This window comes from Sinomonas atrocyanea (assembly GCF_001577305.1).
Lineage (GTDB): Bacteria > Actinomycetota > Actinomycetes > Actinomycetales > Micrococcaceae > Sinomonas > Sinomonas atrocyanea.
In genome coordinates, this window is record NZ_CP014518.1 from 4,130,851 (window position 1) to 4,187,536 (window position 56,686).

Annotated in this window: 54 protein-coding genes (2 of these 54 running past the window's edge); 26 read left to right on the forward strand and 28 right to left on the reverse strand. The window is 68.2% G+C overall.

The genetic code is table 11. The annotated features are described in order from the left end of the window. The 6 genes in view from SA2016_RS18955 to SA2016_RS18980 are tightly spaced (at most 56 nt apart) and all read right to left on the reverse strand, a layout consistent with a single transcriptional unit that may run on beyond the window. A protein-coding gene (locus SA2016_RS18955) for a sulfatase family protein (RefSeq protein WP_066501237.1) crosses the window boundary here: on the reverse strand, nt 1-562 show its 5' end (the start). Its footprint begins 1,076 nt before the window's first position; only the first 562 of its 1,638 coding nucleotides appear in the window; the start codon lies at nt 560-562; the stop codon falls past the left edge of the window. Next, a complete protein-coding gene (locus SA2016_RS18960) occupies nt 559-1,371 on the reverse strand; it encodes an ABC transporter ATP-binding protein (protein ID WP_066501239.1) in 813 nt (270 codons plus the stop codon). Before SA2016_RS18960 ends, SA2016_RS18955 begins: the two co-directional genes overlap by 4 nt. A 56-nt stretch (nt 1,372-1,427) precedes the next feature. After that, nucleotides 1,428-2,201 (reverse strand): ABC transporter permease, encoded by a 774-nt coding sequence (locus tag SA2016_RS18965; protein WP_066501240.1) that lies wholly within the window; start codon nt 2,199-2,201, stop codon nt 1,428-1,430. Further along, the gene (locus SA2016_RS18970; protein ID WP_066501241.1) at nt 2,198-2,974 is read right to left on the reverse strand and encodes an ABC transporter permease; all 777 of its coding nucleotides are present in this window, start codon (nt 2,972-2,974) and stop codon (nt 2,198-2,200) included. The genes SA2016_RS18965 and SA2016_RS18970 overlap by 4 nt, the downstream gene beginning before the upstream one ends. 46 nt (nt 2,975-3,020) lie before the next feature. Then, the gene (locus SA2016_RS18975) at nt 3,021-4,016 is read right to left on the reverse strand and encodes an ABC transporter substrate-binding protein (RefSeq protein WP_066501243.1); all 996 of its coding nucleotides are present in this window, start codon (nt 4,014-4,016) and stop codon (nt 3,021-3,023) included. 45 nt (nt 4,017-4,061) lie between these two features. Then, a complete protein-coding gene (locus SA2016_RS18980) occupies nt 4,062-5,819 on the reverse strand; it encodes an amidohydrolase (protein ID WP_306505409.1) in 1,758 nt (585 codons plus the stop codon). A 131-nt stretch (nt 5,820-5,950) separates the two neighbouring features. Here SA2016_RS18980 and SA2016_RS18985 point away from each other — a divergent pair, with 131 nt between their 5' ends. The 5 genes from SA2016_RS18985 (at nt 5,951) to SA2016_RS19005 (ending at nt 8,703) form a co-directional block, all read left to right on the forward strand. Continuing rightward, the gene (locus tag SA2016_RS18985; protein ID WP_066501247.1) at nt 5,951-6,595 is read left to right on the forward strand and encodes a TetR/AcrR family transcriptional regulator; all 645 of its coding nucleotides are present in this window, start codon (nt 5,951-5,953) and stop codon (nt 6,593-6,595) included. A gap of 81 nt (nt 6,596-6,676) precedes the next feature. After that, nucleotides 6,677-6,943 carry a hypothetical protein gene (locus tag SA2016_RS18990; protein WP_066501249.1) on the forward strand — a complete coding sequence of 89 codons (267 nt, stop codon included), beginning with the start codon at nt 6,677-6,679 and terminating at the stop codon, nt 6,941-6,943. A 31-nt stretch (nt 6,944-6,974) separates the two neighbouring features. Continuing rightward, the gene (locus SA2016_RS18995; protein ID WP_141305649.1) at nt 6,975-7,985 is read left to right on the forward strand and encodes a formylglycine-generating enzyme family protein; all 1,011 of its coding nucleotides are present in this window, start codon (nt 6,975-6,977) and stop codon (nt 7,983-7,985) included. Then, nucleotides 7,982-8,344: a YidH family protein gene (locus SA2016_RS19000; RefSeq protein WP_066501251.1), complete on the forward strand. Its 363-nt coding sequence runs from the start codon at nt 7,982-7,984 to the stop codon at nt 8,342-8,344. Before SA2016_RS18995 ends, SA2016_RS19000 begins: the two co-directional genes overlap by 4 nt. After that, a complete protein-coding gene (locus SA2016_RS19005; protein WP_066501255.1) occupies nt 8,341-8,703 on the forward strand; it encodes a DUF202 domain-containing protein in 363 nt (120 codons plus the stop codon). Before SA2016_RS19000 ends, SA2016_RS19005 begins: the two co-directional genes overlap by 4 nt. 547 nt (nt 8,704-9,250) lie before the next feature. On the opposite strand, the gene SA2016_RS19010 is transcribed toward SA2016_RS19005, so the two are convergent. Further along, complete coding sequence (locus SA2016_RS19010) at nt 9,251-10,741, reverse strand: glyceraldehyde-3-phosphate dehydrogenase (RefSeq protein ID WP_084249656.1); 1,491 nt, start codon at nt 10,739-10,741, stop codon at nt 9,251-9,253. A gap of 267 nt (nt 10,742-11,008) precedes the next feature. Between SA2016_RS19010 and hxlB the strand changes: the two genes are divergently transcribed. From hxlB to SA2016_RS19050, 9 genes are all read left to right on the forward strand, one after another. After that, nucleotides 11,009-11,608 (forward strand): 6-phospho-3-hexuloisomerase, encoded by a 600-nt coding sequence (gene hxlB / locus SA2016_RS19015; protein WP_371326636.1) that lies wholly within the window; start codon nt 11,009-11,011, stop codon nt 11,606-11,608. A 53-nt stretch (nt 11,609-11,661) separates the two neighbouring features. After that, entirely contained in the window at nt 11,662-12,285 is a 624-nt protein-coding gene (gene hxlA / locus SA2016_RS19020; RefSeq protein ID WP_066501259.1) for a 3-hexulose-6-phosphate synthase, read from the forward strand. 579 nt (nt 12,286-12,864) lie between these two features. Then, the gene (gene hxlA, locus SA2016_RS19025; protein ID WP_066501259.1) at nt 12,865-13,488 is read left to right on the forward strand and encodes a 3-hexulose-6-phosphate synthase; all 624 of its coding nucleotides are present in this window, start codon (nt 12,865-12,867) and stop codon (nt 13,486-13,488) included. Nucleotides 13,489-13,566: 78 nt separating this feature from the next. Continuing rightward, nucleotides 13,567-13,839: a hypothetical protein gene (locus tag SA2016_RS21610; protein WP_141305769.1), complete on the forward strand. Its 273-nt coding sequence runs from the start codon at nt 13,567-13,569 to the stop codon at nt 13,837-13,839. After that, entirely contained in the window at nt 13,832-14,047 is a 216-nt protein-coding gene (locus tag SA2016_RS19030; protein WP_066501261.1) for a hypothetical protein, read from the forward strand. The genes SA2016_RS21610 and SA2016_RS19030 overlap by 8 nt, the downstream gene beginning before the upstream one ends. Nucleotides 14,048-14,092: 45 nt before the next feature. Further along, nucleotides 14,093-15,649, forward strand: coding sequence for a glucose-6-phosphate dehydrogenase (gene zwf, locus SA2016_RS19035; protein ID WP_066501264.1), 1,557 nt, complete (start codon nt 14,093-14,095; stop codon nt 15,647-15,649). Then, a complete protein-coding gene (locus SA2016_RS19040) occupies nt 15,646-16,587 on the forward strand; it encodes a glucose-6-phosphate dehydrogenase assembly protein OpcA (RefSeq protein ID WP_066501265.1) in 942 nt (313 codons plus the stop codon). Before zwf ends, SA2016_RS19040 begins: the two co-directional genes overlap by 4 nt. 225 nt (nt 16,588-16,812) lie before the next feature. Then, entirely contained in the window at nt 16,813-18,162 is a 1,350-nt protein-coding gene (locus tag SA2016_RS19045) for an APC family permease (protein ID WP_084249657.1), read from the forward strand. Continuing rightward, entirely contained in the window at nt 18,159-18,890 is a 732-nt protein-coding gene (locus tag SA2016_RS19050) for an IclR family transcriptional regulator (RefSeq protein WP_066501269.1), read from the forward strand. Before SA2016_RS19045 ends, SA2016_RS19050 begins: the two co-directional genes overlap by 4 nt. 91 nt (nt 18,891-18,981) lie before the next feature. Here the strand turns inward: SA2016_RS19050 and SA2016_RS19055 are convergent, their stop codons facing one another. The 10 genes from SA2016_RS19055 to SA2016_RS19100 form a co-directional block, all read right to left on the reverse strand. Continuing rightward, nucleotides 18,982-20,007, reverse strand: coding sequence for a 6-phosphofructokinase (locus SA2016_RS19055; RefSeq protein WP_066501270.1), 1,026 nt, complete (start codon nt 20,005-20,007; stop codon nt 18,982-18,984). Nucleotides 20,008-20,033: 26 nt separating this feature from the next. After that, nucleotides 20,034-20,954: a phosphogluconate dehydrogenase (NAD(+)-dependent, decarboxylating) gene (gene gnd / locus SA2016_RS19060; protein ID WP_066501276.1), complete on the reverse strand. Its 921-nt coding sequence runs from the start codon at nt 20,952-20,954 to the stop codon at nt 20,034-20,036. 73 nt (nt 20,955-21,027) lie between these two features. Next, nucleotides 21,028-22,155, reverse strand: a complete 1,128-nt coding sequence (tal, locus tag SA2016_RS19065) for a transaldolase (RefSeq protein ID WP_066501279.1) — start codon at nt 22,153-22,155, stop codon at nt 21,028-21,030. 33 nt (nt 22,156-22,188) lie between these two features. Further along, a complete protein-coding gene (gene tkt, locus SA2016_RS19070; protein WP_066502885.1) occupies nt 22,189-24,345 on the reverse strand; it encodes a transketolase in 2,157 nt (718 codons plus the stop codon). 168 nt (nt 24,346-24,513) lie between these two features. Continuing rightward, a complete protein-coding gene (locus SA2016_RS19075) occupies nt 24,514-25,785 on the reverse strand; it encodes a helix-turn-helix transcriptional regulator (RefSeq protein WP_066501285.1) in 1,272 nt (423 codons plus the stop codon). Between the two features lie 154 nt (nt 25,786-25,939). Next, nucleotides 25,940-26,413, reverse strand: a complete 474-nt coding sequence (locus SA2016_RS19080) for a ribose-5-phosphate isomerase (protein ID WP_066501287.1) — start codon at nt 26,411-26,413, stop codon at nt 25,940-25,942. A gap of 41 nt (nt 26,414-26,454) precedes the next feature. Then, nucleotides 26,455-27,174 (reverse strand): ribulose-phosphate 3-epimerase, encoded by a 720-nt coding sequence (gene rpe / locus SA2016_RS19085; protein WP_066501289.1) that lies wholly within the window; start codon nt 27,172-27,174, stop codon nt 26,455-26,457. Between the two features lie 33 nt (nt 27,175-27,207). Beyond that, nucleotides 27,208-27,768 (reverse strand): DUF5134 domain-containing protein, encoded by a 561-nt coding sequence (locus tag SA2016_RS19090; protein WP_169803089.1) that lies wholly within the window; start codon nt 27,766-27,768, stop codon nt 27,208-27,210. A 202-nt stretch (nt 27,769-27,970) separates the two neighbouring features. Then, on the reverse strand, nt 27,971-29,623 hold the full coding sequence (locus SA2016_RS19095) for an APC family permease (RefSeq protein WP_218030557.1): 1,653 nt from the start codon (nt 29,621-29,623) through the stop codon (nt 27,971-27,973). Continuing rightward, nucleotides 29,620-31,572, reverse strand: a complete 1,953-nt coding sequence (locus SA2016_RS19100) for a primary-amine oxidase (protein WP_066501299.1) — start codon at nt 31,570-31,572, stop codon at nt 29,620-29,622. The genes SA2016_RS19095 and SA2016_RS19100 overlap by 4 nt, the downstream gene beginning before the upstream one ends. Before the next feature lie 1,701 nt (nt 31,573-33,273). On the opposite strand from SA2016_RS19100, the gene SA2016_RS19105 reads away from it, so the two are divergent. From SA2016_RS19105 to SA2016_RS19155, 11 genes are all read left to right on the forward strand, one after another. After that, on the forward strand, nt 33,274-34,617 hold the full coding sequence (locus tag SA2016_RS19105) for a cytochrome P450 (protein WP_066501301.1): 1,344 nt from the start codon (nt 33,274-33,276) through the stop codon (nt 34,615-34,617). A 169-nt stretch (nt 34,618-34,786) separates the two neighbouring features. Next, nucleotides 34,787-35,761, forward strand: a complete 975-nt coding sequence (locus tag SA2016_RS19110; protein ID WP_257125825.1) for a PEP/pyruvate-binding domain-containing protein — start codon at nt 34,787-34,789, stop codon at nt 35,759-35,761. 40 nt (nt 35,762-35,801) lie between these two features. Further along, entirely contained in the window at nt 35,802-37,712 is a 1,911-nt protein-coding gene (locus tag SA2016_RS19115) for a PEP-utilizing enzyme (RefSeq protein WP_066501303.1), read from the forward strand. Further along, on the forward strand, nt 37,705-38,481 hold the full coding sequence (locus tag SA2016_RS19120; protein ID WP_066501305.1) for an SDR family NAD(P)-dependent oxidoreductase: 777 nt from the start codon (nt 37,705-37,707) through the stop codon (nt 38,479-38,481). The genes SA2016_RS19115 and SA2016_RS19120 overlap by 8 nt, the downstream gene beginning before the upstream one ends. 44 nt (nt 38,482-38,525) lie before the next feature. Then, complete coding sequence (locus SA2016_RS19125; RefSeq protein WP_066501310.1) at nt 38,526-38,849, forward strand: 2Fe-2S iron-sulfur cluster-binding protein; 324 nt, start codon at nt 38,526-38,528, stop codon at nt 38,847-38,849. 1 nt (nt 38,850) lies between these two features. Then, the gene (locus SA2016_RS19130; RefSeq protein WP_066501312.1) at nt 38,851-40,206 is read left to right on the forward strand and encodes an NAD(P)/FAD-dependent oxidoreductase; all 1,356 of its coding nucleotides are present in this window, start codon (nt 38,851-38,853) and stop codon (nt 40,204-40,206) included. After that, complete coding sequence (locus tag SA2016_RS19135; protein WP_066501315.1) at nt 40,203-40,925, forward strand: HD domain-containing protein; 723 nt, start codon at nt 40,203-40,205, stop codon at nt 40,923-40,925. The genes SA2016_RS19130 and SA2016_RS19135 overlap by 4 nt, the downstream gene beginning before the upstream one ends. Continuing rightward, nucleotides 40,922-42,508 (forward strand): aldehyde dehydrogenase family protein, encoded by a 1,587-nt coding sequence (locus SA2016_RS19140; RefSeq protein WP_066501318.1) that lies wholly within the window; start codon nt 40,922-40,924, stop codon nt 42,506-42,508. The genes SA2016_RS19135 and SA2016_RS19140 overlap by 4 nt, the downstream gene beginning before the upstream one ends. 136 nt (nt 42,509-42,644) lie before the next feature. Continuing rightward, nucleotides 42,645-43,415, forward strand: a complete 771-nt coding sequence (locus SA2016_RS19145) for a GAF and ANTAR domain-containing protein (protein WP_066501321.1) — start codon at nt 42,645-42,647, stop codon at nt 43,413-43,415. Nucleotides 43,416-43,468: 53 nt separating this feature from the next. Then, complete coding sequence (locus SA2016_RS19150) at nt 43,469-44,149, forward strand: VOC family protein (RefSeq protein WP_066501322.1); 681 nt, start codon at nt 43,469-43,471, stop codon at nt 44,147-44,149. Between the two features lie 48 nt (nt 44,150-44,197). After that, entirely contained in the window at nt 44,198-45,940 is a 1,743-nt protein-coding gene (locus SA2016_RS19155; RefSeq protein WP_084249659.1) for an HNH endonuclease signature motif containing protein, read from the forward strand. Here the strand turns inward: SA2016_RS19155 and SA2016_RS19160 are convergent. After that, nucleotides 45,903-46,835 carry a helix-turn-helix transcriptional regulator gene (locus SA2016_RS19160; protein ID WP_229710853.1) on the reverse strand — a complete coding sequence of 311 codons (933 nt, stop codon included), beginning with the start codon at nt 46,833-46,835 and terminating at the stop codon, nt 45,903-45,905. The two genes, SA2016_RS19155 and SA2016_RS19160, sit on opposite strands and share 38 nt — an antisense overlap. 55 nt (nt 46,836-46,890) lie before the next feature. Here SA2016_RS19160 and ilvD point away from each other — a divergent pair, with 55 nt between their 5' ends. Further along, the gene (ilvD, locus tag SA2016_RS19165; RefSeq protein ID WP_066501325.1) at nt 46,891-48,780 is read left to right on the forward strand and encodes a dihydroxy-acid dehydratase; all 1,890 of its coding nucleotides are present in this window, start codon (nt 46,891-46,893) and stop codon (nt 48,778-48,780) included. A gap of 128 nt (nt 48,781-48,908) precedes the next feature. Here ilvD and SA2016_RS19170 read toward each other — a convergent pair whose 3' ends face one another. The 10 genes from SA2016_RS19170 to SA2016_RS19210 form a co-directional block, all read right to left on the reverse strand. Next, nucleotides 48,909-49,952 (reverse strand): hypothetical protein, encoded by a 1,044-nt coding sequence (locus tag SA2016_RS19170; RefSeq protein WP_218030558.1) that lies wholly within the window; start codon nt 49,950-49,952, stop codon nt 48,909-48,911. Continuing rightward, complete coding sequence (locus tag SA2016_RS19175) at nt 49,949-50,689, reverse strand: cytochrome b N-terminal domain-containing protein (RefSeq protein WP_084249660.1); 741 nt, start codon at nt 50,687-50,689, stop codon at nt 49,949-49,951. The genes SA2016_RS19170 and SA2016_RS19175 overlap by 4 nt, the downstream gene beginning before the upstream one ends. Then, on the reverse strand, nt 50,686-50,862 hold the full coding sequence (locus tag SA2016_RS21615; RefSeq protein WP_157089151.1) for a hypothetical protein: 177 nt from the start codon (nt 50,860-50,862) through the stop codon (nt 50,686-50,688). Before SA2016_RS21615 ends, SA2016_RS19175 begins: the two co-directional genes overlap by 4 nt. A 103-nt stretch (nt 50,863-50,965) precedes the next feature. Beyond that, nucleotides 50,966-52,426 carry a benzaldehyde dehydrogenase gene (locus SA2016_RS19180; RefSeq protein ID WP_066501332.1) on the reverse strand — a complete coding sequence of 487 codons (1,461 nt, stop codon included), beginning with the start codon at nt 52,424-52,426 and terminating at the stop codon, nt 50,966-50,968. 78 nt (nt 52,427-52,504) lie between these two features. Beyond that, a complete protein-coding gene (locus SA2016_RS19185) occupies nt 52,505-53,335 on the reverse strand; it encodes an IclR family transcriptional regulator domain-containing protein (RefSeq protein ID WP_229710854.1) in 831 nt (276 codons plus the stop codon). A gap of 46 nt (nt 53,336-53,381) precedes the next feature. Beyond that, complete coding sequence (locus SA2016_RS19190; RefSeq protein WP_229710855.1) at nt 53,382-53,996, reverse strand: 3-oxoacid CoA-transferase subunit B; 615 nt, start codon at nt 53,994-53,996, stop codon at nt 53,382-53,384. 103 nt (nt 53,997-54,099) lie between these two features. Continuing rightward, a complete protein-coding gene (locus SA2016_RS19195) occupies nt 54,100-54,768 on the reverse strand; it encodes a 3-oxoacid CoA-transferase subunit A (protein ID WP_066501337.1) in 669 nt (222 codons plus the stop codon). A 13-nt stretch (nt 54,769-54,781) separates the two neighbouring features. Further along, nucleotides 54,782-56,029, reverse strand: a complete 1,248-nt coding sequence (locus SA2016_RS19200) for a thiolase family protein (RefSeq protein ID WP_066501339.1) — start codon at nt 56,027-56,029, stop codon at nt 54,782-54,784. After that, nucleotides 56,026-56,490 (reverse strand): 4-carboxymuconolactone decarboxylase, encoded by a 465-nt coding sequence (pcaC, locus tag SA2016_RS19205; RefSeq protein ID WP_066501342.1) that lies wholly within the window; start codon nt 56,488-56,490, stop codon nt 56,026-56,028. Before pcaC ends, SA2016_RS19200 begins: the two co-directional genes overlap by 4 nt. Continuing rightward, nucleotides 56,487-56,686, reverse strand: the final stretch of a protein-coding gene (locus tag SA2016_RS19210; protein ID WP_066501344.1) for an alpha/beta fold hydrolase. Its footprint extends 658 nt past the window's final position; only the last 200 of its 858 coding nucleotides appear in the window; its start codon lies beyond the right edge, outside the window — the gene reads right to left on this strand; it ends in the stop codon at nt 56,487-56,489. The genes pcaC and SA2016_RS19210 overlap by 4 nt, the downstream gene beginning before the upstream one ends.

Sequence of the window (56,686 nt, forward strand, 5' to 3'; positions counted from 1 at the left end):
GCCCGATGACCAGGTCCACATGCGAGTACCCGTAGTAGTCGGACGGGAGCGGCACGAACCGGGCCTCGTGGGCTTCCCGGTCCTCCCACCGGTCCCAGCCCTCTCCGCTCCCGCGCGGGCGGGCGTCCTGGGCGGTGCTGTCGAGCAGGAGGGGGGCGGTGGCGAGGATCTCGGCCTGCTGCTCGGGCTCGAACTCCCAGCCCATGTTCTGGTGGTGCAGCTTGCCGACCGCGAGGGTGCGGTACCCGGAGTCGGCGAGCGAGCGCATGAGCGTGCGCGAGGCGGGGTCCAGGGGGATGCCGTTGCAGCGGGTCCCGTGGGAGGAGGGCCACCGGCCCGTGGCGAGGGAGGCTCGGTTGGGCATGCAGGTCGGGTTGGCCACGGTCGCGTTCTCGAACACCACGCCCCGCCCGGCCAGTGCGTCGAGGTTCGGGGTCCGCACGACCGTGTTGCCGCCGAAGCCCAGATGGTCGGCCCTGAGCTGGTCCGCGACGATCATGAGGACATTCGGGCGCCGTCCGGGGGGCGCCGCGGGTCCGGGTGCGCCAGCTGCGGCTGTCATGCTGGCCTCTTGATGAGCGAGAGGACTTCGGTGCGCTGGGCAGCGAACTCGGGCAGCGAGCGGGTGGTGATCTGGTCCCGCGGGGAGGGCAAGCCGACGTCGACCACCCGCAGCACTCGTGCCGGCTTCGACCCGAGCACGACGACGCGGTCGGCCAGGTACACGGCCTCGTCGATGTCATGGGTGACCACGAGGATGGTCATGCCGAAGTCCTGGCGGATCTTCAGGCACAGGTCCTCAAGGTCGAATCGGGTCTGCGCGTCGACTGAGGCGAAGGGCTCGTCCATGATGAGTATCTCGGGCCGGTACGCGAGGGCGCGGGCGATGGCGACGCGCTGCTGCATGCCGCCCGAGAGCTGCCAGGGGTACTGGTCTTCGGCGTGCGAGAGCCCCACGGCTTCGAGGGCCTGGTCGCAGCGGTCCTTGAGCTCGGTGCGCGCCAGGTGCAGGTGCCGCAGCGGCAGGACGAGGTTCTTCCGGACGGTGAGCCAGGGCATCAGGGACCGGCTGTAGTCCTGGAACACGAGCGCCATCTCCGGCGGCGGCCCAATGATCGTCCGGCCGTCGATGCGCATCTGTCCCGACGTCGCGGGGTGGAGCCCGGCGAGGCACTTCAGCAGCGTCGTCTTGCCGATGCCGGAAGGTCCGACTATGCAGACCACTTCGCCGGCATCGACGCTGAAGGTGAGGTCCTCGATGACCGTCTTGGCGGTCGCGCCTGTGCCATAGGCCTTGCGCAGGTGGTCGACCTCGAGGCGTGCGCGCCCGGTGTCGTGCCTTGTCGTGGTCTTCACGGGGGTGGTGTCCATGGAGTGGCCTGTCTGGGAAGAAGTGGGAGACGGTGCGGGCAGCGGGCGGAAGGTTGTCATGATGCACGGGCCAATCTGCGGGACTCGATGTACCAGGCCAGGACTCTGCGCCGGACCAGGTCGAAGGCCAGATTTGCGGCGAAGCCGATCAGGCCGAGCAGGAGGATGCCGGCCCACATGTCCGGGATCATGAAGCTCTGCTGGGCAAGGAGCGTCATAGCCCCGATGCCCTGCGACGGACCGAGCATCTCGGAAGCGATCATGACCACGAACGCTGTCTGCAGGCTCACCTGCAGCCCTGAGAAGATCTGCGGACCGGCTGCCGGGAGCATCACCGACATGACGCGTTCAGCGGGCCGCAGGCGGTAGACGTGGGTGACGTCGACGAGGTTGCGGTCCACTGCGCGCAGCCCGTCCACGGTGGCGATGAAGGTGGGGAAGAAAGCCGCCAGTGCGATGCTGGCGATCCGCATCTCGGGACCGAACCCCATGAGCGAGATGAATATCGGCACCAGCGCAACGGGCGGGATGCCGCGCAGGAAGTGGATGAGCGGATCGACCGCCCATCTGACGGGGGCACAGAGCGCGGTGACGAAGCCGACGACCACGGCCCCCAGCGCAGCCGCCGCGAAGCCGAGCGCGAGGTTGCGCAGGCTCACGAGGACGTCCGAGGCGAAGTGGTCGAAGAGCCACAGGGCACGGAACCGGTCGAGGATGTCGGCAAGCGGCGGGAAGAAGGTGTCCGTCGAGGAGGCGGATCCGAACCACCACACCGCGAGCAGGACAACAGGGATGCCGATTCCGAGGATCCACAGGCCAAGACGCCTCATGAGTGCACCGCCTCTCGGTACGATTCGTGCCAGTGCAGCAGCCGCCGCTCGGCGATCTGCGTGGCGGCCTGGAAGGCGAGTCCGAGGATGCCGAGGATCACGACGAGCGCATACATGGTGGCGTAGTCGCCGCCTGCCTGCGCCAGGTACAGGCTCTGCCCCAGACCCGGGCCGCCGCCGAGGAGTCCCGCGACCACGGTGATGATGAGTGCGGCCGGAGCGGTGACACGCACCGCTGTGCCGATGTAGGGCAGCGCGCTCGGCAGCACGATCCGGGCGAGGACCTCGCCGGGGCCCAGTCCGAAGGAGCGCGCCGTGTCCCTGGCCACCGGATCGGTGCTGTGGACGCCGTCGACGGTCTGCATGACGATGGGCAGGAGGCAGCCGAGGAACACCAGGAACCACGACATCTCGCCGGTGGGCCCGAGGACGAGCACCACCAGCGGGAGGATGACGATGGGCGGGATCGGCTTGAGGAACTCGAGGACCGCCCGCGTCGCGTAGCGGACGGGCTCGAAGCTGCCCACCAGGATGCCGATCACCACGCCACAGATGCCGGCAGCGGCGAGCCCCAGGACGGCTATGCCGACCGTCGCGGCAGCAGCTGCCCAGAAGTCGGCGCTGGCCCCGAGGGCGGCAAGCTCGCCGAAGACCCGGCCGAGCTGCGGGAGCGACCCGCCGGCAGCGCCGGATCCCGCCGCGATCTGCCAGATCAGCAGCGCCGCCGCGATGCCGGCAGCGCCGACGGCGGTGGACTTGAGTGAGAGTCTCATGAGGGTATTCCTCTGGTGCCTCGAGGGTGTGCTTGGGAGGAGGGCATCAGTTGCCCAGGGTCAGCTCGGAGGGGAGCTTGACCGGTTCTTTGAGGTAGCCGAGCTCGGCCATCGCGTCGTCGACGCGCTGGATGTCGTCCGTCGTGACCTTGTCGGGCCAGTAGTTCACGGCGCCTGCCTTGATCACATCGATCGGGTTGTTCGTGATCTGGGCGCTGAGCTGCTGGGCCTCGTCCAGATGGGTGTTCGCGTAGGCGTTCGCCTTGTAGATGGCGCTGCGGAAGCCCTCGATGGCCTTGCGCTCCTTGGCCAGGCTGCTCTTGCCGGTGACCCAGAGGCCCACGGCGCCGGCCTTGAAGAAGGCCACGCCCGGGGAAGCGAGGAGGCGGTCACCCTGGGAGATCGCCTTGGAGACGAACGGGGCGACGAGGGAAGCTGCGTCGACGCGGCCGGAGTTGAGGGACTGCAGGGCCGAGGACGGGTCGAGGACCATCCAGTTGACCTTGGAGGGGTCGCCGCCGTCGTCCTTGACGAGCTTGCTCACCGTGACTTCGAGCTGGGCCTTGCGTGCCGGGACCGAGACGGACTTGCCTTCGAGGTCCTTCGGGCGCTGGATCGGCGAGCCCTTCTGGACTACGAGGCCGGTGTCGTCGACCTTGGTCATGTCCTTGCTCGCCATGGCCTGCTCTGAGTAGCCGTCGGCGGCGGCTACCACAGTGAGCGGGACATTGTTGCTGAGCGCGTTCAGGAGCGGGATCGAGGGCGTGTAGGTGAGGTCGAGCTGGCCGCTCTGGGCGGCGGCGATGCCGGCCGGGGGGTTCGCCACGACCGAGGTCTTCACGTCGAGGCCCTGCTCCTTGAAGTAGCCCTTGTCGATCGCGAGCCTGATCGCGGCATCGCTGCCGATGCCGATGGTGCCGACCTTGAGGGTCGTCAGGGAGCCCTCAGAGCCGGCGGAAGTGCTTGATGCGGCGCTGCCGCCGCAGGCGGATAGGGCTAGGGCGAGGACGGCGGCCAGGGCCGCGGGGATGCTTCGTTGCATGGGGTGTCTCCTCAGGAATGGATGGACGGGTGGGGAAGGCTGAAGTCAGCGGGGAGCGTGCTCGCGGGCGGGTACGCCGTCTGCGATGGTGAGGGCGACGTCCGTCTCGAGGAGCTCCTCGATCCGGTCGTCGTCGGGCCACTGGCCGGCAAGGACGCACAGGTCGGCGGCCATCCCGGGGGCGATGGTGCCCTTGAACTGCTCGGCGTGGTCCTGCCAGGCCGCGTCGGCCGTCATCGCGGCAAGGGCTTCGAGGCCGCTGATGCCCTCGGGGTCGCCGGGAATCCCCGGTGATGTCCGGGTGCCGCGCCGCACCGCGGCCACGATGGTCTCTCGCCAGTCGGTGCTCGCCACAGGGGCGTCGGAGGCGAGCGTGAATGGGACTCCTGCAGTGGCCGCGGTCCGCAGCGGCTGGTGCCGGGCGAAGCGCTCCTCGCCGAGGAGGCGGCGCATCGCGTCGCCGGCGCCGTGGCGGATGAGCGGGTTGGTGCTGTATCCGATCCCGTGCTGCGCCATGCGTGCGAGGGTGGTCTCCGGTGTGCTGAAGGCGCCGTGGATGATGTAGTGCCGGCGGCCGGGATCCGTCGCCGCGGCGAGGGCATCGGCTGCGGCCTCGGTCGCCGCATCGCCGGTAGCGTGGATGCCGGCCTGGAGCCCGGCCCGGTCCACCAGTCTGAGGATGTGGCGGAGCTCCTCCACCCGGTCCTGTTCGGTGGCCCCCGCGATGACGAGACTCCCCCGGGTGCAGTGGTCGCCGTAGGGCTCGGCCATCCACGCCGTGCCGCTGCGCGGGATGCCGTCGGCGAAGACCTTCACGCCGGCGATCCGGAGACGCTCCGGGGCGATCCCCCGGTCCGTGTAGGCGTGCCGGAGCCGGCTGGCGAGCCCGGCCCCGATGGCGGCGCTGTCCGCGCCGCCGGTTCCGGCGAAAAGCATGAGGACGGCCACTCGGAGCATCAGCTCTCCTGACACGGCCAGGTCGCCGAGCAGTCGGATCGCCTCTACCGAGCCGGACCCGTCCAGCAGCCCCGCGCTTGCAGGACCGAGCCCTGGCTCTGTCAGCGAGGTGATCCCTTGGGTGTGGAGCCGCCGCTGCATGGCAAGGACCGCCTTCCGCAGCGTCGCCGCCGGGACGGGCGGGAGTGCCCGGTTGACGATCTCCATGGCGGCGTCCTGGAACAGCCCTGTGGGTTCGCCGCCCTCACCGCGGACGATGACCCCGCCCGCGGGGTCCGGGGTGGAAGCAGCCAGACCCGCCCTGCGGAGAGCCTCCCGGTTCGCAACAAGCTGGTGGCCCGTCGAGTCGAAGGCCACGACCGGCGTGTCCGGACGGACGTCGAGGATCTGCCCGGCTGCTGGACCGATGAGCACGTCGTCCCACCCCCGTGCCCGGACCCACCCGTCCTCACCCGGCTCTGCCCCCTCCAGACGGCGGGCGACTGCATCCCAGCCTGGTGCGATCGGAGCGGACACATCGAGGTAACCGAAAGCGGCCATCGACGCACCGACCAAGTGGAGGTGGGCGTCATTGATGCCGGGCAGGACAGCTCCGCCCCTGGCATCGATGCGCCGCGTCCGGGGGCCGGTCAAGGCTGCGACATCGCGGCTGCCGACTGCGAGAATCCGTCCTCCGCCGACTGCGACCGCGTCCGCTGGAATCCGGTTGCTCCCCCGACCACGGTCCATGGTCAGCACCTGCGCATTGACAATGGCCAGGTCCGCCTCGGCTACTGCCACGGGGCGTTTCGGCATGACGTTCCTCCTCGGCTGCGGGGCGGCCCTGTGTGATCTGCCCAACATCATGCACCAGAACTTGGTCGCTTGACTAGATCAAATGACCAAGTTCTGGAGTATGATTTTTCTGGCAACGCCCTGAAGCTGGGCGCACTGACTACCCGCCCTAGGATGGTCGGATGACAGAGGAGGACTGACGGATGTCGAGGATCCCGGCCGAGGAACGGCGGCTGCAGTTCGTCGAGGCCGCAGCCAGAGTCATCGCCTCTGAGGGCCTGCAGGCTGCCACCACGCGGCGCATCGCGGCCGAGGCCGACGCGCCGCTGGCAGCCCTCCACTACTGCTTCCGCAGCAAGGAGGAGCTCCTTCAGGATGTCTACCACTACCTCAGCCGCGACTATGCGAAAAGCCTCTCGCCCATACACGACATCGGCGCAGGCCTCCCCCACGTAATCCGCCAGCACGCACACCGCATCTGGGACCGCATTCGCGAACGGCCACACGAGCAGGTCACGACCTTCGAACTGCTCCTGCGCCGCTTCCGCGAGGCCCCCGACCACGAGCCAATAGCCAGGGCGCAGAACCGATCAATGTACGAGGGATGGGTCACTTCCACGGCGCGGCTCTTCCACTCCGCCACACAAGCCGCGGGCACCGACGCCCCGGACAATCTCGACCTCCTCGCGCGGCTCTTCATATCGGGCATCGACGGGATCAGCATGCAGCACCTCGCCGACCCCGACGACGAGCGGTCCCGCCTCCTGATTGACATGCTGGCCGACTCCCTCATAGCGCTCCTGCCTGTGCCGGCAGGTGCGGCCGCTCGGCAGGCGCAGAGCCACTAGCCACTCCTTCCGCACAAGCGCTGGCATGTCATCAACGCGCCTGAGAAGCAGCGTGGCGGTGCGTACGGGACGGCGCTGCAGATGGCCTCCTGCCTCACCAACCGCCAGGTCGCCCGCTGGGTCACCCGCAGGGCGAGAAGATCCGCGGCCGCAGTTCGATCCGGCCGGCTTCGCCCGCTCCAGGGGGCCCCGTACAGCCTGTCCAAGGAGGGCAAGGGCACCGCTGGCCCCCTCGTCACCGCCCTCACCGTCGCCACGGTGGAGGCCTACGTCGAGTACGACCTGGCCTCCGATCCCGACGAACTCACCGGGATCGGCGCCGAAGCCGAGCCTCGTGAAGTAGCCTGAGCCGCATCGAGATGACCGCTGAGGAGAGACCGTGAACAACGCCGGCCACGAACCGCACTCGGTTCCTCCGTCCTGCTGCAGCCCAGGCCGAGTGGCTACAGCCGGTTCCCAGCCGCTCACGCTCCGCGCGCGCCCGGCCACGGCCCCAGACACGCCCGCCGTATCGCTTCACAACGCCGATGTGGTGATCCCGGCCGGCGAGTTCCTCATGGGTGACGGGCTCGGGGAGGGGTACGCCGCGGACGGCGAAATCCCCGTCCACGCGGTGGAGCTCGACGGATTCCGGATGGATGCGACGGCGGTGACCAACCGCATGTTCGCCGCGTTCGTGGAGGCGACGGGGTACCGGAGCGAGGCCGAGCGGTACGGGTCCTCCGCCGTGTTCCACCTCCTCGCCGACGCCCCCGACGCCGACATCCTCGGCACGGCTGCGGGCACGCCGTGGTGGCTGAACGTCCAAGGGGCCGACTGGGCCCACCCCGCCGGGGCCCGCTCCCACTGGCAGGACATCCCCGACCACCCCGCCGTCCACGTCTCCTGGCACGACGCCCAGGCCTACTGCGCCTGGGCCGGTCGGCGCCTGCCCACCGAGGCCGAATGGGAGTACGCCGCCCGCGGCGGCCTCCACGGCGCCCGCTACGCCTGGGGCGACGAGCTCACCCCCGGCGCGGAGCACCGCTGCAACATCTGGCAGGGCACCTTCCCCACCCACAACACCGCCGAGGACGGCTACATCGGCACCGCACCCGTCCGCTCCTTCCCACCCAACGGCTACGGACTCTACGAAGTCGCCGGCAACGTCTGGGAATGGTGCGCCGACTGGTTCCTCCCCAGGTACTACGCCAAATCGCCCCGGCACAATCCGCAGGGGCCCTCGATCGGCAACGGCCGCGTCATGCGCGGAGGCTCCTACCTCTGCCACGACTCCTACTGCAGCCGCTACCGCGTCGCCGCCCGCAACCACAACACCCCAGACTCCTCCAGCGGCAACTGCGGCTTCCGCACCATCGCCCTCCCACTCCCGGAAGGGCAGGGCCGGTGAAGCTCAGGGAGCCGCAGTGGCGGCGCGAGGGCGAGATGCCCGACTACCGGTTCTCGATGGCCAACGAGCGCACGTTCCTGGCCTGGATCAGGACCTCGATGGCGATCCTCGCCGGCTCCATCGCCATCGACCAGCTCACCCCCGACATCGCCCCCGCCCCGGTGCGCATCGTCCTGTGCCTGATCCTGGCCGCCATCGGCGCCCTGCTGGCCCTCGAGGCCTACCGGCGCTGGTCCCTCCAGGAACAGGCCATGCGCAACAAACGCGAACTCCCCCACGCCTGGCTGCTCGTGGCCATGACCACCGTCGTCGCCCTCGCAGCCCTGGTCTTCGCCATCCTCATCCTCTCCACCCGATGACACCCAGCCCCACGCCAGACGAGCAGACCCGCGACCCCGGGCTGCAGCCCGAACGCACCTCCCTGTCCTGGGGAAGGACCCTGCTGGCCCTGCTCGTCTCAGACCTGCTCATCTGGCGCGCCTGGAGCCGGTCCCTGTCCAGGCACGAAGGCAGGATCGAAGGCAACGCCCTCACCCTAGGCCTGGCAGCCGGCACCGCCGCCGCGGCCACCGCCGTCATCGCCTGCTGCGTCATCTACCGCACCCGCACACTCCGCACCGACACCCAGGCGCCCCCAGCGGGACTCATGCTCACCACCACGACCGCCCTGCTCGCCCTCGCCGCAGCCACCACCGTCTCAATACTTCTCACCAAATAGGCCGCACGCGGGTGCAGAACAGATAAATACACCCGTTCCTGATACGCAGGGGTGCCAGTAATTCTTCAGATCCGGCAGTCCCCCTTCCTTCTAACAAGCATGTTCGGAGTCGGAAGGGCGACTTGCACTGGAATGCCAAGCGGAACTCCCACTCTCGACCATGACCGGCGGCGACCGGACGATTACCCTGGGCGCCTAGGCCCCTGCATACCCGGACGGACCACGGCAGGCAGAGTCCGCTTAGGCGCGCCCTGGCCCCTCCCCCGGGGCGCCCCGTGGGCGCGCCGCCAGCAAGGGCCTTTGCGATGGTTGCGAAAGCCGGGTGCGCCGCGGTTCACTGCATGGGAATCAAGGGCGGCACGGTCGATCTCGAAGCTCGACAGCGGCCGGCCGCATCAATACTCCGAGTCCATCGGGAGTCAGAGATCGACAGCTCTCGGCGTCGTAGCTTACCGCCCCCGTCATGGGTTCAGTGAGATTGGCGCGGAGAGACCGATACCTTCGGGCATGGGTTACTCCTGGGCATCAGCCAGTGGAGATGGTTTCCCTACCTCGATCCGGCGGCAGCGAGCATCGAGATGGCTTCGTCGACGATATCCGGCGCCGGGAAAGTGGGCCGCCTCAAGCCGGCCATCTGTTCCATGACCCGAATGACCTGCGAGCTGTAGCCAAATTCGTTGTCATACCAGACGTAGAGAATCACGCTGCTGCCGTTGGAGATGGTTGCGAGGCCGTCAACAGTGCCTGCGCTGCGGGAACCGACAAAGTCGGTGGAGACGACCTCGGATGACTCGATGTAGTCGATCTGGTCGCGCAGATCAGAATGCAGTGACACCTCGCGCAGGTAGTCGTTCACTTCTTCCTTGGTAGTCCAGCGTTCCAGATTGAGGTTGAGGATGGCCATAGAAACGTCCGGCGTCGGGACGCGGATCGCGTTGCCCGTGAGCTTCCCCGCCAGTTCTGGCAGTGCCTTTGCTATCGCGTTGGCCGCACCGGTCTCGGTGATCACCATGTTCAGAGCTGCGGAGCGCCCGCGTCGATCACCACGGTGGAAGTTGTCGATCAGATTCTGGTCGTTGGTGAATGAGTGGACCGTCTCAATGTGGCCGTTCACGATCCCGTACCTGTCGTTGATGGCCTGCAGAACGGGCGCGATCGCGTTAGTAGTGCAGGAGGCTGCAGTCACGATCCGGTCGGTAGCGGTGATGTCGTGGTGGTTGATGCCGTGCACGATGTTCTTCAGTTCGCCCTTGCCTGGGGCGGTCAGCAATACACGCGCAACGCCTTTACTCCGCAGGTGCTGTGCTACCCCCTTGGTGTCGCGCCACTGGCCCGTGTTGTCCACGACCAGGGCGTCCTTGATGCCGTAAGCGGTGTAATCGATGCTGGCGGGGTCATCCGAGTAGATGACCTGGATCTGAACGCCGTTGGCAGTGATGGTGTCAGAGGTGTCGTCTACCCTGATGGTGCCTTCGAAAGAGCCATGCACGGAATCGCGGCGGAGCAGGCTGGCGCGCTTGGCTAGATCGCGGTCGGAGGCGCGCCGGACGACGACCGCGCGCAGGCGCAGGCCGTGGCCTCCCCCGGTCTTTTCTACCAGAAGGCGTGCCAGCAACCGCCCGATCCTTCCGAATCCGTATAGCACGATGTCCGTGCGGGCACAATCATCGGCGCCGCGCTTGCCCACCACATCGGCCAGTTCGCGGCGCAGGAATTCCTCCAAACCGCAGGCCCCGCCGCCGTCCCTGAATCTCTGGTTCAGCAGCGCGATATCAATGTCGGCAGCGCCCAGTTCTAACTGCGACAGGGCCGTCAGCAGAGGTGCCGTCTCCTCCAAGGGCAGTTCCTCCTTGCTGACGCGGCGCGCGAAGCGGTGCGCCTTCAGGATCTCCAGCGTGGACCTGTTGGTCAGTGCCCGACCATAGACGGACATGACGACATCGTTCTCGCGGTACAGCCGGCCGATCACCGGAATCATGGCTTCCGCGAGGGCTTCTTGGCCCATCCACGCATGGAGACAAGAATCTGAGGTTTCCATCGCCGGTTGCCCTCCAAAAGAGTCTCTCGAGTGCGGTCCCGTCGATCATCCTTCACCCACTGCCCACGGGAAACGCTAATTCGGATTGGCGTGGACCATTCTTTTGGGCAGTCCCCCGCAAGAATCTCGTGGGCCAGCCCTTAAGTGTAGTGAGAACTATCAGAAAACAGTGTTACCGGGCGCTGTCCATCCCGGAATCATGAATGCCAACCGCAAGAAGCATCCGCCGGCCAACGGGGACGCGGTTCGAGTCGAAAGGGAAACATCGTGAATTCAACAGCCATCGGCACGCTGACCGCGCCCGTCGAGCCAGGAGACATCGTCCGCAGCCTGTTCCTGGTCAAGGAAGAGATCGCGGACACCACGGGCAAGGTTAACGAGCACGAGGTCGCAGCCGTTGCAGCGCATCTCGCTCACCCAGGCCGCGTATTCGTCGCCGGAGCCGGGCGCAGTGGCCTGGTCCTACGCATGGCCGCCATGCGCCTGATGCACCTGGGCATGACCGTTCATGTGGCCGGCGACACGACCACTCCCGCGATCGGCTCCGGTGACCTGCTCCTGGTCGCCTCTGGATCGGGCACCACTTCTGGGGTGGTCAAGGCGGCCGAGACCGCCGCGAAGGCAGGAGCCCGCATCGCGGCTTTCACCACCAATCCCACCTCCCCCCTCGCCGGGCTCGCAGACGCAGTCGTCACCATCCCTGCTGCTCAGAAGACCGACCACGCCTCCAGCGTCTCCGCCCAGTACGCCGGCTCCCTCTTCGAGCAGGTGCTCTTCCTCGTCACTGAGGCACTCTTCCAGTCCCTCTGGGACAACACGGACGCTCCCGCCGAACAGCTCTGGCTGCGCCACGCCAACCTCGAGTAGTCCCGGCCCCTCCCCTCCCACCAGCAGTTCCCTACCGAAAGAATGCGAAGACCATGAAACTCCAAGTCGCCATCGACCTGCTCACCACCGAAGACGCGCTCGAGCTCGCCGGCAAGGTCGCCGAGTACGTCGACATCATCGAGCTCGGCACTCCCCTGATCAAGGCCGAAGGCCTCTCTGTGATCACCGCCGTGAAGGAAGCCCACCCGGACAAGATCGTCTTCGCCGACCTGAAGACCATGGACGCCGGCGAGCTCGAGGCCGACATCGCCTTCAAGGCCGGCGCCGACCTGGTCACCGTGCTCGGCACTGCCGACGACTCCACCATCGCCGGCGCCGTCAAGGCAGCCAAGGCACACAACAAGGGCGTCGTGGTGGATCTGATCGGCATTGCCGACAAGGCGGCCCGTGCCAAGGAGGTCCGCGCCCTCGGTGCCAAGTTCGTCGAGATGCACGCCGGCCTGGACGAGCAGGCCAAGCCCGGCTACGACCTCAACGGCCTCCTCTCCGCCGGGACGGAATCACGCGTCCCCTTCTCCGTCGCCGGAGGCGTCAAGCTCGCCACCATCGCCGACGTCCAGAAGGCCGGAGCCGACGTCGCCGTCGCGGGCGGGGCCATCTACGGCGCCTCCGACCCGGCCCTCGCTGCCAAGGAACTCCGCGCCGCCATCAACTAGGTACTACGAGAGGCCTCCGGGGTGGGGGTGCGGCCACACTGCACTTCTCTTCTCTCAGGAGGCCTCTCTTCTTGCGCGGCCAATCCGGCCGCTAGGGCCGACCCAAGTGGCAGCATGCGGGTAGCTTCCTGGGCAACCCGACTGCTGGCACGGATCTTGGACGACCTCGCGCAGGAGGCGGCCCCGGCCCCGAAACCAGTCACGGTCCGTCTCCAGCCGCGTCAGGCATCCGCACCGGAGCTGACCGTAAGGCAGCACTGCGGATTCTCACCATCTTCAATGACGAGCGGCACGAGCGTGTGGGAAAGCCCGACCCACGTGGCGCCGAGGCCCCCCCTCCCGACCCGTTTGCTCTCACGCTGGCGTGGCATAGGCCTGCTTCCGCCGACCGCACCGGGCCCGCGCAATAGCGGGGCGTCGGCCATTCGCCCCACACCGAATTACGAGGTCGGAATTCGCCGGGTTTCGCACCAGTCCTTAAGTGTAGCGAGAACCATCAAAAAACAGCGTTACCCTAGCCAGCTCGTTTCGGAATTATGGATGCCACCAGCAGTTCCCTACCGAAAGAATGCGAAGACCATGAAACTCCAAGTCGCCATCGACCTGCTCACCACCGAAGACGCGCTCGAGCTCGCCGGCAAGGTCGCCGAGTACGTCGACATCATCGAGCTCGGCACTCCCCTGATCAAGGCCGAAGGCCTCTCTGTGATCACCGCCGTGAAGGAAGCCCACCCGGACAAGATCGTCTTCGCCGACCTGAAGACCATGGACGCCGGCGAGCTCGAGGCCGACATCGCCTTCAAGGCCGGCGCCGACCTGGTCACCGTGCTCGGCACTGCCGACGACTCCACCATCGCCGGCGCCGTCAAGGCAGCCAAGGCGCACAACAAGGGCGTCGTGGTGGATCTGATCGGCATTGCCGACAAGGCGGCCCGTGCCAAGGAGGTCCGCGCCCTCGGTGCCAAGTTCGTCGAGATGCACGCCGGCCTGGACGAGCAGGCCAAGCCCGGCTACGACCTCAACGGCCTCCTCTCCGCCGGGACGGAATCACGCGTCCCCTTCTCCGTCGCCGGAGGCGTCAAGCTCGCCACCATCGCCGACGTCCAGAAGGCCGGAGCCGACGTCGCCGTCGCGGGTGGGGCCATCTACGGCGCCTCCGACCCGGCCCTCGCTGCCAAGGAACTCCGCGCCGCCATCAACTAGGTATGCGGCTGTAGGCGGCGTCCCGCAGACGCAACCCGCGGGCCGCCGCCTAGGCGATACCGCCTCTAGGACCAAGACATGAAACAACTGGCGTCGGGATCATACGGTGGGAACCGCAGATCATCGGGCAGGTCGCACATCGAGGACTGGGCGTCCCTTCAGATCGGGGAACGTGTAGAAGTCTGGCCCACCATCTCGTTCCGCTATACGGCCTATGTGGATGACCGTGCCGACGACGGCCGATTGGTGTGGCTCGTCGAGCACGGCACCGGCTCCCGCCGTCTCTATGTTCGCGGCGACGCGGTCGAGATCTTTGCAGGCTCACACAAGGAGTTTGATCCTCATGGATAAACGCTCTGACGCCCACTTGGAAGTCGTCGTCGCCGAGCCAGGCCGGCTGCAGGAATTGCTGGACGAGGCCGAAGCGGTGCTCCGCCAGGCGGCGATGTACCAACGGAGCTGCGGCATTCTGGTCACGCGCCACAATCCTGGGCGGTACACCCTCGCGCTCAGCGACGCAGTTCCATTCGGAGAGACCCGCGAGCAGATACTCGCGTGAACGTCTTGAGGCGGCGGCCCCGCCCCTGAAAGGTAGAAGGCGACTATGTCCATCACTTACGTTGATCCGGGTGCGAAGGGACGGCCAAATCTGCTGCGGGACCCGCGTGATCGCCGGCTTTCCCGGGTTGCAGGCCCCTCATCGTTAGTGCTTTTCGGAATCACCGGAGACTTGGCCCGCAAGAAGCTCGTGCCTGCCCTGTACGACCTGGCCACGCGGGGACTGCTGCCGCCCAGCTTTGGGCTCGTCGGATTCGCTCGGCGGAACCCGGACAACGACGACTTTGCGGCCGTGCTCAAAGAGTCGGTCAAGACGCATTCTCGCGCCCCCTTCGATGAGGATGTCTGGGCCCAGCTTTCCGCTGGCATGCGGTTCGTCGAGGGAGAATTCGACGACGACGATGCCTTTGGGCGGCTTGCCCTCACGTTGGCTGAGTTGGAGGAGCAGCGCGGCACGCTCGGAAACCACGCCTTCTACCTCTCCATCCCCCCGAAGACCTTCGAGCAGGTGTGCAGGCAGCTGTCCAAGCACGGTCTAGCCAAGGCCGATGGGGACGCCTGGCGCCGTGTGGTCATCGAGAAGCCGTTCGGCCATGATCTCGCTTCGGCACGCAAGCTCAACGAGATCGTCGAATCGGTCTTCCCGCCCGACTGTGTGTTCCGCATTGACCACTACCTCGGCAAGGAAACGGTCCAGAACATCCTGGCACTACGTTTCGTCAATCGCCTCTTCGAGCCAGTCTGGAACGCCAGCCACGTTGACCACGTCCAGATCACCATGGCCGAGGATATCGGCACGAGTGGCCGAGCCGGATACTACGACGGCGTAGGCGCGGCCCGCGACGTGATTCAGAACCACCTGCTCCAACTGCTGGCCCTCACCGCCATGGAGGAACCCCTCTCATTCAATGCCGAGGACCTCCGGGCCGAGAAGGAGAAAGTCCTCGCCGCAGTCCAGCTCCCGGCGGACCTGTCCCAGCAATCGGCACGAGGACAGTTCACAGGCGGCTGGCAGGGCGGCGAACTCGTTCAGGGCTACCTCGAGGAAGACGGCATCGCCGCCGATTCCACAACCGAGACGTATGCGGCGATCCGGCTCGACATCAACACCCGGAGATGGGCAGGCGTCCCGTTCTACCTGAGATCTGGAAAGCGGCTAGGCCGCCGCGTCACGGAAATTGCCGTGGTGTTCAAACATGCGCCCAACCGTCTTTTCGCCGGCCAGAGCCAGGACGACCTCGGCCAGAATACCGTCGTGATCAGGGTCCAGCCCGATGAGGGAGTCACTCTCCGATTCAGCTCGAAGGTCCCCGGCACCCAGATGGAAGTCCGCGACGTGACGATGGACTTCGGCTACGGCCATGCGTTCACCGAGTCCAGCCCCGAGGCCTATGAACGGCTCATTCTGGACGTCCTCCTCGGGGAGCCGCCGCTGTTCCCCCGCCACCGGGAGGTGGAACTGTCCTGGAGAATCTTCGACCCCTTCCAGGGCTACTGGGCCTCGCTGACGGAACGGCCCGAGCCATACGCTCCGGGAAGCTGGGGACCGGCCTCCGCCGATGAGCTGCTCGCCCGAGATGGACGAAGCTGGAGGAGGCCATGATCCTCGACCTCTCCAACACCACCAGCTCGCAGATCGCCAAGGGACTCGCTTCCCTTCGTGAACACGGCGGCGTCACGGCCCTGGGGCGAGTCCTCACCCTGGTCGTCATCACCAAGTCCGGAATGGAAGAAGAGGCGATCAACGCCGCGAACGTGGCAAGTCGAGAGCACCCCTGCCGGATCATCGTGCTGGCCGCGGGCTCTCCGGGGGAACGCACCCGGTTGAACGCCCAGCTCCGCACTGGCGAGCATGCCGGAGCATCAGAGGTCATCGTGCTGCGGGGCCGTGGGGAACTCGCGATAGGAAGCGAGTCACTCGTCGCACCTCTTCTGCTCCCAGACGCTCCAATCGTCGCCTGGTGGCCTCGCAATGCCCCCAAGAATGCTTCCCAGACCTCGATCGGGCGCATAGCGCACCGCAGGATCACGGATTCCGCCAACGAGGTGGACCCGCTACTGGCTCTGGAGAACATCGGAGCGACCTACAGGGCAGGTGACACGGACTTGGCCTGGACCCGGCTGACCAACTGGCGCGTCCACCTTGCTGCGGTCCTCGACCAGCCCAGCCCCTCGCCGATCATCTCCGTAGTGGTCCAGGGAGCCTCCGATTCCCCCAGCACGATCCTTCTCGCGGCCTGGCTGCGGCGCGCGCTGGACGTCCCCGTCGCGATTGTGGCCGATCCTCCGGGCACGGGAATCCGCGGCGTCCGGCTTCGCAGGAGCTCAGGGGACATCTGTCTGCACCGGCCCGGATTCGCCGTGGCTGAGCTAACCAAGCCGGGGCAGCCGACACAGCGGATCTCCTTGCCGCGCCGCACGCTGCAGGACTGCCTTGCCGAGGAACTGCGCCGCCTCGATCCAGATGAAGTATTCGGCGAAACGGTCCTCAGCCTCGGGGCTTCCACGATCCGTCACGAGAACGCCCTGACCACCGTCTGATGCGGCTCCGCAATACAAGCCGCCTTCCTCGGGAGAATGCTAGTCTCTGGCGACTCGTCCGCAAGCAGGGCGAGCCCTGCCCAACGGAACGAAAGCTGGTTCCACGTGTCTGCCCGTGATCGCTTCATCACTCCCCGGTCGCCGGTGGAGGGTTTGAGTCGCCGGAGACTCTCCTTCCTACCTGTCTTCGCCCAGGCAGTTGCCGCTGTGGCACCTGCCGGGTCAATGGCCGTCATTCCTGCCCTTGTCGCCCCTGCCCTCTTCCTCGGGTTCAGCGGATCAAACCTCCTACTGACGTTCGGTGCCGCCATGGTCGTGATCGTCCTGGTTTCCTTCTGTTTGAGGCCCATGGCCAAGCGCATGGCCGCCGTCAGCGGCCTCTACAGCTACACGGCCAAGGGGCTCGGCCAAGGACCAGCAATTACCGTCGGGTGGTCGGCCATGTTCGGCTATGCCTTCGTGGCGATGGGCAGCCTGTTGGCCGTGGGCACCTATGTCGTTGAGTTCTTGACCAATCTCGGGGCCCGGCTGCCAGATCCCCGGATGTTCACCGTTCTGACGATTGTCGCCGCCGCAGCCGGCGGCTGCCTTCTCATGGTCAGAGGAATTCGGATATCCTCGTGGTTCACGCTCTCGGTGGAAGCCGCCGCCATCGGCGTCATCGCTGTCCTCATGATTGTCTACTTCGTCCTCAACGCGCCGAAGGCCAGCTTCACGAGCGAATTGATATGGAATGGAAACATCGATTCGCTGTGGCTCGGCACCGTCGTGGCCGTGAGTGCATTTGTCGGCTTCGAGAGCCCGACAACCCTTGGGGGCGAGGCGTACAAGCCTTTCATCAATGTCCCTCGGGCCATTACGTGGACCCCACTCGTGACGGGTGTGCTCTTCATTCTCGCCGCGGCCGCTCAGGACCTGGCCCTCAAGGAGGCGCCGTCATCCATCAGGGCGAGCCCCACGCCCTTGTCCGACCTGATCTTCAGCACTTCTCCATTGTTCGCCGCAGTCCTTGATCTCGGGATCGCGGCTTCGTGGTTCGCGTGCGCCATCGCTTCCATGAACGCCCTCGCGCGGATCCTGTTCTGCATGGGGCGTGAAGGCGTTGCGCCCCGGATGGTTGGGCGGACCCACCCCGTGTTTCGAAGCCCTTCGACAGCGATCATGGCGGCCATGCCTGTGGTTGCCGCGGTTCCGATTGCGGTCGTCGCCTCTGGTGTACCTCTCCAGCAGGGTCTTGCGGACCTCTTCACGCTTGGCGCCTACGGGTACCTCGGGGCCTACGTGCTGACTACCGCATCGTTGCCGTTCTTCCTGCGACGGATTGGCGAGAGCACCTACGCCAGCTGGGTCCTGGGGCCGGCGACTTCCTTGGCCATCGTAGCGGTGCTTGCGGAAGCTGCGACGGTGTCGATCCGCAGTGGCAACGCCGTGAGTCTCGTCTATGGTGCTGTCCTCCTCCTCAGCGTCGTCTACGCCATCATCCTCCGCCTCCGGTTCCCGCAGCTCCTCGCATCCGTGGGCATCTATGACGAGACCCGGGAGCTGGACCTTTTCAGGGGGGAACCTGCTCCATGAACGGCGGTGGCCCCAGCACAGTGACTAACTCTCTCCGGATCCTGGAGATCGTGGCGCGTTTCGGCACCGGGACGACGGCAAAGGAGATCACCGACTCCCTCCAGATTCCGCCCGCTACTGCCTACCGGGTGCTGAATGCCCTCGTCGGCGATGAGTATCTGGCCCGCACCTCAGACCTCCGCGGATTCGCGCTCGGACATGCGATTTCTGGCCTGATAACGGCGGCGGCCCCGCCGACCGTTCCCACCGCGGCCCGCCGGCTCATCGAGGAGTTCCGCAGCGGGAACCGTTTCGCGGTGCATCTCATCATGTTCCGCAACGCATCCCTCAGGATCGCCGACGAGGACCCTGATTACCCGCTTCAGTCCGCATTCAACCTACTCCGCTACCCGCATGCCTCCGCTGCCGGCAAATTGATGCTCGCTCATCTCGACGATTTGGCTTCGACCCTCCCACGCGGGCACCTGCAGAAGCTGACGCCCAATACCATCACGGACAAGCGGCGCCTCAGTGAGATCCTCGAGGAGATCAGGACGAAAGGGGAGGCTACGGAAATCAGCGAATTGGAGGAGGGCTCTTCCAGGCTCGCGCTTCCGGTGTGCCTCCCGGATGGCTCCGCTGGCGCGGCGCTCTGTCTGTCGGCTCCCGCTGAACGCTTCACCGCCCTGCGAGAACAGGCCGGCGCCGCCCGCGAGGTGGCCACGCAGCTGGCACCGTTCCTCTTCTAGAGACAGGTAGGGGAAGCAGATGGCACAGCCAGCACGGCCGCTATGGACGAATTCAGACGGCCGTTGCAGCAGTCGCCACGGGAGCTGCTACCTAGCCGAAGAGGACGCGGGCCTCGTCGTAGCGGTGCTGGGGCACGACCTTGAGCCGACCGAGGGCCTCCTCGAAGCCCACGTGGGCGATCTCCGTGCCGCGCAGCGAGACCATGGTGCCCCAGCGGCCCTCCACCACGGAGTCGATCGCGGCCGCGCCCAGGCGTGTCGCGAGGACGCGGTCGAACGCGGTGGGGACGCCGCCGCGCTGGATGTGGCCCAGGATCGTCGCCCGCGTCTCGATTCCCGTATAGAGCTCGATTTCAGGCGCGAGCTGCTCGGCGATGCCGCCCAGGCGCGGGCGGCCGAACGTGTCGAGGCCGCGCTCCGAATGCGGGGCGTCCATGCCCTCGAGCACGAATCCCTCGGCGACGACCACGAGCGGGGCCCTGCCGCGATCGTGGGCAAGCTTGACCCACTCGGCGATCTCGTGAATGCTCACGCGCTGCTCGGGGATCAGGATGCCGTGGGCGCCGGAGGCCATCCCGGAGTGCAGCGCGATCCAGCCGACGTGGCGGCCCATGACCTCGGCGATCATGCAGCGGTGGTGAGACTCGCCCGTGGTGCGGAGCCGGTCGATCGCCTCGGTGGCGATCTCCACGGCGGTGTCGAAGCCGAACGTGTAGTCGGTGGCGTCGAGGTCGTTGTCGACGGTCTTGGGGACGCCGACGATCTTCAGGCCCGCGTCCGTGAGGCGCCGCGCAGCCGCCAGCGTGCCCTCGCCGCCGATCGCGATGATGGCGTCGATCCCGAGCCGCTCCATGTGGGCCTTGATCACCTCGGGGCCGCCGTTGTTCTCGAACGGGTTGGTGCGGGAGGTCCCCAGGATCGTGCCGCCCTGCTTGGCGATGCCGCGGACCGAGGTGCGCGGCAGGTCGATGACGTCGCCCTCGACGACCCCGCGCCAGCCGTCCCGGTAGCCCACGAACTCCTGGCCGTGCACGGCGATGCCCTTGAGCACCGCCCCACGGATGACGGCGTTGAGGCCGGGGCAGTCGCCGCCGGAGGTGAGGATGCCGATCTTCATGGGAGGCCTTTCGAGGTCGCCGCTGCCTAGGGGACAGGCAAGGCGTCTGGGGCAGAATGACTTCGGCGGGCAGGACGTGCGGGATGTCCGCCGAACTGGTTCCGGAGCGCGGAGACCATTTTCATGCCGGGAGAGCTGTCCTCGCGTGAAGCGAAGCGGGCGAAAAGGGCAGCTGTGATGGCCGGTGCGGGCACGGCATTCGCGATCGCCTCTTCCACGGTCCAGCGGCCTTCGCCCGAGTCCTCGACATAGCCCTCGATCGACGCCAGCCCGGGATCTTCCTCCAGCGCTTTGACCATGAGGTCCAGAAGCCAGGACCGTACGACGGTGCCCTTCTGCCAGGCGCGCAACGTCGCCGGCAGGTCGGTAACGATCTCCTTTGCGGCCAGGAGTTCGTAGCCTTCCGCATAGGACTGCATCAAACCGTATTCAATGCCGTTGTGGACCATCTTCGCGTAGTGCCCAGCACCGACGTCGCCCACGTGGACGAAGCTGTCGGCCCGCTCCCCCTCGGGACGGAGCGCGTCAAAGACGGGAAGGGCCCTTTGGACATCGTCGGGGTGGCCACCGACCATGAGGCCGTATCCGTTCTCGAGGCCCCAGACTCCGCCGGAGACGCCGCAGTCGGCGAAGTGAATGCCTCTTGCTGCGAGCAGTTCGCCGTGTTTATGGTCTTCGGTGAATCGGGAGTTTCCCCCGTCAATCACCAGATCACCTTGATCGAGCTTGTCTGCCAGTTCGCCGATGAGGGCAGCGGTAGCCTCACCTGCCGGGACCATCACCCAGACCAGCCTAGGAGCTGGGACGGATGCCAGCAGTTCATCGATGGTAGGAACATCGGTCACTTCACGATTTCGGTCGAAGCCGGTGACATCGATGCCCCTCCTGCGCAGGCGTTCGCGCATGTTGAAACCCATCCTGCCAAGGCCGATCAATCCAATGTGCACGTGCGGACTCCTTCTACGGATTTATTGCCGGGAGCGCAGGGCCTCCGGGTCTCAGGAGGCCCTGCGCGCCGCGCTAGTGTGCCGGGACGTTCCTGGCGTCGGCGAGGGCGGCTTCGACGTCGGCCAGGAGTTCGCTCCAGCTGGCCACAAACTTGTCCAGCCCTTCGGATTCGAGGACCGAGACGACCTCGTCGTAGGAGATGCCAAGGTCTTCGAGGGCGGTGAGCACGCCGTGGGCTTCCTCATAGGTGCCTGCGATGGTGTCGCCGGTGACCTCGGCGTGGTCGAAGGTCGCCTCGAGGGTCTTCTCCGGCATCGTGTTCACCACGCCGGGGGCGACGAGGCCCGTGACGTAGAGGGTGTCGGGGAGCGAGGGGTCCTTGACCCCGGTCGAGGCCCACAGCGGGCGCTGGGGCAGGGCCCCGGCGTCGGCGAGGAGCTTCCACCGCTCGGTGGTGAACTCCTCCTCGTAGATCTGGTAGGCGAGGCGGGCGTTGGCCAGACCGGCCTTGCCCTTGAGGGCCGCAGCCTGCTCGGTGCCGATCTTCTCGAGGCGCTTGTCGATCTCGGTGTCCACGCGGGAGACGAAGAACGAGGCAACAGAGTGGATACCGGCGAGGTCGTGGCCGTTGTCCTTGGCCAGCTCCAAGCCGGTCTGGAAGGCGTTGATGACGGCCCGGTAGCGGGTGAGGGAGAAGATCAGGGTCACGTTGACGCTGATGCCCTCGGCCAGGACGGCCGTGATGGCCGCCAGGCCTTCGAGGGTTGCGGGGATCTTGATGTGGACATTCTCCTTGTCGACCTCCTTGTACAGACGCTTGGCCTCCGCGATCGTGCCGGCGGTGTCCCAGGCGAGGCGGGGGTCGACCTCGATCGAGACGCGGCCGTCGATGCCCTTGGTGGCGGCGGCGATCGGAGCGAAGAGATCGCAGGCGTCGGCCACGTCGGCGGTCGTGATCTCGAAGATCGTCTCCTCGGCGCCGGTCCCCTGGGAGGCGAGCTCGGCAATCTTGCGGTCGTAGTCCGTGCCGGAGGTGATCGCCGCTTGGAAGATGGAGGGGTTCGTGGTGACCCCGACGACGTTCTTTTCATCGATCAGCCGCTGAAGGCCTCCGCTGGAGAGCCGGCCCCGGGACAGGTCGTCAAGCCAGATGGATACCCCGGCCTCGGAGAGCTGGGCGGTGGGTGTTGCGTTGGTCATGGTTGTTGCTGCTTCCTTGAGAGGGTCGGGCGGCTAGTTCCGGGTGGCCGCGAGGGAGTCCTTCGCGGCGGCGGTGACCGCCTCGGCGGTGATGCCGAACTCCCGGAAGAGGGTCTTGTAGTCGGCGGAGGCGCCGTAGTGCTCGAGGCTGATGGACCGGCCGGCGTCGCCAACGAATTCCTTCCATCCCAAGGCCAGGCCTGCCTCGACCGAGACACGAGCCCTGACGGCGGCCGGGAGCACAGACTCGCGGTACTCGGCATCCTGCTTGGCGAACCACTCGACGCAGGGCATGGAGACCACACGGGTGGGAATGCCTTCGCTCTGAAGTGCCTCGCGGGCCTCGACGGCGAGCTGGACCTCCGAGCCGGTGGCGATCAGGAGCACCTGGGCCGGGACGGTCGCCCCGTCCTCGGACGCCTCGGCCAGGACGTAGCCGCCCTTGGCCGCGCCAGCGGCGGAACCGAAGGTGTCGCCCTCGGCGGCGCCGGCGCCGCGGGCGTAGGTCGGCACGTTCTGGCGGGTCAGGATGATGCCGGCAGGGTTCTCGTGGTTCTCGAGGATGGCCTTCCACGCCCAGGCGACCTCGTTCGCGTCGCCGGGACGGACGACGTCGAGATTCGGGATCGCGCGCAGGCTCGCCACCTGCTCGACCGGCTGGTGCGTCGGCCCGTCCTCGCCAAGGCCAATCGAATCGTGCGTCCACACATAGATGGACGGGACGCCCATGAGCGCGGAGAGGCGGATGGCCGGGCGCTGGTAGTCGCTGAACATCAGGAAGGTTCCCGAGAACGCCCGGGTCTTCCCGGCCAGAGTGATCCCGTTCACGATCGAGGCTGCCGCGTGCTCGCGGATCCCGAAGTGCAGCACGCGCCCGTAGGGGTTGCCCTTCCACGCCTCAGTGGACCGGGATGCCGGGATGAACGAGGGCGAGCCCTCGATCGTGGTGTTGTTCGATTCGGCGAGGTCGGCCGAGCCGCCCCAGAGCTCCGGCAGGAGAGGGCCAATCGCGTTGAGGACCTTACCCGATGCCGCGCGAGTAGAGACCTCCTTGCCCCCGGGGAACTCCGGCAAGGAGGACTCCCAGCCCTCGGGGAACTCACGGGCCTCGATCCGCTCATGGAGCTCGGCGGCCTCGCGGTTCTCCGTGGCCCAGGCGTCAAATGTCTCCTGCCACGCCGCGTGGGCCTCCCGGCCACGCTCGAGGGCGCCGCGGGTGTGCGCCAGGACCTCGGGGTCGATGTCGAAGGACTTCTCCGGGTCGAAACCCAGGACCTGCTTGAGGGCCGTCACCTCCTCCGCGCCCAGCGCCGAGCCGTGGATCTTGCCCGTGTTCTGCTTGGTCGGGGAGGGCCAGCCGATGACCGTGCGCAGGGAGACGATCGAGGGACGCCCGGTCTCGGCCTTCGCCGCCAGCAGGGCAGAGTAGAGCTCCTCGACGTCCTCGACGTAGTCGCCGGTCTTGGTCCAGTCGACCCTCTGGGTGTGCCACCCGTAGGAGGCGTACCGGGCCAGGACGTCCTCGGTGAAGGCGATGTCGGTATCGTCCTCGATCGAGATGTGGTTCTCGTCGTAGATCACCACGAGATTGCCCAGCTCCTGGTGGCCTGCGAGGGAGGACGCCTCCGAGGTCACGCCCTCCTGCAGGTCCCCGTCGGAGGCGATGACCCACACGGTGTGGTCGAACGGCGACTCGCCGGCGGGAGCGGCGGCGTCGAACATCCCGCGCAGCCGGCGCTGAGAGTACGCGAAGCCCACCGAGGAAGCGAGACCTTGGCCCAGTGGGCCCGTGGTGATCTCCACGCCCTTGGTGTGCTTGTACTCCGGGTGCCCCGGGGTCCGCGAGCCCCAGGTCCGGAAGGCCTTCAGGTCATCCAGCTCCAGTCCGTAGCCGGCGAGGTACAGCTGGATGTACAGGGTGAGCGACGTGTGCCCGGGGGAGAGGATGAAACGGTCCCGGCCGATCCAGTCGGGATCGCGCGGGTCGTGGCGCATGAGCTTCTGGAAAAGCAGGTACACGGCCGGTGCCAGGCTCATCGCCGTGCCCGGGTGCCCGTTGCCCACCTTCTCCACCGCGTCCGCGGCCAGAACCCGGATGGTGTCCACCGAGCGCTGGTCAACGGCGGTCCATTCAAGCGGCGAATCGGAGTTGGTCGATGCTCCAGCGGGCCTTTTCGCGTGGGATGTGATAGTTGCTGTCGGATTCAAGGCTCTGTCCTCTTCCGCTTGGTCATCGACGCAAATTTGTCGTCGATGAATGCTTTTCTTGCTGGCATCAATAATCCGGATATAACCGGGTAGGGGTAACACTGTTTTATGACAGTTCTGACTACACTTTCGGATCGGGCGGGCACCGTCTCACCTGAGCCCGCGGCTGTGTGCCAGGGCGATGGCCTCCGTCCGCGAGCCGACATCCAGCTTCCTGAAGAGGTTTCGGACGTGGAACTTGACGGTGTTCTCGCTGATGCCAAGTGCGAAGGCGATCGTGCGGTTGCGATGTCCGGCAACAAGGTGCTGGAGCACTTCGAGCTCGCGCTCGGCGAGCTTCCATTCCGCGACGTCTCCCCCGGGCCGCGAGGTTGGGGCGTCCAACGGGAGCGTCACGAAGACGTCCGCCCCCCAACCGGGCATGACCTCCAGATGCAGACGGCCATTCAGCGCCTCGACCCGGCGCTCCAGACGGCCGACGCTCGGGGCGTCCACAGAGAGCGAGCCGCGGCCGTCGTCGCGGATGTTGATCAGGAGGTTCTCCCCGTCGCAGTCCCATTGGGTCCGGATCCTGGTGACGTCGGGCTGTTCCATCATGGCCAGCACGAGTCCGCGGACAATTGCCCGTGCCGTGTGGGCGACTTCGCCGGGAAGGGCTCTTCCGTTCAAGGGAGGTTCGATGAACTCCACCTCGATGCCGCCGAAACGTGTGAGTGGCCGGAGGTCCTCGCGCAGTCGCTCGAAGGCTTTGGCCACCGGTTCTTGCGCCATGTCCGCAGTGCGGTAGCTGAGGGTGCGGAGCCCCACCAGCGCCTTGACTGCAAGATCGGTCACTGTGGAGCGGGCTGTGGCGTCGTCGAGCGAAGCCGAGCGCAGGGCCGCCAAGAGGGTTTCCAGGGTGGTGGAGTGAAGGTCTGTTAGCTCGGCCGTCACGCGCACGCGTTCGGCTGAGGCGGCCCGGGACTCGAGAAGATAGGACGGCGGCGCATCGGCCACTTTTTCTTGGATCCGCCGGGCCGCGATACCCCAGAGGTAGGAGACCCAATCCAGCCCTGTGCTGTGGTCGGGATGGGCGCCGTGGGGATCCGTGAGAACAAGGAGAGCATGACTGGCGGCATCCTTCAGGGCAAGCACCGAGCGGGACCTTCCCCCGATCTCCGCTTCCCCGAACCATGGCGCCTCGTAGGGAAGGGCCGCACGAAGCGCCTCAAGTTCGGTGATCGAGACCCGGGAAATGATCTCCTCCTCTCCCGCCTTCTTCTGCGGCCGCCCAGTGCAGTCCTCCGTGAAGACAACCAGGGCGCTGCTTGCCAGGTAGGGGTGGATGGCCTCACGCAATCGCTCCGCAATCTGCGTCAGCGGGGCATCCGCCAGCGCCGCCACAGTCTGCAGGAGCGGCCACGGCAGGTCGCGGGCAGGCATTGCTGGTTCCCTCTGGAACTGCGGGTCCATCCTTCGTGGGACGTCTTGGCCGCCGGCCGGGACGGGTCCACGGACGTGTTGATCATTGGGTCCGGGCCTGCCCGGCGTCGGGAGGCGCGTGCCAGCCAGCTTCATCGCCGGCGGAAGTGCCACGCTACTCAACGACCTCACCGGTCGCCTCGTAGGCTGCAATCTTGCCGATGCGGCGAGAATGGCGTTCGGCACCGCTGAAGGGCTCGGACAGGAAGGCCTCGATCAGCTCGGTGGCCTCCTCGACCGAGTGCTGGCGGCCGCCCAGAGCCACGACGTTGGCGTCGTTATGTTCGCGGGCCAGCTTGGCCGTCTCCAGGTTCCATGCGAGGGCTGCTCGCACCCCTTCGACCTTATTCGCGGCGATCTGCTCGCCGTTGCCCGAGCCGCCCAGAACGATCCCGAGGGCATCGACGCCCTCGGCGCGGTCGGCCATGACAGCGCGCGCGGCGTTGATGCAGAACGCCGGGTAGTCGTCTTCGGCGTCGTAGACGGCGGGTCCGTGGTCAACCATCTCAAAGCCCTTGGCGGAGAGAGCGGTGATGAGATGCGAGCTGAGCTCCATGCCAGCATGGTCGGTTGCGATGTGAACGCGCATGAGTGGTCCTTCAGCGTGTGTCGGGAGGTCGGAACGTGTGGTCAGGAAGCGAATGAGGGCTGCTCCAGTGGTTCCCTCGTAGTCCCTCGGAGGGCGAGTGTGCCGTTGGCCCGCAGTGAGTCGATGGCATCAGCAGGCGATGGCTTGCCGTACACGGCCGAGCCGGCGACGAAGACGTTGGCCCCGGCTTCTGCGGCGCGGGCTATGGTTGCCTCGGTGATGCCGCCGTCTACCTGGATCGCCACGCTGACCCCCGACCCATCGACGGCAGCGCGGGCGCGACGGATCTTCGGCAGCACGACGTCCAGGAAGGCTTGGCCTCCGAATCCTGGCTCAACGGTCATGATCAGCAGCATGTCCAGTTCGGGGAGCATGTCCAGGTACGGTTCCACGGGGGTGGCGGGCCGTAGTGCCATACCGGCTTTGGCTCCGCGTGCTCTAAGTTCGCGGGCGAGCTTGATGGGGGCCTCCGCTGCTTCGACGTGGAATGTCACCGAGGCGAGGCCTGCGTCGGCAAACTGCGGTGCCCAGCGGTCCACGTTGGAGATCATGAGATGGGCGTCCAAGGGGATAGGGCTGACTTTCTGAAGTCGTTCCACTACGGGCAGGCCGATGGTCAGGTTCGGGACGAAGTGATTGTCCATGACGTCGACGTGGACTGCGTCGGCGTTGCTGATCCGGGCCAGCTCTGTCTCAAGATTGACGAAGTCGGCCGAGAGGATGCTGGGGTTGATGCAGCATTTCACCGGAGAAGCGGGCATGGCATGGGCCTTTCAGTATCTGGTTGTGCGGGATCAGGCCGACATGGCGGCGGCCATGATGGCCATGGCACCGGCTCCGAGTGCGTCGACAACGTGCTCCGCGCTGCGCGACAGGCGCCGCCCAGTGTTCTCGCGGCGAAGGTCCTTTGCCGCCTGAGTGCGCAGCAGGAGGAAGATGAAGAAGACCGCCGCTGCACCGAACAACGCGGTCACCGGAAGTGCCAGGTCCAAGGGATGGCCTGCTATACCCGCGCTCGTCCCGGAGGGGGAGATCGTCATGGCGTGGTGGCCCATGGACATCCCCATCGAGGTGCTCTGGGCTGGAAGGGTCCCATAGCCTGTCCCCGTCACATGTCCCATCATCGCGACCATGAGGGCAGAGCCGGCCATCGTGAGGCTGTGGTAGAGGCATTTCATCCGGCCGGCTCTGCCTGCGCACAGCCGCTTGACCTCGGGGTGAGCGACCGCTTGGATGAGGAACCAGAGTGCTGCCACTGCGAGGAACAGGATCTGGGCCAGCAGGGTGGATGGCATGAGGTCCCACAGCATGGCGGCCATCACGAGGTGCATGAGGGTGTGGAGGACGTTGTTCACTCGGTCAGTGAGTTCACTGGACCTCATCGCTTGCCGAAGTGTGTAGCCTGCGGTGAGCAGCAGGACTGCCGTGAGGCTCCAGGTCATCGCTGGGATGTTGAACACGAGGATCACGCTCTCTTCGGTGCCGTTGGATGAGAAGCGGTCAGGTCCCCCGGGGTGGCTGCGGGCCGCGCCGGGGGACCACCGTTTAAGCCAGGGATCAGGACAAGTCCTCGTCCCGCTCCAGCTCGCGTTCCAGCTCGAGTTCATCGCGCAGAGTCAGCTTGCCGTGTGTGCGGCCGAGCTCGTTTGCGACGCTGAGCTCCACCGGGCTGAGATGGGTCTCGTCCTGTTCGTCGAGAACCGGGCCGTGACCGTCGTCAGCCATGGCGACGTGGCCGATGGTCTCGTATCTGACCGGATTGGTCCTTCGCAGGTACAAGGCCTGGGCGGCTCCCGTGATGAAGAGCGCTGCGGCGATATAGGGGATGAGCTTGAACAGGAGCGACGACGCTGCTGGGCCGGCCGCCGTGTCCAGGTTCATGCACATCATGACGACCACGCCCAGCATTCCCACCCCACCGAGTATGGGAGCGACTTTGGTGCGCCACACCTTCTCCTCGGGGTGGTTCTTGCGGAAGTAGTTGAACACCGCCGCCATCGTCACGGTCTGCACGATCAGGAGCGAGAACGTCCCGAGAACCGCTAGGAGGACGAAGAGGTCCAGATAGGGGTCCTTGTTGAAGGCCCAGAAACCGAGGACCCACAGGATGGCGAAGCCGGTCTGGAGGAACGATGCGACGTGGGGAGAGCCGTGCTTCTTGTGGGTCCTGCCGAGCGGGCTCGGCAGGATCCCTTCCCTTCCCAGTGAGTACATGTATCGTGCCGCGGCGTTGTGGAAGGCCATCGCGCAGGCGAACGAGCCTGTCATCATCAGCCACTGCATGGCCATGACCCACCCGTGGCCGACGAAGACGTCCGTGGGGTGGAAGAACATCTCAAGGGGGTTGTCGCTCTGGGCCAGGGCGATGGCGACCTTGGCGCCGTTTCCGGCGACAGACATCCAGGAAACGAAGAGGTAGAAGATGCCGACGCCGGTGACGGCGATCAATGTGGCGATGGGGATGATCTTCTTCGGGTTCTTCGATTCCTCGCCGTACATGACGGTCGACTCGAAGCCGGTCCAGGACCAGAACGCGATGAACATGGCGAGCCCTGGGGCTGCGACCTTCAGCCCGTTCGGCAGGAACACATTCACCGGGTTCAGCGTCTGGGGCATCAGTCCGTCAGGGCCTCCGCCGTGGAAGAGGACCCCGAAGGCCATCACCGCGAGGATGCCGATCTCGGTGGCCAGCAGGAGCGTCAGGATCTTCGCGGCGAAGCTGATCTCGAAGTAGGTCAGCGCACCGATGATGATCAGCCCCACAAGGGCTATGACGACCCAATTGATGTCGAGGCCGAATTGGTCCAGGAAGGCCTGATGGCCGAAGTAGGCGAAGATGCCGATGATGCTGGCTTCGAAGACGATGTAGCTGAAGGTGACCATGTAGCCGGTCCCGAGGCCGAACACCCGCCCGAGGCCACGGGAGATGAATCCGTAGAAGGCCGCCGTGGAGGTTACGTAGCGGGCCATCGTGACGTAGGCGACGGAGAAGACCGTCAGGATCACTGTGGCCCAAATGTAGGTGGCCGGAGTGCCCGTCCCGACACCGTAGCCGACGGCAAACGGCACGTTTCCACTCATCACGGTGATCGGCGCCGACGTTGCGACGGCCATGAAGACGACGTCCCACAGGCCGAGGGTGTTGGCCTTGAGCTTGCCCGGTTTCGGGTCGCGCGCTGCTACGGTGTCCGCGGACCGACCCCTGGTCACGATTCGCTCCCGTGGTGGTGCTGCTCACCGTGGCTGCTGAGGCAGTGTGAAGCGCCTCCCGCCTTCTCCGACGGGAGGTCGAGCGTGGGGTTCTCATCGAAGAAGCCGTAGGGCTCGATGAAGAAGCCGGTCATCTGCTTGGGCATGACGGGCCAGTCCTCGATGCGCACCACGTGGTTGAGGCCGAAGGAGTGCCACATCACGACGTCCTCGTTGACGATCGACTCGTCGGCCTCGATGTAGGCCGGAAGCCCGTCGGAGTCCAGACGTGCGCTCTGGTTCGGGTACTCGCCGGCCGGGTAGCGCTCGCCCTCTTCGTACTTGGAGACCCAGACCGTCTTCGTGGCGAACTGTGCCCGCTTGGTGACCCAGTTGTTCGGCTTCTTCTTCATGAGGACCGGGTCGGTGGGCATGATCCGGTAGGCGGTGTTCTCGCCGACCTTGTTGGTGCGTGATTCGCTGGCCACCATCCACCAGCGGTGGCTGAGCGGGCTCGCTTCGCGGGCGGCCGCCTTCTCCGTCTCCAGGAGGGTGCGCTTGGCGTAGAAGGGGCTGACCATCGGGTCGTCGCTGTCCTCGGCCACCGTCTCGACCTCGAAGACCGAGTTCTTCTCGCCGTCCAGGGCCCAGTCCAACCGAGCGTTGAAGATGTGCTCGTGGATCGGGGCGTAGAGGCCGTCCGTGTTGAGCAGCTGCCCGTACTTGGTGGTCTCGCCCGGCGCGATGCCGCCGGTCGAGAGGATGCCGGTGGCCTTGATCTCGAACTGGATGGTGCCATCGAGGTGCAGCGTCCAGTAGAACGCGTACTCGTAGTTCGCCACCGTGACGACGAAGGAAACCACGAGCTTGCGGCCGCGGCGCGTCTGGGCGTCGTTGGTGCGGAAGTCCCAGTGCTTCCACTCCAGCCCGTCGTCCTCCTCGTGGAGGCAGATCGCGTTGGTGATGGTGTAGGGCTTGCCGAAGGAGTCGACGAGGTTCGCGTCGAAGTACTGGATGTCGCCGAGGCAGTCGCAGCCGAGCTCGAGGGAGTTGGTCATGTAGCCGAAGTTGTACTCGCCGGCGTCGAAGGCATTCTTCTGCTGCTGCGAGCGGCTTGGCGGGCCGTAGGGAACGACCATCTCGGTCAGCGACGCGCGGTGGAGGATCGGGCGCAGTTCTCCCTTGTCGCGGAACCCGATACGGTGCAGGACCAGACCCTCGCGCGGTGTGAAGCCGAGGTCGAAGGACCAGTTCAGCCAGTCGATGTGGTTGCCGTTGACGGTGAAGTTGCGGCCCTGGGGGAAGCTGATCTCGATCGGCTTGATGTCGGTCCGGGCCGGTCGGACGAAGTCCGGATGGTAGTTGTTCTTCTCCAGCGGAACGTGCAGGAATCCGTCGTCCTCGATGCCGATGACCTCCTGCTTGTTGAGGTCCACGAGGACGGTGAAGTCCTCCATCGGGTGCGCGTACGGGTTGTCGTTCGGCTCCAGCCGGGTGAACATGAGCGCCCGCATGATGCGCTTGCCGCCCTGGTCCTCTCCCCAGTACCCGATGGACCACGGCTCGGCCGCCACGAGGGACATGTCCGTGATGCCGCGCTTGGCCAGTGCCTCCTGGACCAGTGGGGAGGCAACTACCGCGGCCTCGCACTCGGCAAACTCGTCTGCCATGATCGGCGGCTGGGTCCCGGCCGGCAGCTCAACCCACTTGCTGATCGTCGACGCGTCCAGATCGATGACGGCTTCGTACGCGAGGTCCGTGGCCCTGTCGACTAGCACGGCTTCGGCCTCTCGGGCGTAGACGCCCGACTTGAGGGCAGACTTGCTCGGCTCGCGCAGGGAGACACTGCTGAAGCGGAAGCTTTCAGCAGCCGCGGGACCGGACTTGAGCAGGCCCACCGCCCGCGTGAGCTCCTCACGTGAAAGCTGCTCGAACGGGCTCGTGATGGTTTCGGTCTTTTCGATCGTCATTGCTAGTACCTCGATCTCCTAGTCCCTTTTCAGGGACCCCAAAATAGGCCATGCCAGGCAGTTTTCCTGACAGCCGATTGATTCGCGAACAGCGTCCGAAGTAGCCCAATTACGGCATAGGCGTGTCCTTTTAGGCCACGTTGCCAAATCGGAACCCCTCTAATTCATAGAGGTCAGCCTAGAGCTCTGCTCCGAGCCCCAGCTTTACGTGATGTGGGTTACATTCCGTCCTTCGGTGAACCAAACCTACGTCACAGAATTCGCGCACGCGACCCCCTTTTATGAGAACTTCGAGATCACATTTTCCCGCCCCAGTTAACATGCCCGAAACATACGGGCGGAGGTCTACTGGTACCCTCCCGGGCCCCCGGGCGCACCCGATGTCGGCCAGGAAGGCACCAGTGAGGGGACTCGCCCAGCCGGCGCCCCTGTCGATTCGTTCGGGAAGCAGCTGTTGACAGGTCGGGTGAACCAGCGACGGATCTGGCCGGCGGCGGCCTGAACTCAGCGGTGTCGTCAATGGGTCCACTCCTGAGCTTCGCCGCTCGGCGCTCGGGGCAGCGGCACTTCTGGGCAACGGCGTGGCCCACCGCCGGTACTGATGCCGATGGGGATCAGTTGGACCGTCGGCCGCCGGACTCGTGCAGCCGAACGTTGCGTCCAAATGACGACTGTGTTTCCAACATGTTAACCAGAGTGAGAAGAGTGCATCCAGATTTTCTCAGCGCACGGCCCATTCCCTATGACGTGGAGAGGATCGGGGGAAGTGAGTCATGCGGCTGTCGGGCACAAATGAAACTGAGGCATGCAGTTGCCTAGCGCCAAAGCCTTAGCGACGCGCAATCTACCCGGCTAATCAACCCAGCTTCTATGGCTGGCCCTCGTTTACCACCGGCCGACGGCTCGCACGCTCAAGCTTTGCCCACTTTCGGACGTCGGCGGCGGCTGAGCGGCCTATTCAGATTTCGATGCAGTCTTTACTGGCGAACAACAGTCCGTGCGCGAAGGGTAAGTGCTGGCGCTGCCGGCAGATGCGGTCGCCCCGCGGGAGGCTTCGCTTCAGGGCGCGACGGGCGGCGGCGCGAGGGTGCACATCTTCGGCACTCGTCGGCGGGCAGCGCCGGGCGCACTTGCCCCCGTGGGGTGGTGGTCCCCCCATGTTGTGGCGGCCGCGCACGCCTTCTCGACGTCGCGGCCATTGGCGGCGTCCCATAGCCGGTCGTCTATGACAGGGGCGAGCTGCGCGCAGGCGGCTGCCCGTGGGCGTCGAACCGGGCGTGCAGATACTGGGCCTGCGCTTCTCCGGCCGCCTGGCCACGGCGGAGTTCCCGCTCGCGTGCTCGGGCCAGCTCTTCGCCGAGCCGTCGGCCCGACCCGAAGCATCCCCTCGACTGTTTCCTCGATTCCTTCGGATTGGCCCAGGTTTCCCCCTCGTGATGGCTGTCTCTCATCGTCCGAGCGGGCGGTCCCGCCCCCGCTGTTCACAGGGCTGGGCCAGAGATGATCGCCATCAAGACGCCACCCCGGGGACCGAGCGATACTCAGGGCGTCGAGGGGGTCCACAGCCGACAACTCAGTCAAGCTGCTTCCACCCAGTGGAAGGTGATGCAGCACACCTACCGGTGATCAGGACCACACTGGAACAAGACGCAGAGGCCCGGCCCCCAGCCGCGCCGGAGGCCACCAGATCAAGGAGTGCTGATGTCACTGGAGACTCAGGGAACCGGCTGCCCGTTCGGGTTCGGCGCCCAGGCGGGCACCGACACAGGTGCGGCGCCCGCGAGCGCCGGCCACGCGCCGTCGGCCGCGCACAACGCCACCCACCACGGCTACGAGCCGTTCCAGATGAAGAACCCCTTCCCGGCGTACGCGGCCCTCCGCGCCGAGGAGCCGGTCATGTACGACGAGCGGATCGACCTCTTCGTGGTCACCCGCTACGACGACATCAAGGCCGTCTTCGACGACTGGGAGACCTTCTCCTCCGAGAACGCCCAGGCCCCGGTCCGCAAGCGCGGCCCGCAGGCCACCCAGATCATGAACGAGGGCGGCTTCACCGCCTACTCGGGCCTCTCCGCCCGCATCCCCCCGGAGCACACCCGCATCCGCGGCATCGTGCAGAAGGCCTTCACGCCGCGCCGGTTCAAGGTCCTCGAGCCATTCATCCGGCAGAACGTCGCCGACCGCCTGGACGCGATGATCGCCCGCGGCCAGGACACAGCCGCCCACCACGGCGAGATCGTCAAGGACCTCGCCTACGAGGTCCCCACCATCACCATCCTCACCCTCATCGGCGAGGACCTCGCCAAGCTGGACGACTACAAGCGCTGGTCCGACTCCCGCGCAGCGATGACCTGGGGCGACCTCTCCGATGAGGAGCAGATCCCCCACGCGCACAACCTCGTCCAGTACTGGCAGGCCTGCCTCGCCCTCGTCGCCAAGGCCCACGCCGAGGGCGGCGACAACCTCATCGCGGACCTCGTCACCGCCCAGAAGGACGGCGCCGAGATCTCCGACCACGAGATCGCCTCGGTGGCCTACAGCCTCCTCTTCGCCGGCCACGAGACCACCACCACGCTCATCTCCAACGCCCTCCGCCTCCTCGCCGCGGACCCCGAGACCTGGCAGCAGCTCGTCGAGGACCCCAAGAAGATCCCCGGCGCCATCGACGAGGTGCTCCGCTACTCAGGATCGATCGTCGCCTGGCGCCGCAAGGCCCTCAAGGACGCCGAGATCGGCGGGGTGAAGATCCCCAAGGGCTCCGGCATCCTGCTCGTGATGGGCTCGGCCAACCGCGACGAGTCCAAGTTCGAGGATCCCGAGACCTTCGACATCGCCCGCCCCAACGCCCGCGAGCACCTCTCGTTCGGCTTCGGCATCCACTACTGCCTCGGCAACATGCTCGCCAAGCTCCAGGCCAAGATCGCCCTCGAAGAGGCCACGGCCAAGCTCCCCCACCTCACCGTGGACGACCCGGAGAGCATCGAGTTCCGCGAGAACCTCTCCTTCCGCGTCCCCGTCTCCGTCCCGGTGAGCTGGACCGAATGAACGCGCCGACCACAACCATGGAGCAGACCATGCAGGACACGAACTTCCAGGACACGCAGTACATCCAGTTCTTCGACGGCGGCACCGAGCCGACCCTCGCGAACCTCGGGGGCAAGGGCGCCTCGCTCGTCACGATGACGTCCGCGGGCATGCCCGTCCCCCGGGCTTCGTGGTCACCACCGCCCAGTTCGACGCGTTCATGGCGGAGAACCAGATCACGGAGAGGATCCACGCGCTCCTGGCCGGCCTCAACCCCGAGGACGTCGCCGAGGTCGACGCCGTCTCCGCGACCATCCGCGCGAGCATCGAGGAGTGCCCAGTCCCGGCCGAGGCCCGCGCCCAGACGGTCGCCGCCTACGAGGCCCTGCAGTCCCGCTTCGACTCCCCCGTCCCGGTCGCCGTCCGCTCGTCCGCCACGGCGGAGGACCTCCCCGACGCCTCGTTCGCCGGCCAGCAGGACACCTACCTCTGGCTCGAGGGCTTCGACGCGGTGGGCGAGCACATCCGCAAGTGCTGGGCCTCCCTCTACACCTCGCGCGCCATCATCTACCGCCTCAAGAACGGCATCCCCAACGAGGGCCTCTCCATGGCCGTGGTGGTGCAGAAGATGGTCAACGCGAAGGCCTCCGGCGTCGCCATGACCCTCGACCCCACCAACGGCGACCGCTCCAAGATCACCATCGACGCCTCCTACGGCGTCGGCGAGATGGTGGTCTCCGGCCAGGTCACCCCGGACAACATCGTCCTGGACAAGGTCACCCTCGCCCTCGTCACCGAGCACCTCGGCGACAAGCACGCCGAGCTCGTCCCGGACGCCACGCGCCGCCTCGTGGAACGCGAGGTCGACGCCGAACGCCGCTCCCGCCGCTGCCTCACCGACGCGCAGCTCACCGCAGTCGCCACGCTCGCCAAGCGCGCCGAGAAGCACTACAAGACCCCGCAGGACATCGAGTGGGCCCTCGACGCCGACCTCCCCGACGGCGAGAACCTCCTGCTCCTGCAGGCCCGCCCCGAGACCGTCCACTCCTCCAAGCCCGCCACCGCACCCCAGCCCGTGGTGAGCCAGAGCGCGCAAGCCGGCGCCGCGCCGTCGTCCGCCACCACCGGCGGCTTCAGCTGGGGCTCCATCAAGCTCACCGCGTAGCACCCCTTCCGCAGCACCCCACAGAAGACAGGACACACCAATGTCGATGAAGTCCTTCCCGAAGCCGTCCGAGCTCCCGGTCCCTGCCGGAGCCGAGGGCTGGGAGAAGCTGTACCCCTATTACCTCGTGTTCCAGGACAAGCTCAAGGAGCAGGAGGACGCCAAGTTCTGGTTCTGCGACAGCCAGCACTGGCCCACCGTCTTCAAGCCGTTCGAGACGATCGGCGGCGAGTTCGCGGTCAAGTGCCTGGGCCAGTACAACGCCCGCCACCTCATGATCCCGAACGCGAACGGGATCGAGTTCCGCATCCACCTCGGCTACCTCTACATGAGCCCCATCCCGGTGCCGGAGGACCAGATCGCCGCGCGCGTGCCGGCCTTCGAGGAGCGCGTGGGCTACTACTTCCAGAACTGGCCGCGGCTGCTCGAGCAGTGGCACACCAAGGTCAAGGGCACCATCGACGAGATGGAGAAGATCACCTTCGCCAAGCCCCCGGCCATCGTCCCGATCGAGGACATCCACTCCGGCAAGGCGAAGGACGGCTCCGAGGTCCTCCTCGACAACTACGACCGCCTCATCCAGCTCGCCTACCAGAACTGGCAGTACCACTTCGAGTTCCTCAACCTCGGGTACATCGCCTACCTGGACTTCTTCAACTTCTGCAAGCAGGTCTTCCCGAACATCCCGGACCAGTCCATCGCCACGATGGTGCAGGGCGTGGACATGGAGCTGTTCCGCCCCGACGACGAGCTCAAGGGCCTCGCCGCACTCGCCGTCGAGCTCGGCCTGCAGTCCGCCTTCGAGAACGCGGACGACGCCGACGCCACCTTGGGCGCGATCCGCGCCTCCGCCGGGGGTGACCACTGGATCCAGCGCTGGGAGGAAGCGCACGAGCCGTGGTTCAACTTCACCGTGGGCAACGGCTTCTACGGCCACGACAAGTACTGGAACGAGCACCCGGAGATCCCGCTCAACTACATCAAGGACTACATCGCCCGGCTGGACGCGGGGCAGGAGATCCTCCGCCCGGTCGAGGCGCTCATCGCCGAGAAGGAGCGGATCGTCGAGGAGTACCGCGAGCTGCTCGACGGCGACAACCTCGCCGCTTTCGACGCCAAGCGCGGCCTGGCCGCCCAGTGCTACCCGTACGTGGAGAACCACAACTTCTACATCGAGCACTGGACCATGGGCGTGTTCTGGCGCAAGATCCGCGAGCTCTCCCGCGTGTTCCACGCCGAGGGCTTCTGGACCGAGCCGGACGACCTCCTCTACCTGGGCCGCAACGAGGTCCGCGACGCGCTGTTCGACCTCGTGACCTGGTGGGGCGTGGGCGCCTCGGAGCCGATCGGCCCGAGCTACTGGCCCGAGGAGATCGAGCGCCGCCGCAAGATTGTCGACGCGCTCAAGACCGCCCGGCCCCAGCCCGCACTCAACACCCCGCCGGCCTCCATCACCGAGCCCTTCACCCGCATGCTCTGGGGCATCACCACCGAGCAGGTGCAGCAGTGGCTCGGCGAGGGCGAGGCCGTGGAGGGCGGCGGCCTGCGCGGCATGGCGGCCTCCCCCGGCGTGGTCGAGGGCCCGGCCCGCGTGGTCACCGACGCGGACCAGCTCTCCGAGGTCCAGCAGGGCGAGATCCTCGTCGCCACCGTCACGGCGCCGTCCTGGGGCCCGATCTTCGGCAAGATCGCCGCGACCGTCACGGACATCGGCGGCATGATGAGCCACGCGGCGATCGTGTGCCGCGAGTACGGCCTCCCCGCCGTGACCGGCACAGGCTCGGGCTCCACGACCATCCGCACGGGCCAGATGCTCCGCGTGGACGGCACGAAGGGCACCGTGGAGATCCTCGACGCCGCCCCCGCCGCCACGGTCTCCGGGCCCGGCGCGCACAGCCACGCGCACGGCGAGTCGGGTCACGAGCACAGCCAGGAGCCGGCGCATGCCTGATCCCCAGACCACAGCTCCCCGGCTCGCGCTCATCACGGGCGCGGCCGGGGGCCTGGGCCGGGCCTTCGCCCTCGGCTTCGCCTCCCGTGGCTACAAGGTGGCCGTCGCGGACGTGAACGCCGCCGGCGCCGAGGAGACCGCGCAGCTCGTGCGGGAGACGGCCGTCGAGGGCACGCAGGCCGAGGCCCTCGCCCTCAAGGTCGACGTCACCGACGTCGCGTCCACCGAGGCGATGGCCGCCGAAGCGGCCGAGTTCGGCGGCGGCCGGATCGACGTCGTCGTCAACAACGCCGCGATCTACGCGACGGTGACCCGCAGCCCGTTCGAGGAGATCGACCCGGCCGAGTGGGACCTCGTGATGGGCGTGAACCTCAAGGGCCCGTGGCTCGTGACCCGCGCCGCCAGCCCGTACCTGGGCGAGGGAGGCCGCGTCATCAACCTCTCGAGCGCCACGATCTACTCCGGCTCCGAGCAGTGGGCCCACTACGTGGCCTCCAAGGGCGGCGTCGTGGCCCTGACCCGGGTCCTGGCCAAGGAGCTCGGCAAGCGCGGGGTCACGGTCAACGCGATCGCCCCCGGCTTCACGCTCACCGAGGCCAGCTACGGGCTCATGGAGAACGCCGAGACCTACGGCGTGGACCGCGGCTCCATCAAGCGGGCCAGCCAGCCCGAGGACATCGTGGGCGCCGCCCTCTTCCTCGCGAGCCCCGACTCCTCCTACATGACCGGCCAGACCCTCGTGGTCGACGGCGGCCGGCAATTCATCTGAACCCTTTAGACCACCCTGCCACCGATTCTCAGGAGAGCACCCCAATGACCACCACCGTCCACTACACCGACGCGGAGGGCACCGTCCGGGACATCGAGGGACGCCCCGGCGACTCCGTCATGGAGACCGCCGTGCGCAACGGCGTGCCGGGCATCGTCGCCGAGTGCGGCGGCTCGCTCTCCTGCGCCACGTGCCACGTCTTTGTCCGCGAGGACTGCCTCGACACGCTCCCGCCCATCGAGCCCATGGAGGACGAGATGCTCTACGGCACCGCCGTGGACCGCGAGGAGAACTCACGCCTGTCCTGCCAGCTCAAGCTCACCGAGGGGATGGACCTCTACGTGACCACCCCGGAAACCCAGGTGTGAGATGACCGCCCCAGATGCACCCACCGCAGAGCCCACCGGCCTGCTGGTCATCGGCGCGAGCCAGTCCGGCGTCCAGCTCGCCATCTCGCTCCGCGCCCTCGGCTTCGAGGAGCCCATCACCCTCCTCGGCGAGGAGAACCACCGCCCCTACCAGCGCCCGGCCCTCTCCAAGGAGTGGCTCCAGGGCGAGGTGGGCAACGAGTCGCTCATCTTCCGCTCCAACGAGTACTGGGACGAGCACCACGTCACCCTCGTCAAGGACCAGCGGATCACCCGGATCGAGAAGAACCCTGACGGGTCCGGGGTCGCGATGGCAGCCTCGGGCGCCGAGTTCCCGTTCAAGCGCCTGGCGCTCACCGTAGGTGCGCGGGCGCGGAAGCTCGCGATCGACGGCGGCGATCTGGCCGGCGTCGTCTATCTCCGCAACGCCGACGACGCCCTGGCCCTCAAGGCCATCGTGGGCAGCGCGACGGACGTCGTGGTGGTGGGCGGCGGCTTCATTGGGCTCGAGGCCGCCTCGAGCCTGAAGAAGATGGGCAAGAACGTGGTGGTCCTCGAGGCCGGCCCGCGGCTCGTGGGCCGCGCCGTGGGCGAGGAGACCGCCCAGTTCTTCCTCGACGCCCACCGCGCCCGCGGCCTCGACATCCGCCTCGGCGCGAAGATCACCCGCTTCGTGCCGGGCCCCGGCGGAACGGCTTCCGCGCACGACGCCGCTCCTGCGGTCGCCGGCGTCGAGCTCGCCGCGGGAGAGAGCACGGAACCCGAGGTCGTCCCGGCGCAGATCGTGCTCGTGGGCATCGGCGTCGTCCCGAACACGGAGCTGGCCGAGCAGATGGGCCTGGCCGTGGACAACGGAATCGTCGTGGACCAGTACGCGCTCGCCTCGGACGGCACCACCGTGGCCGTGGGCGACTGCGCGAACATGCCCAACCCCGTGCCCGGCTCCCCCGCCGGCGAGCGCATCCGCCTCGAGAGCGTCAACAACGCGATCGAGCACGCGAAGGTCGCGGCCTACTCGCTCATGGGCCGGCGCGAGGAGTACGCGGGCATCCCCTGGTTCTGGTCCAACCAGGCCGACCTCAAGCTCCAGATCGCGGGCCTGTCCATGGGCTTTGATCAGACCGTGGTGCGCCGGGACGACGAGCGCGGCAAGTTCTCCGTGCTCTATTACCGCGCGGGCCGGATCATCGCCGCCGACTGCGTCAACGCCCCGCTGGACTTCATGGCCGTCAAGAACGCCCTCGCCAAGGGCCAGAACATCCCGGCCGAGGCGGTCCAGGCCGCCGCCGCGGACGTGCAGCTGAAGACCCTGGCCGTCCCGCTCGCCACCGCCGTCGCCGCGGGAGGAACCCGATGACCGAGAACACCCTCGAGATCGACGCCGCCCGCGCGGACGCGTTCGCCGCCGCGTACCCGGTGCGGCCCGTCCCCGCCGAGGGGCCCGTGGACACGCGGCCCATCTGCGAGACGCCAGGGACCGCGGGCCCCGGTGGCCGGCTCGACCCGCTGTGGAAAGCCGTGGTCCGGTACACCCGCACCCGCGGCAACGACATCCACCTGCCCATCTCGGTGGCCTACGCCGAGCGGCTGTGCGACGCGTACCCGGCCTCGGCCCGCGAGCTCGTGCTCGTCGCGACCCTCCTGCACGACACCGGCTGGGCCCGGGTGGACGAGTCCCGCATCCTCTCCGAGGGCTTCACCGGGGACTGGCGCAAGGCCCAGATCCGGTACGAGCACGAGCACCAGGGCTGCCTCGTGGCCCGCGAGGTGCTGCCCGGGCTCGGCTATTCGGAGGAGTTCGTCGAGCGCGTCACCGCGATCATCGAGGGCCACGACACCCGCCACGTGGCCTACTCCCTCGAGGACGCCCTCATGCGGGACGCCGACCGGCTCTGGCGCTTCGACCGCGCCGGGATCGCCCTCGCGTCCTCGTGGTTCAAGATGGACCCGTCCACGTACGCCGACCGGCTCGCGGCCGAGATCGTTCCCGAGCTCATCACCGCCGCGGCCGTCGAGATGGCCACCGCAGACCTCGCGCGCTCCAACGCGCTGCTCCAGACGGGAGTGCTCCGATGACTGTCCCCACCCACACCGGCGCCACGACCGCGGGAGGCGAGCGGCCGGCGTCGTCCGCCTCCGGCCCCGACGCCCGGGCGCGCCGCGCCGCCCTCTCCCTGCCGTACACCCGCGTGGACGACGTGTTCATCGACGGCGCGTACGTCCCCGCGCAGGCGACGGGCCGCAACCCGGTCACCGACCCCGCGACGGGCGAGGTCTGGGGGTCCGTGCCGGACGGCTCGGCCGACGACGTCGACGCCGCCGTCGCCGCCGCGCGCAGGGCGTTCGACGCCGGCCCCTGGCCCCGCCTCTCGCCCTCCGAGCGCGCGGCGTACCTGCTGAAGATCGCGGACGAGATCGAGGCCCGCGCCGAGGCCCTCGCGCAGACGAACACGCGCGAGAACGGCTCGCCGATCACCGAGACGCGCGGGGCGGCGGCGAACGCGGCCGGGATCTTCCGCTACTTCGCCACGCTCGCCGAGTACCTCGAGCGCGAGGACGTGCGGCCGTTCCCGTTCGCCCCGGGCCAGGAGTCCGTGGTGCGGCGCGACCCGGTGGGCGTGTGCGCGCTGATCGCGCCGTGGAACTTCCCGATCAACCTCGTGGTCATCAAGCTCGCCCCGGCGCTGCTGGCGGGCTGCACCGTGGTGATCAAGCCCGCGTCGCCCACGCCGCTGTCGATCCGGTTCATCGTCGACGCCGTCGCGGCGGCGGGGGTGCCGGCCGGCGTCGTGAACCTCGTGACGGGGTCGGGCCGGATGGGCGACGTGCTCGTGAAGCACGCGGGCGTGGACAAGGTCGCGTTCACGGGGTCGACGCCGGTGGGCCGGCGCATCGCCGCCGCGTGCGGGGAGCTGCTGCGGCCCGTGACGCTCGAGCTCGGCGGGAAGTCGAGCGCGATCGTGCTGCCGGACGCGGACCTGGACGCGATGTCGAAGGTGCTGATCCGGTCCTCGATGCGCAACACCGGCCAGACCTGCTACATCTCCACGCGGATCCTCGCGCCGGCCTCGCGGTACCGCGAGGTGGTGGACATGGCCGCGTCGGTCATCGCGGCGGCGCCGCAGGGCGACCCGCTCGACCCCGCGACCGTGTTCGGGCCGAGCGCCACGAAGTCCCAGTTCGAGACCGTGATGGGGTACGTCGAGTCGGGCCTCGCGGAAGGCGCGCGGGCCGTGGCGGGCGGCAGGGCGGCGTCGTTCGCGGCCGGAAGCGGACTCGAGGGCGGGTACTTCGTGGAGCCGACCGTCTTCGCCGACGTCACCCCGTCGATGCGGGTGGCGCGGGAGGAGATCTTCGGCCCGGTGCTGACCATCCTGAAGTACAGCGACGCGGGGCCGGGTCGTGGGGCCGACGAGGCCGTGGCGCTGGCGAACAACACCGAGTTCGGGCTGGGCGGGCTCGTGTTCTCCTCCGATCCGGAGGCGGCCCTGGCCGTCGCAGACCGGGTGGACACCGGCTCGATCGGCATCAACTTCTTCGCCTCGAACCACGCGGCGCCGTTCGGCGGCCGGCACGATTCCGGCCTCGGGACGGAGTACGGGATCGAGGGCCTGGGCGCGTACCTGACCTACAAGTCGATCCACCGGAAGGCGCGGTAGACGCGCGGGCAGACGGAAGGGGCCGCGGGCCCGTCATCTCGGGCCCGGCCCCCTCCCGATGGGTGGAACGGCGTAGGCTTGGGATCGCACCATACGGGGCCATCGTGAGGGCCCCGCGCAAGGAGGCTAACCCAGCATGGACGAGACCATCGCCGGACAGGTGCCGGAAGCTGTACTGGCCCGGGCGCAGGAGGACGAGCTCCTCGACCTGTTCCTCGGGAGCGTTGACCTCGCGACGTTCCTGGCGCGGGTCGCCGTCGTCGCTGCCCACGACCTCTCGAAGGACCCCACCGTTCCCGGCACGGTCACGTGCAGCGTCACGGTGGGCCGGCACGGGCGTCGGGCCACGGTGGGCAGCAGCGACCCGGCCGCGGACGTCATGGACGAGCTGCAGTACGCGAGCGGCGAGGGGCCGTGCTCCGAGGCCGTGGCCACGGGCCGCACGATCTATGTTCCCGACCTCAGCGTGACCACCCGGTATCCGCGCTATCGGGACGCCGTGGCCGGGGCCCCGCTCCGCTCGGTCTTCGCGACGCCGATCCCGCTGCCCACCTCCGCCGACGCCGAGGCCGCCCTCAACTGCTACTCGGCCAAGCCTGACGGCTTCCCCGACGAGCTCCGCGCGCGTGCCGAGGAGCTCGCCTCCCTGGCGTCCCGCTCGGTGCACCTCGCCGTGCGCTTCGCGCGCGAGACCGATCGGGTGTCGGACCTCGAGTCCGCCCTCGAGTCGCGCACCGCGATCAACCTCGCAGCAGGGGTCATCATGGCGCAGTCCAACTGCACGGCGGACGAGGCCATCGACGTACTCAAGACCGCCTCGATGAACCGCAACCAGAAGCTGCGCGACGTCGCCGCGCTGATCCTGTCCCGCTACGGCAGCGACGACCCCAAGACCATCTTCACCTGACAGGCCGGGCGGCCCTTGACCTCAAGGTCGCTTGAGCCTGTTGGGTGGTTCCCATGCGCATCACCTCAGTCGCCTTCGACACGGACGATCTGGGCCGGGCCGAGTCGTTCTACGGCTCGGTTCTGGGGCTACCCACCCGCTACGGGGACGGCGCCTTGACGGTGCAGGCGGGCGCTTCGCGGCTGGTCCTGCGCGAAGGCGATCCCGGCCCGGGCAGGCAGCACCTCGCGTTCACCATTCCGCGGCTCATGTTCGACACCGCCAAACGCTGGATCTCCGAACGGGTGCCCCTCCTGCGCGATTCCGAGGGCAGAGACGACTTCGAGACGTCCCCGCACTGGAACGCGCACTCGCTCTACTTCGAGGACGCCGACGGCAACATCCTCGAGTTCATCATCCGCCGGGACATCGCCGATGACCGCACCGGGCCGTTCCGTCCGGAGCACGTCCTCGCCATCAGCGAAGTCGGGGTTCCAGTCGGGGACGTCCCGGCGGTCGCAGCTCGGGCCGAGGCAGCGTTCGGCATCGAGGCCTATGGCACCGGAACATCCGACTTCCGGCCCATCGGGAACGTCGAAGGCCTTCTCATCCTCGTCGCCCCCGGTCGGCACTGGTTCCCGACGACGGTGCCGAGCGGGAGCACGAGCCTCTCGGTGCACATCGTCGGGAAGGCCGCGGGATCGCTGGAGCCCGCTCACGGCATTACTATCCACTCGGACATTATGCGAATCTAGTTTCGGATTACTCTAGTAACTATCGTAAATATATTCTAAAGTAGCTGTATGGGGACGACGGGCGGGGTCGGGAGGCAGCGGGGCGTGGGAGCGTCCCGGGCAGTCAGCCTCGACGGTCTTCCTCCCGATGACGAGCTGCTTACCAAGGAGTACGAGGAGTACGGCTTCGTCGACCCGCTGAGCCCCGAGGGCAGGGCCTCCCTCCCGGTCATCGACGACTACCTCACCCTCGTGGAGGGCCTCGAGGCAGGAGAGATCGAGCCGGATTCCCTAACCCCAGCGGTCCTGGCGCTCGTCGCGCCGCATCTGGCCGAGGGGCGCCCCTTGGAGGCAGCGGAGACCGGCTCAACACTGCTTGACCCAGCCGCGCTTGAGCCTTGGACCGTCAGCGCGGGCGAGTGGGAGGCTCTCGGCATCCCCGCCCCTCGCCGTGACGACGACCTCGAAGGCGCCGCGCGGGCGCTCCGCCTCGAGCATGCGGCGGAGATCGTGCGGGCCATCGAGGAGACCGAGGTCGATCAGGCGCGCCTGGATGCCCAGCGCGCCCGACTCATGGCCGAGCTCGTGCAGATCCACGAGCGGTCAAGGGATCTCCAACGGCACCTCGAGGCCCCAGCCCTCGCGGCCTCCGAAATTGCCGCAGCACTCCGCGTGTCCCAGCGGACCGCGCGGGCGAGGGTCGAGGAAGCCCGCGCCCTCGCCGATCCCGCCCTGGCCCCGGTGCTCGCCGCCATGCGGGCCGGGCGTCTGACGCGGCAGCGTGCGGCGGCCGTGCTCGACGCCGCCATTCCGGTCCCGTCCGCGCGCCTGGAGAATTTCGCAGCGGCGGCCACCGCCATCGCCGCCCCCGAGGACCCGGACCACCGGCCCACCCTTCCCGCCTTGGGGCAGCGCCTGCGACGCCTCGCGGAGGACTACTGCGAGGAGCCCCTCGCGGCGCGCAGGGCCAAGGCCGTCACGGACCGCCGTGTGGAGGTGACTCCGGTGGGCGACGGCATGTGCTACCTCACGGCGCTCCTCCCCCTCGAAGTGGGTGCGGTGGTCGACACGCGCCTCACCGCGATCGCGCGTTCGCTCCAGTCGCCCGCCGAGGCACGCACCGTCAACCAGCTTCGCGCCGACGTCCTGACCGACCTCCTGCTGGACGACCCGGGCCGGCAGCTCAGCGGCACCCCAGTCACCGGCGGGGCGCCGCTCGGTGGCGTGCGCCTGCAGCTCGTGGTGACCGCATCGGCGTCGACCGTCGAGGGCACCGGCGACGCACCGGGCGAGATCCTCGGCTACGGCCCCATCGATCCCGGCACCGCACGCCGCCTCGCCGCGCAGGCCTCGACCTGGACGCGGATGCTCGTGAGCGCCCGGGACGGAGCGCCGCTGTCGATCGGCCGCATCCGCTATGCACCCACCGCAGCCATGCGGCGGTTCCTCACGGTGCGCGACGCGACGTGCCGCTTCCCCGGCTGCGACAAGCCCTCGGCCGCCGCGGAGGTCGACCACACAATCGAATGGCACGAGGGCGGCCAGACCGACGTCCGCAACCTTGCCCTCCTGTGCCCCGAGCACCATCGCCTCAAGAGCCTCGGCCTCTGGACGGTCCGGCACCTCGGAACCGACGCGGAGGTGCCCGGCACAAGGTTGCCGGCCGGTACACCTGCACCGCCGCCCCGCGAGCGGGCGCCGAGCCAGACGTCACCACCCAGCCCCGAGCCCCCGGGCACTCTCGAGTGGACCGCGCCCTCAGGACGCCGCTACATCACCCACCCGTACCGCGAGGATCCGCCACCGTTCTGAGCCCAGCCCTGCGATCTGTCCCGCTGCCCACGAGCCGGGCCATTCGCTCCCCCGTGTCGGAGCCGGGCGCGGGGAGGTAGGCGACGATGTGCAGCGTCGGGGCATCCGCGGGCACGAGCTGGTGCTGCTCGAAGTCCAGCCGCCCGGCCACGGGATGGAGGAAGGTCCGGGCGCGGGAGGCGAAGCGGCGCACCTCGTGGTCGTCCCAGGCTCGGGCGAAGTCCGCGGAGTCCTCGCGCAGGCGCGTCACGAGCTCGACGTGCGCGGCCCGGTCCGCGTGCGAACCGGCCTCCGCGCGGTAGTCGGCCAGGAAGCTGCGCACCGTGACCTCCCAGTCGGGCAGCATGCCCCGCACGTAGGGGTCGGTGAAGGTCAGGCGCAGGAGGTTCCTGTCGCGGGCGGGCACGGTGGCGATGCCCGGGAAGAGGGCCTCGTACCCGCTGTTCCACGCGCCGATGTCCCAGGTCGAGGTCACCGCGAAGGCCGGCGAGGGATCCAGCGCATCGAGCAGGTGCTGGACGTGCTCGGGCACTGGCTCCGGGGTGCCGGGAACCTCGCGGGGCGCCGGCGCGAACCCGCTGAGGCCCAGGATGTAGTCGTGCTCGGGGGCGCTCAGGCGCAGGTTCACGGCCACGGCGTCGAGCACCTGCCGGGACGGGTGGATGTCCCGGCCCTGCTCGAGCCACGTGTACCAGGTGACCGAGACGCCGGAGAGGAAGGCGACCTCCTCGCGCCGCAGACCCACGGTGCGGCCCCGGCCCACGGGCGGCAGGTCGTAGTCGGCCCGCACGGCCCGCTCCCGGCGGGAGCGGAGGAAGGCGCCCAACTCCTTGCGGCGCGTCTCGGCGGGCGTGGCGGTGTCCAGGGAGGCCTCCTCGAACGCTAGCAGTTTCACTACTAGTATCGCTGCCGTCTGGCAGCCCGTCGCGCGCGCGTGGTGTTCTAGTCCAATGCCAGCTCTTCGCTCTCGTACCGTCACCCATGGCCGCAACATGGCCGGCGCCCGCGCACTGATGCGCGCCTCCGGCGTCGCCAACTCGGACATCGGGAAGCCGATCATCGCCGTGGCCAACTCGTTCACCGAGTTCGTCCCCGGCCACACGCACCTGCAGCCGGTGGGCCGCATCGTCTCCGAGGCGATCCACGCTGCCGGCGCCATCGCCCGCGAGTTCAACACCATCGCCGTGGACGACGGCATCGCCATGGGCCACGGCGGCATGCTCTACTCGCTGCCCTCCCGCGACCTCATCGCCGACTCGGTCGAGTACATGGTCAACGCCCACTGCGCCGACGCCCTCGTCTGCATCTCCAACTGCGACAAGATCACCCCCGGGATGCTCATGGCCGCCCTGCGCCTGAACATCCCCACGGTCTTCGTCTCCGGCGGCCCCATGGAGGCCGGCCGCGTGACCCTCACCGACGGCTCGGTCCGCTCCCTCGACCTCGTCAACGCGATCTCGGACGCCGTGGACGAGTCCATCTCGGACGCCGACATCGACCTCATCGAGCAGAACGCCTGCCCCACCTGCGGCTCCTGCTCCGGCATGTTCACGGCGAACTCGATGAACTGCCTCACCGAGGCGATCGGTCTCTCCCTCCCCGGCAACGGCTCCGTCCTCGCGACCCACACCGCGCGCAAGGCGCTCTACGAGCGGGCGGGCGCCACCGCCGTCGACCTCGCCAAGCGCTACTACGAGGACGACGACGACTCCGTCCTCCCGCGGTCCATCGCCACCGCGCAGGCGTTCGACAACGCCATGGCCCTCGACATCGCCATGGGCGGCTCGACCAACACGATCCTGCACCTGCTCGCGGCCGCGCAGGAGGCCGGCGTCGAGTACGGCCTGGCCGAGATCGACGCGAAGTCCCGCAAGGTCCCGTGCCTGGCCAAGGTCGCCCCAAACGTGGCCAAGGACAAGACGTACTACATGGAGGACGTGCACCGCGCCGGCGGCATCCCGGCGCTGCTGGGCGAGCTCAACCGCGGCGGCCTCCTGCACACGGACGTGCGCTCGGTCCACTCCCCCGACCTCGCCTCGTGGCTCGACGCGTGGGACGTCCGCGGCGGCAAGGCCACCGAGGTGGCCCAGCAGCTCTGGCACGCGGCCCCGGGCGGCCAGCGCTCCTCGACCGCGTTCTCGCAGTCGAACGAGTGGACCTCGCTCGACACGGACGCCGAGGGCGGCTGCATCCGCTCGGTCGAGCACGCGTACTCGAAGGACGGCGGCCTCGCGGTGCTGCGCGGCAACGTTGCGGTGGACGGTGCCGTGGTGAAGACAGCTGGCGTGGACGAGTCGATCTGGACCTTCGAGGGCCCCGCCGTGGTGTGCGAGTCGCAGGAGGAGGCCGTCGAGAAGATCCTCAACAAGACGGTCAAGGAGGGCGACGTCGTGGTGATCCGCTACGAGGGCCCCAAGGGCGGCCCGGGCATGCAGGAGATGCTCTACCCGACCTCGTTCCTCAAGGGCCGCGGCCTCGGCAAGAAGTGCGCCCTCATCACGGACGGCCGCTTCTCCGGCGGCACCTCGGGCCTCTCGATCGGGCACATCTCGCCGGAGGCGGCCTCGGGCGGCACGATCGCCCTCGTCGAGGACGGGGACCTGATCCGCATCGACATCCCGAACCGCTCGATGGAGCTCGTGGTCGACGCCTCGGAGCTCGACGCCCGGCGCGAGCGGCTCGAGGCCACGACCGGCTACCACCCGGTGAACCGTGAGCGTGCCGTCTCCGCGGCCCTGCGCGCCTACGCGGCCATGGCCACCTCGGCGGACAAGGGCGCGGTGCGGGACATCGACGCGCTCACCCGCCTCACGTCGCCGCAGGCCCAGCCCATCGGCTGAGGCGCATCGGCTGAGACGCCCGGGCACTTCGACACAACTCAGGCGGCTCCTGCCCCCGAAACGGGGCCTGGGCCGCCTGAGTTGTGTCGTTCTGCACGCCGCTGGGCCCGCGCACGCCCACGCCCGGCTCAGCGCCGCCGGTAGTAGTCCCGCCAGATGAGCCGGTGGAGCGGGATGATCCGGGGAATCGACCGCAGGCCCGGGATGAAGGGCAGGAACATCAGCGCAAGGGTCAGGACCACCATGATCCCGGTGACCACGAGGTCCGCGTTCGCGAGCCCGTTGAACGGCGGGACCTGGTACCAGAAGGAGTAGAGCCACAGCCACGACTGCCCGGGGTAGTTGCCGGTCTCGTTCATCATGCCCCACTGGTCGCCCGTGAGGTGCTGGTCGGCTGCCAGGCCCTTGAAGTAGGTGCCGTCGCCGAGGAGCAGCTCGGTCCGGGTGCGGTCGAGGCCGGCGGCAGTCCCGCTGACCGCCCCGCCATCGAGGACCCGGTCGAGGGCGCCCGAGCGGGCCATGCCCAGGAGTGAGCTGGTCAGAGCGGGCACCGGGCCGTAGTTGCCGGGCGCGACCTTGCTGGGATCGCCGTCGGGCGCCTTGGTGAGGGCGTCCGAGTACGCGGCGGTCCAGTCGGCGCGCTGCTTGTCGGTGGCACCGGTCCACGCGGAGAGCGCCGAGGGCGGCTGGGGCAGCGCCGCGAGGGGCGCCACCACGAGGTCCTGCGCGGTGTCGATCGGCAGGCGGACCCCCGAGAGGCTCTGCAGGTCGATCGGGCCGAGGGTCTGGCTCACGCCCTGGGTGGCGTTGTACGGCGGCCCGTACTGGGCGGTGTCGCTGGTCCCCCCGAGCTCGGCCGTGGCCGTCGCCACGAAGTCCGACGGCGCCGCGCCAGCCCACGAGGCCAGCGTCACCGGGGCGTCGTCCGGGGACCCGACCACCGCCGCGAGCCCCAGGGTCAGCACCCCGACGACGACGAGCGCGTAGACGAGCTCCTTGACCAGGTCGTACTCGCGGACGGCCCCGCGCCAGGGCCTCCGGTCGAGATCGCGCCGGCCCTCGAGATCGTGCCGGCGGTCGAGGTCCCGTGGCTGGCGGGAGCGCGGCTGGCGGGAGCGGGAATGGCCGTGGCGCTCAGGGCCCGCAGCAGGCGGGCGGGACATGGTCGTCATGCCGCACCGCCCTCGGTGGCGCGAGGAGCCGCCTCCGCGTCCGCGGCCTGCACCCCGCCGAGCGGGGAGCCGCTGAGCTGGGAGCCTCGGAGCTGGGCGTCGGTCTCGGCGGCCTCGAGCGGCGGGGCGACCCCGTGCACGCGCACGAGGAGCACGTGGAGCACCACGACGGCGCCCACGGCGAGCGGCAGCAGCACGATGTGCCACATCAGGACCTGGCCGAGGTTCGCCACGTTGAACCACGCGCCGACCCCCACGGCGTTGAGGGCGTCCTTCGCCTGGAAGGCGATCCACTGTGAATCGAAATTCGTCTGGAGGAGGTACCCGGTGAACGCCGTGACGATCGAGACGACGAACGCCAGGACGCCCGTGATCCAGGTGAGGGTGCGGCCGCCGCGCCACGACGCCATCCAGAACTTGCCCCAGAGGTGGATGACCATCGTCATGAAGAACAGCTCGACCGACCACAGATGGGTGCTGTTGACGAAGTGGCCGAACGCGGACACGTGGTACCACGAGGGCCCGTCGAGCGCGAGGACCAGCCCCGAGATGACCACGTAGGCGAGCGCCGCGATGGCGGCCATCCCGAACACGTAGATCCACGAGGCGACGTAGCTGGGCTGGGTCTCGGGGAGGAGCTTGTCCGGTGGCAGGGTCCGCAGTCCCCAGCCCCGGAAGCGTCCGGTCCAGTTGACGATCCGGCCGCCGGGCTCCGGCTGCGAGGGCTGGGCGGTCACCGCTTGTCCCTCCCCCCGGGGAACGGCAGGAAGAGCGCTGCGACGAACAGCGCGATCATCGCGAGGATGACGATGAGGTTCCCGAGTTGGACCGTGAAGGAACCCCAGCCGAGATAGATGCCGGCCGCCTGGAGACGGAGGGCGCCCGCGAGGGCGGTCAGTGGCGTGTCCACGCCATTACCGTCCGCCCCCGCGGCCGGGGGTACCTAGAGACTTTGTGCCTGCGCTCCCGGATTACCCCCCATTCCCGGCGAACTCACAGGACCCAGAACAGACTCAGAACGGATACGGCGCGATCTCCGGGCGCATCGTGAGCCACTGCACCTCGGTGAAGGCGTCCATGTTGGCCGTGGCCCCGCCGAAGCGGGCGCCGGTCCCGGACGCCCCCACGCCGCCGAACGGGGCGTTGGCCTCGTCCGAGACGGTCTGCTCGTTGATGTGGACCTTGCCGGAGTGCACGCGGTCGGCGATCTGCATCGCCGTGCCGACGTCGCCCAGGATGCCCACGGACAGCCCGTACTCGTTGGCGTTGACCAGGTCCACCACCTCGTCCACGCTCGTGAACCTCGTCACGGGCGCCACCGGGCCGAAGATCTCGTCGGCGAAGGCGGGGTTGTCCAGGTCGAGGTCGGCCAGGACGGTGGGCCGGTAGAACAGCCCCTCGAAGCTGCCGCCGGCCGCGAGCCGCCCGCCCTGGGCCACCGAGGCCTCGACGATGCCGTGGATGCGGTCGCGCTGCCGCTCGTCGATGATGGGGCCGAGCGCCACCTGCCCCGTGGCGGGATCGCCCACGGGGAGGTGCTCGGCCTTCTCGGCGAGGGCGGCGACGTAGTCCTCGTACACCGTCTCGTGGACGAAGTGCCGGCCGGTGGTCATGCAGATCTGGCCCTGGTGCATGAAGGACCCGAAGGCGCCCGCGGACGCGGCCTTGGCCAGGTCGGCGCCCGGGAGCACGATCAGGGCGTTGTTGCCGCCGAGCTCGAGGTGCGCGCGCTTGAGCAGCCGCGCCGCGGTCTCGCCGACCTTCCGGCCCGCCGCCGTGGAGCCGGTGAAGGAGACCACCCGCACCTCGGGCGCCTCCACCACGGCCTGGCCCGTCTCGGCGCCACCGGGCAGGAGCGAGAGCACGCCGGCGGGCAGGCCGGCCTCCTCGAAGACGCGCATGAGGGCCACGCCGCCGCACACCGCGGTGCGGGGGTCCGGCTTGAGCAGCACCGCGTTGCCGAGCGCGAGCGCCGGCGCGACCGAGCGGATGGAGAGGATGAGGGGGAAGTTGAACGGGGCGATCACGCTCACGACGCCGACCGGCCGCCGCCGCGCGAAGGACCACCGGTCCTCGTCCGAGGTCAGGACCTCACCGTGCGGGTGCGAGGGCAGGGCCGCGGCCTCGTAGCACTCGTTCGCGGCGATGTGCGTCTCGAGCTGCGCCTTGGGCGGGATGCCGCCGGACTCCCGGACGATCCAGTCCTGGACCTCTGCGGCGTGGTCCTCCCACAGCTGGCCGGCCCGCCGCAGCACCGCGGCCCGCTCCTCGGGCTTCTTCGCCGCCCACGCGCGCTGCGCCTCGGCGGCAACCTGCGCCGCCCGGTAGACGTCCTCGCGCGAAGCGGTCCCCACCGAGCCGAGCGTGGCCCCGGTGGCGGGCTCGGTGACGTCCTGCGTCCCGCCCGCCGCCTCCGTCCAGCCACCGATGTTCACCTTGCCGCCCCACAGGGCGACGTCATCGAGAAGTGCCATTGCCGTGTCCTCCTTGATCACTCACATGTCACTGAACGAGCTGGGGGCGCTGAACGAGCCCGGGTGCATAACGAGCCGTCAGGCGGCCCCCACGGCGCGCGCGGCCTCGGCGATCGAGGCGGCCGCCGCCTGCAGCTCGGGCACGAGGCGCGCGACCTCGGCGTCCCGGCCGGCATTCCGGCCGTCGCCGTCGATCCTGGCGGGGAGGGCCATGTTGATCGCCGCGACCGTGCGCCCGTCCGCCCCGAGGACCGGGACGGCGAGCGAGCGCAGGCCCACCTCGAGCTCCTGGTCGACGACGGCGTACCCCGCCTCGCGTACCCGGCCCACCTCGGCCTCGATCGCCTCGCGCGAGGTGAGGGTGCGCGGCGTGAGCGGGGCAAGCTCGGCGCGGGCGAAGTAGGCGGCGAGCTCGGCCGGGGTGAGGGCGGCGAGCAGGACCCGGCCCATCGACGTCGCATGCGCGGGGAACCGCGTGCCCGGCGAGATGCCCACCGAGATGATCCGGCGGGTGTGGATCCGGGCCAGGTAGACGATGTCGGTGCCGTCGAGGATCGCGAGGGAGGTCGACTCCCCGTGCCGGTGCGAGAGCTCCTCGAGGATGGGCTGGGCGAGCTCGGGCAGCCGCTGGCCCGAGAGGTACGCGTAGCCGAGCTGGAGCACGAGCGGGGTGAGCGAGAAGGTCCGCCCGTCCGTGCGCACGTACCCCAGCTCGACGAGCGTGTGGAGGAACCGGCGGGCCGTGGCCCGCGTGAGCGCCGTCCGCGCGGCGACCTCGGAGAGGGTCATCTCCTGGTGCTCGGCGTCGAACGCGCGGACCACGGCGAGTCCGCGCGCGAGCGACTGCACGAACGCGTCGCCCGGTTTCGGCTCCGCGTCGCTCCGCTCAACCACCGGAAGCTCGGCCACAGGTTCCCCTCTGCTCTCGGGCTGCGTGTGCCCAGGCTGTGTGTACTCAGGCGGCGGGCAGCAGCGGCACGTCGACGAGGTCCTGGAGGTCCTCGAAGCTGATGCCGAACGTCTCGCGGACGCGCACGCCCTCCTCCGTGATGAGGAAGACGGCCTTCTCCGTGTACACCCGGGTCACGCGGCCCACGCCGGTCACAGGGTACGTCAGTTCGGGGACGAGCTTGGACTTCCCGTCCTTGGTCAGCAGGGTCATCATCACGTAGACGTCCTTGGCCCCCGTGGCGAGGTCCATGGCGCCGCCCACGGCCGGGATCGCGTCCGGGGCACCGGTGTGCCAGTTCGCGAGGTCACCCGTGGCGGAGACCTGGAACGCGCCGAGCACGCACACGTCGAGGTGCCCGCCGCGCATGATCGCGAACGAGTCGGCGTGGTGGAAGTAGCTCGCCCCCGGAAGCTCGGTCACCGGGATCTTGCCGGCGTTGATGAGGTCCTCGTCGATCTGGTCGCCGACCGCGACGGGGCCCATCCCGAGCATGCCGTTCTCGGTATGCAGCGTGACGTCCTGCTCCTCGGTGAGGTAGTTGGACACGTTGGTCGGCTGGCCGATGCCGAGGTTCACGAACGAGCCCGGCTCGATGTCCTTCGCGACCAGCTTGGCCATGTCGTCGCGGCCCAGGGGTGCGTCGCTGCTCCGGGGCACGGTGCTGGTCTCCGGCTCGGTGCCCGCCGAGGTGATGCCCGACGTCGTCTGCTCGCCCATGCGTTCAGCCCACCTTCACGATCGTGTTGACGTAGATGCCCGGAGTGATCACGTTCTCCGGATCGAGGCCGCCCACCGGCACGACCTCGGAGACCTGCACCACGGTGTGCTTCGCGGCGGCGGCCATGATCGGGCCGAAGTTGCGGGCCGTCTTGCGGTAGACGAGGTTGCCCTTGCCGTCCGCCTTGAGCGCCTTGATGAGGGCCACGTCGGCGTGGATCGGGGTCTCGAAGACCTGCCACTTGCCGTCGAGGAAGCGCGTCTCCTTCCCCTCGGCGAGCATGGTGCCGTAGCCGGTGGGGGTGAAGAAGCCGCCGATCCCGGCACCGGCGGCGCGGATGCGCTCGGCGAGGTTGCCCTGCGGGACGAGCTCGAGCTCGATCTCCCCGGCGCGGTACTTGGCGTCGAAGTGCCACGAGTCGCTCTGCCGCGGGAAGGAGCAGATCATCTTCTTCACGCGGCCTTCCTTGATGAGGAGCGCGAGGCCCTCATCGGCCTGGCCGGCGTTGTTGTTGACCACGGTGAGCTCCTTGGCGCCGCTGGCGAGCAGCGCATCGATGAGCTCGAACGGCTGCCCGGCGTTGCCGAACCCGCCGATCATCACGGTCGAGCCGTCCTGGACGGCTGCCACCGCCTCCGCGGCGGTGTCCTTGAATTCGAGGGTGTGTGCCACTGACGGCCCTTCCTTACTTCGCCGAAACGTTCTCGAGCACCACGGCGAGGCCCTGGCCCACGCCGATGCAGATGGCCGCAACGCCCCACCGCTGTCCGCTGCGCTGGAGCGAGCGGGCGAGCGTGCCGAGGATGCGGCCGCCCGACGCGCCGAGGGGGTGGCCCATCGCGATCGCGCCGCCGTGCTGGTTGACGATCTCGGGGTCGATCTTCCACGCGTCCACGCAGGCGAGGGACTGGGCGGCGAAGGCCTCGTTGAGTTCGACGGCGCCCACCTCGTCCCAGCCGATCCCCGCCTTGGCGAGGGCCCGGTTCGCGGCCTCGACGGGCGCGAAGCCGAAGTACTGCGGCTCGTTGGCGGCGGCGCCGCGGCCGGCGATGCGGGCGATCGGCTCCAGGCCCAGCGTGCCCGCGGCGGCCTCAGAGCCGAGCAGCACGGCGGAGGCGCCGTCGGAGAGCGGGGAGGCGTTGCCGGCGGTGACGGTGCCGCCCGCGGTCGAGCCCGAGCGGTCGCCGTTGTCCTTGCGGAACACGGTCTTGAGCCCGCCGAGCTTCTCGGCGGAGGAGCCGGGGCGGATGCCCTCGTCGCGGGTCAGGTCGGTGCCGGGCACCGGGACCACGAGGTCGTCGTAGAAGCCGGCGTTCCACGCGGCGTCGGCGAGGTTGTGCGAGCGGGCGGCGAACTCGTCCTGGCGGTCGCGGCCGATCGAGAAGCGCTCGCGCAGCTGCTCGGTGGCCTCGCCGAGGGACACCGTCCACTCGGCCGGCATGTTCGCGTTCACGAGGCGCCAGCCGAGGGTGGTCGAGGCGAGGTTCATGTCCCCGGCCGGGTAGGGCTTCTCGGTCTTGGGCAGGACCCAGGGGGCGCGGGACATGGACTCGACGCCGCCCACGAGCATGACGTCGGCGTCGCCCACCTGGATCTGGCGGGAGGCGATCATCGCGGCGTCGAGGGACGAGCCGCACAGCCGGTTCACCGTGGTGCCGGGGATGGAGACGGGCAGGCCCGCGAGGAGGGTGGCCATGCGGGCCACGTTGCGGTTCTCCTCGCCGGCGCCGTTGGCGTTGCCGAAGATGACCTCGTCGATCGCACCGGGCTCGCCGTCGCTGCCCTCGAGTGCCTCGGGGGTCAGGCCGGGCGCGCGGTCAACGATCGAGCGGACCATGTGGGCCGCGAGGTCGTCGGGGCGCACCCCGGCGAGGCCGCTGCCGAACTTGCCGAACGGGGTGCGGATGGCGTCGTAGACGAAGGCGTCAGTCATGAGTTCGAATCCTTGCTGGCATCAATCTGGTCGAGAGTGTTCTGGGCCACCTTGAAGGCGGTGTTGGCCGAGGGGACCCCGCAGTAGATGGCGCTCTGCAGGATCACCTCCTTGATCTCGTCGCGGGTGAGCCCGTTGCGCAGGGCCGCGCGGACGTGCATCGCGAACTCGTCCCAGTGCCCATGCGCGATCATGGCCGTGAGCACGGCCACAGAGCGCATCTGGCGGCTGAGGCCGGGGCGGGTCCAGATGCCGCCCCAGGCGATGCGGGTGATCATGTTCTGGAATTCGGCGGTGAACTCGGTGGTGTTCGCGTTGGCCCGGTCCACGTGCTCGTCGGAGAGGACCTCGCGGCGCACGGCCATGCCGCCGTCGTACAGCTCGCGCTGGGTCGCGTCCGGCTGGACGGCCCCGGCCTGCTCCTGCGGGACCCAGTTCTCGCCGGCCTGCTGGTGGCTCATCGCGCCTCCTGCCCGGCTCCGGATCCGTCCACGCCGCTGAGCTTGCGGGCCGCCGCGGCGAAGTGCTCGCGGAGCAGGTCCGCGACAAGGGCGGGGTTCTCGGTCGGGGCGATGTGCGCGACGCCCGGGATCTCGACGGCGGTGCCGTCCTGGGCGTGCTCGGCCATCCACCGGGCATCGGCGATCGGGCAGACGG

What these genes read in the sequence shown, in the direction of transcription:
- SA2016_RS19030 (WP_066501261.1), top strand. Translation starts at nt 13,832, where the DNA reads ATGGATAAACGCTCTGACGCCCACTTGGAAGTCGTCGTCGCCGAGCCA.
- SA2016_RS19010 (WP_084249656.1), bottom strand. Translation starts at nt 10,741, where the DNA reads ATGGAAACCTCAGATTCTTGTCTCCATGCGTGGATGGGCCAAGAAGCC.
- hxlA (WP_066501259.1), top strand. Translation starts at nt 11,662, where the DNA reads ATGAAACTCCAAGTCGCCATCGACCTGCTCACCACCGAAGACGCGCTC.
- SA2016_RS21610 (WP_141305769.1), top strand. Translation starts at nt 13,567, where the DNA reads ATGAAACAACTGGCGTCGGGATCATACGGTGGGAACCGCAGATCATCG.
- SA2016_RS19180 (WP_066501332.1), bottom strand. Translation starts at nt 52,426, where the DNA reads ATGGCACTTCTCGATGACGTCGCCCTGTGGGGCGGCAAGGTGAACATC.
- tal (WP_066501279.1), bottom strand. Translation starts at nt 22,155, where the DNA reads ATGACCAACGCAACACCCACCGCCCAGCTCTCCGAGGCCGGGGTATCC.
- rpe (WP_066501289.1), bottom strand. Translation starts at nt 27,174, where the DNA reads ATGCCCGCTTCTCCGGTGAAATGCTGCATCAACCCCAGCATCCTCTCG.
- hxlA (WP_066501259.1), top strand. Translation starts at nt 12,865, where the DNA reads ATGAAACTCCAAGTCGCCATCGACCTGCTCACCACCGAAGACGCGCTC.
- SA2016_RS19190 (WP_229710855.1), bottom strand. Translation starts at nt 53,996, where the DNA reads ATGGCCAAGCTGGTCGCGAAGGACATCGAGCCGGGCTCGTTCGTGAAC.
- SA2016_RS19145 (WP_066501321.1), top strand. Translation starts at nt 42,645, where the DNA reads ATGGACGAGACCATCGCCGGACAGGTGCCGGAAGCTGTACTGGCCCGG.
- SA2016_RS19075 (WP_066501285.1), bottom strand. Translation starts at nt 25,785, where the DNA reads ATGCCTGCCCGCGACCTGCCGTGGCCGCTCCTGCAGACTGTGGCGGCG.
- SA2016_RS19080 (WP_066501287.1), bottom strand. Translation starts at nt 26,413, where the DNA reads ATGCGCGTTCACATCGCAACCGACCATGCTGGCATGGAGCTCAGCTCG.
- zwf (WP_066501264.1), top strand. Translation starts at nt 14,093, where the DNA reads ATGTCCATCACTTACGTTGATCCGGGTGCGAAGGGACGGCCAAATCTG.
- SA2016_RS18980 (WP_306505409.1), bottom strand. Translation starts at nt 5,819, where the DNA reads ATGATGTTGGGCAGATCACACAGGGCCGCCCCGCAGCCGAGGAGGAAC.
- SA2016_RS19155 (WP_084249659.1), top strand. Translation starts at nt 44,198, where the DNA reads ATGGGGACGACGGGCGGGGTCGGGAGGCAGCGGGGCGTGGGAGCGTCC.
- SA2016_RS19170 (WP_218030558.1), bottom strand. Translation starts at nt 49,952, where the DNA reads ATGACGACCATGTCCCGCCCGCCTGCTGCGGGCCCTGAGCGCCACGGC.
- SA2016_RS19050 (WP_066501269.1), top strand. Translation starts at nt 18,159, where the DNA reads ATGAACGGCGGTGGCCCCAGCACAGTGACTAACTCTCTCCGGATCCTG.
- SA2016_RS19120 (WP_066501305.1), top strand. Translation starts at nt 37,705, where the DNA reads ATGCCTGATCCCCAGACCACAGCTCCCCGGCTCGCGCTCATCACGGGC.
- SA2016_RS19115 (WP_066501303.1), top strand. Translation starts at nt 35,802, where the DNA reads ATGTCGATGAAGTCCTTCCCGAAGCCGTCCGAGCTCCCGGTCCCTGCC.
- SA2016_RS18960 (WP_066501239.1), bottom strand. Translation starts at nt 1,371, where the DNA reads ATGGACACCACCCCCGTGAAGACCACGACAAGGCACGACACCGGGCGC.
- SA2016_RS19130 (WP_066501312.1), top strand. Translation starts at nt 38,851, where the DNA reads ATGACCGCCCCAGATGCACCCACCGCAGAGCCCACCGGCCTGCTGGTC.
- pcaC (WP_066501342.1), bottom strand. Translation starts at nt 56,490, where the DNA reads ATGAGCCACCAGCAGGCCGGCGAGAACTGGGTCCCGCAGGAGCAGGCC.
- SA2016_RS19040 (WP_066501265.1), top strand. Translation starts at nt 15,646, where the DNA reads ATGATCCTCGACCTCTCCAACACCACCAGCTCGCAGATCGCCAAGGGA.
- SA2016_RS19005 (WP_066501255.1), top strand. Translation starts at nt 8,341, where the DNA reads ATGACACCCAGCCCCACGCCAGACGAGCAGACCCGCGACCCCGGGCTG.
- ilvD (WP_066501325.1), top strand. Translation starts at nt 46,891, where the DNA reads ATGCCAGCTCTTCGCTCTCGTACCGTCACCCATGGCCGCAACATGGCC.
- SA2016_RS19055 (WP_066501270.1), bottom strand. Translation starts at nt 20,007, where the DNA reads ATGAAGATCGGCATCCTCACCTCCGGCGGCGACTGCCCCGGCCTCAAC.
- SA2016_RS19105 (WP_066501301.1), top strand. Translation starts at nt 33,274, where the DNA reads ATGTCACTGGAGACTCAGGGAACCGGCTGCCCGTTCGGGTTCGGCGCC.
- SA2016_RS18965 (WP_066501240.1), bottom strand. Translation starts at nt 2,201, where the DNA reads ATGAGGCGTCTTGGCCTGTGGATCCTCGGAATCGGCATCCCTGTTGTC.
- SA2016_RS19045 (WP_084249657.1), top strand. Translation starts at nt 16,813, where the DNA reads ATGGCCGTCATTCCTGCCCTTGTCGCCCCTGCCCTCTTCCTCGGGTTC.
- SA2016_RS18985 (WP_066501247.1), top strand. Translation starts at nt 5,951, where the DNA reads ATGTCGAGGATCCCGGCCGAGGAACGGCGGCTGCAGTTCGTCGAGGCC.
- SA2016_RS19100 (WP_066501299.1), bottom strand. Translation starts at nt 31,572, where the DNA reads ATGACGATCGAAAAGACCGAAACCATCACGAGCCCGTTCGAGCAGCTT.
- SA2016_RS18970 (WP_066501241.1), bottom strand. Translation starts at nt 2,974, where the DNA reads ATGAGACTCTCACTCAAGTCCACCGCCGTCGGCGCTGCCGGCATCGCG.
- SA2016_RS18975 (WP_066501243.1), bottom strand. Translation starts at nt 4,016, where the DNA reads ATGCAACGAAGCATCCCCGCGGCCCTGGCCGCCGTCCTCGCCCTAGCC.
- SA2016_RS19125 (WP_066501310.1), top strand. Translation starts at nt 38,526, where the DNA reads ATGACCACCACCGTCCACTACACCGACGCGGAGGGCACCGTCCGGGAC.
- SA2016_RS19150 (WP_066501322.1), top strand. Translation starts at nt 43,469, where the DNA reads ATGCGCATCACCTCAGTCGCCTTCGACACGGACGATCTGGGCCGGGCC.
- SA2016_RS19135 (WP_066501315.1), top strand. Translation starts at nt 40,203, where the DNA reads ATGACCGAGAACACCCTCGAGATCGACGCCGCCCGCGCGGACGCGTTC.
- SA2016_RS19140 (WP_066501318.1), top strand. Translation starts at nt 40,922, where the DNA reads ATGACTGTCCCCACCCACACCGGCGCCACGACCGCGGGAGGCGAGCGG.
- SA2016_RS19200 (WP_066501339.1), bottom strand. Translation starts at nt 56,029, where the DNA reads ATGACTGACGCCTTCGTCTACGACGCCATCCGCACCCCGTTCGGCAAG.
- SA2016_RS18990 (WP_066501249.1), top strand. Translation starts at nt 6,677, where the DNA reads ATGGCCTCCTGCCTCACCAACCGCCAGGTCGCCCGCTGGGTCACCCGC.